Source organism: Mesorhizobium sp. A556 (assembly GCF_054489545.1).
The window spans coordinates 282190-336774 of the sequence record NZ_JBTMXA010000005.1 but is presented as its reverse complement, the minus strand read 5'-3'; the positions used below and the strand labels follow the sequence as shown (position 1 = coordinate 336774).

Sequence of the window (54585 nt, the reverse complement as noted above, 5' to 3'; positions counted from 1 at the left end):
CAGAAGAGCTGCGGCGCTCGTTGACATGGGACCAGGGCAAGGAGATGGCTCGTCACAGGAGCTTCACCATCGCAACCGATCTACAGGTCTACTTCTGCGACCCCCGCAGTCCCTGGCAGCGCGGCAGCAACGAGAACACCAACGGCCTGCTCAGACAGTACTTCCCCAGAACCACCAACCTATCTCTCGTCTCGCAGGATCAACTCGACGACGTCGCTCTGAGGCTCAATCAGCGACCCCGAAAAACCTTGGACTTCGAGACCCCGGCCGATAGGCTGCAGAAGGTGTTGCGATGACCGGTTGAACTCACCCGCGCATTACCGTCGGCCCGGAAAGCGACCGTTCTGCGTACATTCAAGCCTGACCAAGTCAAACCAATAGCTGACCTAGATCAGCGCAACCGTCGCAGCCAGCTCGCGCGTCATCCCTTCATCAGGTCATTATCCATCGTCGCTCGCTGCAACCGGCCAGAAACTCGGTGCCGGCTTGACGAATGCCCTGCTCGCTGGGCGATAGTGCCTCTTATGTGAGGCACTATATGTCATTTTTGGACATAGTGACCAATATATGAGGCACTATCTGCAAGCGCTTGCTATTGACTCCAGAGTGGTGCCTCATATATTGGTCACTAGCAATCGATTCCGGTCATACTGCACCATATATGAGGCACTATCGTGGAGCCGAATCAGGCGATCCGACACACGTTGAACAGGATCGGTGAGCGCGTCGCGGGGATACGTCTTTCCCGAAACCTAACTCAACGTCAGCTCGGTGAGCTTGCCGGAAGTTCGAGAAATACGGTTCGTCGCCTCGAGGCAGGAGAAACAGTGTCGCTCGACACCTTCATTCGAGTGCTTGCCGCGCTCGGGCTCGCCACGGAATTCGATGCCCTACTGCCTGATCCGAGCGTACGTCCGGTGGATCGTGTTCGTCTGCAGGGAAATGAGCGCCAACGCGCTCGCCCTGAGGAAGGTTCACCACAAAAGGCGTCCACTTGGGCATGGGGCGAGGAGACCGACGAGTGACGGACGCAACCGTTCGGCTGTGGGGTCGGGACATCGGTGCCGTCAGCTGGATCGACGATCGGCAGATCGCGGTCTTCCAGTACATGCCGGATTTTGTGAGAAGCGGCATTGAGCTGTCCCCGATCGCCATGCCGTTGCGCCGCGACCCGTATGAATTCCCCGGTCTGGTAAAGGACGCTTTCAAGGGACTGCCCGGCATGCTCGCCGACTCCCTGCCCGATAAGTTTGGCAACGCATTAATAGACGCCTGGCTGGTTGCTCGTGGGCGAACCGCGAACAGCTTCAATCCTGTGGAGCGCCTCTGCTACATCGGGACCCGTGGCATGGGTGCGCTTGAGTTCCATCCGACCATCTTGAACGCCGCCAACAGATCGCGCCGGCTGCAGATCAATGACCTAGTCGATCTCGCGAACCAGGTGCTCAATTCACGAGTAGAACTCGGCGGGGTTCTGGCCGGCGACAACGGCGACAGCGAGACGCTGGAGGAGATCCTGCGCGTCGGCACGTCCGCCGGCGGCGCGCGGGCCAAGGCCATTCTCGCATGGAACGAGCAGACCGGAGAGTTCCGGTCGGGCCAAGTCAAGGCCGAAGAAGGCTTCACCTATTGGCTGGTGAAGTTCGACGGCATCGCCAACAACAAGGACAAGGAGCTAGCTGATCCGCAGGGCTTCGGCCAAGTCGAATACTCCTTCTACCTGATGGCCAAGGACGTCGGTATCGACATGACGGATTGCCGCCTTCATCGGGAAGGCGGTCGGGCACACTTCATGACTCGTCGATTTGATCGCACCGCCAAGGGCCAGAAGTTGCACATGCAGTCGCTGGCCGCCCTGCGCCACTTCGACTTCAACTCGGCCGGCGCCTACTCCTATGAGCAGGCGGTCGAGACCATCCGACTGCTAGGTCTGCCCGCCTACGACATCGAGCAGCAATTCCGTCGTGCCGTTTTCAACATCATGGTGCGCAATCAGGACGACCACGTGAAGAACATCGCGTTCCTCATGAACCAGAAGGGCGAATGGCGCCTCTCGCCGGCCTTCGACGTCAGCTACGCCTATAATCCCCAAGGCCCTTGGACGAGCCAGCACCAGATGACGCTCAACGGGAAGCGTGACCTGTTCGGGGCAGAGGATCTGGTCGCGTTCGGCGTGTTCTGCAACCTGAAGAAGAGCAAAATCCGCATTATCGTGCAAGAGATGCAGGAGAAATTGGCCTCTTGGCGGACCCATGCCGAGCAGGCAGGTGTTCCGGAACGCATGGCCGAATCGATCGAGAGGACGATGAGAAGCGAAATGCACGTCTAGCCTGGCGGACGAACAAGAAGAAAATGTCAACCCGAATAGACTTGGCCGAAGCGCTATGGCGTCGGACTTGCCTGTTCCGCGCGCATTGAGCGCAGGTGTTCCTGATCATCATGCTGACGGTGATGATCAGCTCCGACAAATATGATCGCCGTCACGATATTCGCGACCTAAACGCAGGCCTGTCTGCCAAATTCACACGAAAGCCTCAGACCATGACTGTCCTCCCGCTTAAAGTCACCGGTGGGGAAAACCATCGCATTCGGAAGGATTCCGGGCAATTCGATCCTTCAACTTCTTGCAAGATCTCGTCCGCTTCGGGAGGCCACATTCTCCAAGAGTTCATGAGGTATCGTGAAAATTTTCAACCGGAAATCCCGCGTCTTCACAGATCTGGTCTCTGCGAACGCTTCAATCCACACTACTCCACGGCTTCTGCATGCCGCGCGGGGCGGCTCTGGGGCTGCTTGGTGGAACTCATGACCGCGGCAGTGCGGCAACAGGAGCGCCGCATCGCGGTCTCCGACGCTGGCGAGACCGGCCGACGGGTCGGTCAGCCAATGGGCGATGAGATGCACGACATCCCCTTCCCACTGGATACTGCCGTAGACGCTGATCATGCCGGGCGACAGCACAATGCGCGGATGTTTCAGAACGTTCTCGACCATAACGATCATCGCGCCGAATGCCAACGGCCGCCAGCGGCCCCATTCCATCACCTACATAACCGAGAAGACGGCCTTCAACCCTGACGTCCTGAATGGCTTCTGATTTGGGGCCTCTTCATGGTGGTCGTGAGGAGCCAAATTTGACGTCGAGAAGAGCCTCGAGTCAGACTTATGTGGTAGTGCGAGTCAGGCTATGCCCCTGTCCGGAACACGCTTATGTGCCCCGTTACAGTTCCTGTCCGGTGCCCCTACCCCAGCAATCCTTTCACGAGCGCGCTCGCCTTGGAAAAATCCATCTGTCCGGTGTATTTTTCCTTCAGCGCGGCCATGACCTTGCCCATGTCCTTTGGCGACGCCGCACCCGTCGTCGCGATCGCCTCGCGCGCGGCTGCCTCTACGCCGGCATCGTCCATCTGCGTCGGCTGGAAATCGCGCAGGATTTCGATTTCCGCGCGCTCCTTGGCGGCAAGCTCGGGCCGCCCGCCATCCTCGAACGCCTTGGCCGATTCCTCGCGCTGCTTCACCATCTTGGCCAGGATCTGCAGGATGTCGTCGTCGCTGGCCGGGTCCTTGCCGACGCCCCGATTGGCGATGTCGCGATCCTTGATCGCCGACTGGATGAGCCGCAGCGTCGGCAGGCGTTCAGCATCCCTCGCCTTCATCGCGGTCTTGACTTCTTCGGCGATCTTTTCGCGCATGGCCGGTTTCCTTTGACATGTGGTGCGTGCTTGCGGTTCGGATAAACGGCATTCCGGCCAAAATCTCAAGCGGCGGGACTGGAACCTTGGGGCGGATCGCGGTTTTATGCAGAAAATCGCGCTCCATTGTCGGGTCGGACGACCTTCATGCGTCCTTGCGGCATGGATCGGGGTTTGCGAGGCCTCGCCCGCGAAACCGCAACCGTCCATCAAGTACGCAACGATAAAAGCCCACGCAACTGTCAGCCATAAGGATGAACGACATGCCCAGCACCGTCCGCCTTCACCGCGTCCTGACGACCACGCCGGACAAACTCTACCGCGCCTTCATCGAAGCCGATGCGCTTGCCAAATGGCTGCCGCCGAACGGCTTCCTGTGCACCGTCCATCATTTGGAGGCCAAAGTCGGCGGCACGCACAAGATGTCCTTCCGCAACTTCACGACCGGCCAAAGCCACTCGTTCGGCGGTGAATATGTCGAACTCGTACCGGGCCAACGCCTGCGCTACACCGACAAGTTCGACGACCCCAACCTGCCCGGCGAGATGCAGGTGACGGTGACCTTCAAGAAGGTCTCGGTCGGCACCGAGTTGAACATCGAGCAGGCCGGCATTCCGGACCTCATTCCGCCCGAAGCCTGCTATCTCGGCTGGCAGGAATCGCTGCGCAACCTCGCCAAGGTCGTCGAGCCCGACATCCAGCAATAGGCCCGGTATCGACGAACCGGCCCCGGCGGCGGGCGCGCTTTCACGACGATTGACCCTGCGCCCGCCTTCCCCTATGGGAAGACCTTGCAACCACACTGGTTACATCGATGACGCGGGGCGCTGCCGCTCTGCGCCTTTTTGTTGCGCGAACTGCAACCAGATTGGTTACAAAGCGAACACAGCCCGTTGATGGAGAGCCGCATGGCCACGACCGCCCCCTGGAGCACCGAAATCCCGACTGCCCTGCTCGTCCTTGCCGACGGCACGGTGATCGAGGGACGCGGGCTTGGGGCTGTAGGCACGGCGGTCGCGGAAGTGTGCTTCAACACGGCGATGACCGGCTATGAGGAAATCCTCACCGACCCCTCCTATGCCGGCCAGATCGTCACCTTCACCTTCCCGCATATCGGCAATATCGGCACCAATGACGAGGACATCGAAGACTTGAACCCGGTCGCGCGCGCCGGCGCGGTCGGCGCGGTGTTCAAGGCCGACGTCACCGATCCGTCGAACTACCGCGCCAGCGACCATCTCGACCATTGGCTGAAGAAGCGCGGCATCGTCGCCCTTTGCGACATCGACACGCGCGCGCTGACGGCGCTGATCCGCGAAAAAGGCATGCCCAACGCCGTCATCGCGCACAACCCCGAGGGTCGGTTCGACGTGGACGACCTGAAGCGCCGCGCCGCCGCGTGGTCGGGCCTTGTCGGGCTTGATCTCGCCAAGGAGGTCACCTCCGGCCAGTCGTCTGTGTGGCGCGAAACCCCCTGGGTCTGGAACGAGGGTTTTGGCGAGCAGAATGCGCCGACCATGCATGTCGTTGCCATCGACTACGGCATCAAGCGCAACATCCTTCGCCTGCTGGCCGGTCTCGGCGCCAAGGTGACGGTGGTACCGGCCAAGACCGGCGCGGACGAAATCCTCGCCATGAAGCCCGACGGCATCTTCCTGTCCAACGGACCGGGTGATCCGGCCGCCACCGGCGAATATGCGGTTCCCGTCATCCAGGACCTGCTGAAAACCGACATCCCCGTGTTCGGCATCTGCCTCGGCCACCAGATGCTGGCTATCGCGCTCGGCGGCAAGACGGAAAAGATGCATCAGGGCCACCACGGCGCCAACCACCCGGTCAAGGACCACACCACCGGCAAGGTCGAGATCGTCTCGATGAACCACGGCTTCGCCGTCGATGGCAACAGCCTGCCGGAAGGCGTCGAGGAAACGCACGTCTCGCTGTTCGACGGCTCCAATTGCGGCCTGGCATTGACCGGACGCCCGGTGTTCTCCGTCCAGCACCACCCGGAAGCTTCACCCGGCCCGCAGGATTCGCACTATCTCTTCCGCCGCTTCGTCGATCTCATCCGCGAGACGGCAAAAGAGCCGGCGATCTAGCGCGACCTGCGGCACGGCACCTGTCGATGAGCGCCGTGTCGAAGCGCGCCATCCCGTGGCGCGCGTCTGTTATCAAAGGAGCTATTGTCCCGAAGGCGATCTGCCCTTTCGGGGCAGCGCCCGTCAGCTGGTTTTCTTGGTAATCAGCGTCAGCGTTCCGTCCGTACCCAAATTGGTGGCCACGACCTGGGCCGATGTCGCCCCCTTGGCTTCCAGCGCGGCCTTCGCCTGAGGTGTGGCCTCGATGCTGCTCTGCATCTGCTTCAGGCTCTCGTCGGTGGACTGCGCCACGATTTGCTCGACCTGCTTCTGGGTATCCTGAGGCAATTCACTGACATCGATCACGTTGACGCGCTGAATTTGGGGCGCGGCCTCAGATGAGGCAGCCGGTGGCTGCGCCGGGGGTTGAGACGGTGATTGCGAGGTCGATGAATCCTGTGCATTCGCCGCGAAAGCGCCGATGAGAGTGATGCTCGCTGCAAGAAGAAAAGCTTTGCGCATGGGTATCCCTTTCAAGTTGGTCCCGCGCCCCGTACCCCACAGGGGCAATGAGACCTGACGCCGTCCTTGGTTGGGTTATTTGGTGATCAATCGATGTCCACAATGTGGACCGCTCGACGGAAGCTAATGTAGGTCGCCCGAAAGCGGGAACCCGTTTCGGGGCGACGACATGCATCAAGACAAGGGCTTGAAGCGCGCCGCATGAATCCATTCAGGTGCGACGCGCTGCAGGACCAATCGACATTCAGCGATCGGAGGGGCAGCGATCGGAGTGCGGCGTCACGATGAAATGCGCACCGTCGCGATGCGATCCTTGATCTTCTCGAACGCCGTATCGAGTTGCGAGCGCGACGGCACGTCGAAGTAATTTTCCGGCTTGCTGGCGCATTCCAGCAGCATGGTGCCGGTGGCAACGTCCGGTTCCTCCAGCCGGATCGTATAGACTTCCATCCCCTGCGCCTTGGCATTCGTGCAGGCGGCCTGCGTCTTGTCGTTCATACTCTTGTTGATCGAGTAGCTGCCCCCGGCATCGATGCGCCCATCGGCAAGATAGCCGAAGCTGGAATAGGTCGAGTTCAGATCGGTGCTGGACGTGGTGAAGGTGTTGCTGCCATCGGTCAGCACGATCAGGATTTTTTCAACATGGCCCTTTTTCGGGTCCAGGCCCTGCGCGAACGGCTCGCCCGGCGAAAGCACCCGCATGCCCCAGGCCACGCCTTCCATGATGTTGGTGTTGCCTTCCGCCGCAAAGGAATTCACCCGCGATTTCAGCATCGCATAATCGTTGGACAGCGGCACGATGGGCTGGCTCACGCAGCCGAAACCGGGGCCGGTTTCGCCGTAGCCCGACATATGGCGCGTGTTGATCTGGATCGGCGTCGGGTGCCCGCCGCCCAGTGCCGGAAGCCACCCATCCAGCCGCGGCGCCCCGGTCGTGACGTTGGAAGTCACACCGTATTTCGCCCAGCGCGCCCGCTTTTGCGCAACCGAATTGTCGCGAACCTTGGCCGGAGAACTGATATAGCTGTTGAGGTAGCCCCAACTGTCGGGCTCATCGATGGCGAAAGCCGGCACGAACAGGCTTTCCGGCTTGTTCGGATCGGCTGCGGCGTCTGAAACGTCATAGCCCTGGCCGCCCGCTTCACGCGTTTCGACGCAGCCGGACCATTTCCGGGCGAGATTCTTGTAAAGCTGGAAGCGGCTGGCGCCCACCGAAAGTTCGGATTGGCTGATGGGGTTGGCGCCCTTGAGGTCAAGCCACGCCGCGCCGGTGCTCTGGACCTGCTTGCCGTCCGTGTCGAAGGAAGGGCCTAACCCAGGCCCGACATTGACGAAGGACGAAAACGGGACGAGCGCGAATTTGAGCTTGTCCTTGTCCTGCACCTGGCTGGACATATCGTCGATCAGCCCGGTCACAGCATCCTTCATCGCAGTCAGCTTGCCGCCGGCCATCGATCCGGTGGTGTCGAGAACCAGCCCGACCTCGTAGGTGGAATAGGCAATATCGGCCGAAGAAGCCGCAGCGACCGTCCAGCCGTCATAGCCGAGCAAATGGCCGAAGGCGATATCGGCCTTGGTCCGGCCGTCCACGCTGAAAGAGGTTCCGACATGCGTTACTTTAAGATCGCTGACTTCGCCCGCAAAATTTTGCGCCACGAAAAGCTCGGCGATCTCGCGGGCACGGGCATCGCTGACGTCCTTGCCTTCACGCGCAACCGCCAGCACCGCGGCGTCCAGCGTATTCTGCAAATTGGAGCGCGTGCGCAAGATGGTCGAATAATCGACCGACATGCCGACCGTCATCAACAACGGGACGGCGAGGAAGGCGGTAATGAGCGCGAAATTTCCACGCTGGTCCCGCAGAAAGTCGGTCGACATAGGCATAATAGCTACCCCCGCAGCAATTTATCCAACGAGGCTAGCAGTTATTTATTTCAACATCGCTCAACGACGTTACGGGATTTTATCGATCCCATTAACGATCCGACTGCCGCGCCGCCGGGGTTAACCTCGCCGGCCCGATGCTCTACAGCGCGTCGCACCTGAATTCATGCGGTGCGCTTCACGCCCTTGGTTTGATGCATGTCGTTGTGCCGAAACCGGTTCCCACTTTCGGGCGACATGCATCAGATCGGGTTGTTGAACGTGTCACAGTCAGACAGCTTGCCGCTCTTGAAGCCGGCGGAAAACCATTTCTGGCGTTGCGCCGAGGTGCCGTGGTTGAAGCTTTCCGGCACGACATAGCCTTGCGTCTTCTTTTGCAGCGTGTCGTCGCCGATCTGCTGGGCGGCGTTCAGCGCCTCCTCGATATCGCCCTGCTCCAAAATGCCCTTCTGCGCGGTGAAGTGGCCCCACACGCCGGCAAAGCAGTCAGCCTGCAATTCCACCTGCATCGACATGTGGTTGGCTTCGGCCTCGCTCATGCCCTGCCGCATCTGGTTGAACTTGGGCAGGATGCCGGTGAGGTTCTGCACATGGTGGCCGACTTCATGCGCGACGACATAGGCTTGCGCGAAATCGCCGGACGCGCCGAACTGCTGCGCCAGTTGCTGGAAGAAGGCGGTGTCGAGATAGACCTTGTGATCGCCGGGGCAGTAGAATGGTCCCGAGGCCGACGAGGCGAAGCCGCATGCCGACTTGATCTGCCCCGAAAACATCACCAACTTGGGGTCTTCATAGGTCAGGCCATTAGCCTTGAAAATGCCGGTCCATACGTCTTCGGTCTCGGCCAGCACGGTCGCCACGAACTGCTTCATCTCGTCATTGTTTGCCGGTGCGCCCGTATCGTCCGCGCTCTGCTGCGTAGTCTGGCCGCCATTGTCGCCAGGCGTGCCGCCGCCGAGCAGCATCGACGGATCGATGCCGATCGCCTTCAAGATAAAATACAAAACGACCAGGATGACGATACCCTTGAGGCCGCCGCCGCCCATGAGCCCGCCGATGGGAATGCGGAACTGGCCGCGTCCGCCGCGTCCGAAGCCGCCCGGCAGCCCGCCGCCGCTCTGGCCGCGCTGGTCCTCGATATTGTCACTCTGACGACGACCCTTCCAGAGCATGGCAATTCCTCTTATGCGCTTCGCAGCCGACCGTCCCGCATGGTGCGGCAGTCCAACTCACCAACGATTATCTGAAGGCCGTGACCGAGTCACAGCATTTTTCGTCCTGAACATGACCAAGCGTCGTTATCCGGAACCGAAAACGGGCAGCCGCCATCGCCGTGACAGCCGCCCGGATTGGCAAAGCCCGGCTTTCCGTGCGGAAAAACGGGATCAATCTTTTTGCTTGGTGCCGGCGCTCTTGCCGTCAGAACTCTTGGAACGCTCCTCGAAGCGCTTTTCGCCCTTTTTCAGCGGCTTGCCGGTTGCCGCCTCGGTCTTGCGTTCGTTCTTGGCTGCCGCATCCATCAATCCCTTGGATGACGCCTTGCCTTTTGCGGTCGGTGCCTGTTGGACGCCCATGTCGGTTCTCCACCTGCCCGCGCCAGCCGCGGACGTGGACCATCAACGCCGCGCATCGTCGTCCGTTCCATGGAAGGCCCGCATCCACTCAGTTTGCCGCCATGGCCTTTCGAAACGCTGCTAGCGTCTCGGCGCTGACGTGATGCTCGATTCCCTCGGCGTCGATGCGCGCCGTCTCCGCGCTAACCCCGATGGAACGCAGGAACGCCTCGACGGTCTGGTGCCGGATGCGGCTTTCCTCGGCCATCTTGCGCCCGGCTTCGGTCAGGAAGACGCCGCGATACGGCTTTCGCGAAACCAGCCCCTCGGCGCAAAGCCGCGTCAGCATCTTTGCCACCGTCGGCTGCGCGACGCCAAGACGCGCCGCGATATCCACCTGGCGCGCCTCGTTGCCGTCCTCGATCAGGTCGGCGATCAGTTCGACATAATCCTCGACCAGCGCGCTACGCTGCGCCTCGCGGGTCTGGCGGAAACCTTCGGAATGAACCTCGGCATCCGGCAGCGGTTCGCCACGGAAAATCGGTCGGCTCTTCTGTGCCATTGTGCCTCTCCGGTCAGGGTTCGAATGATCGGCGTGCCGGAATGGGTGCAGCAATCCTATGCGCTGCTGGAATTGCAACGGCGCATAACATTTATAGCACGGGCTTCGATTTTTCGAGACTGTTTATTGGCCATCCCCGTTTTGGGTGTCCCACCGGGCCTACGCCGCACCCGCCCAACCCGCTCTCTCAAAGCACACACAATGAAATATAGCCTATTGCATAATGTTGAGCCTTTGCATAAATAGGCGACAACACAACAGCCATTCCTGCAGGAATCCCATGTCCGACGCCGAACTCACCGCACGACAGCGCTCCGACTGGCATTTCTTCCGCCGCCAGGAAGGCGAGATGCCGAGCCTGTCCGAAGTCAACGCCACCGTGGCCGTACCCGGCACGGGCAGTTGGATGCGCCGCCTGTTCGCCTTCATGGGTCCCGGCTACATGGTTTCGGTCGGCTATATGGACCCCGGCAACTGGGCGACCGACCTCGCCGGCGGCGCGCAGTTCGGCTACACGCTCCTGTTCGTCGTCATGCTGTCGAACCTGATGGCGATCCTCCTGCAGGCGCTGGCAGCCCGGCTCGGCATCGCCACCGGCCGCGATCTCGCCCAGGCCTGCCGCGCCTACTATCCCAAGCCCGTCGCCTATGTGCTGTGGGTCGCCTGCGAACTCGCCATCATCGCCTGCGACCTGGCGGAAGTCATCGGCACGGCCATCGCCTTGCAACTCCTGTTCGGTATTCCGCTCATCGGCGGCGCCCTGCTCACCGCGCTCGACGCCTTCCTGGTTCTGCTCTTGATGAACAAGGGCTTCCGCTACCTCGAGGCCTTCGTCGTGGCGCTGCTCGTCATCATCTTCGGCTGTTTCGCGGTGCAGATCTTCGTTGCCGCGCCCCCGGTCGGCTCGATCCTGCATTCGATGTTCGTGCCTTCGACCGAAATCGCCACCAACCCGGCCATGCTCTACATCGCCATCGGCATCATCGGCGCGACCGTGATGCCGCATAACCTCTATCTGCATTCCTCGATCGTGCAGACCCGCGCCTATGAGCGCACCGACCACGGCAAGCGCGACGCCATCAAATGGGCGACGCTGGACTCCACCATCGCCCTGATGCTGGCGCTGTTCGTCAACGCCTCGATCCTGATCGTCTCGGCCGTCGCCTTCCACGGCACCGGCCACGAGGACGTCGCCGAAATCGGCCAGGCGTTCCAGTTGCTGTCGCCGCTGCTCGGCCTCGGCATCGCCTCCATCCTGTTCGCCGTAGCCCTGCTCGCCTCCGGCCTCAACTCGACGGTAACGGCAACGCTTGCCGGCCAGATCGTCATGGAAGGTTTTCTGCGGCTGCGCATTCCGCGATGGGCGCGCCGCCTCTTGACGCGCGGCCTCGCCATCATCCCGGTCGTCGTCGTCACCGCGCTCTATGGCGAAAAGGGAACCGCCGAACTGCTGATCTTCAGCCAGGTCATCCTTTCGATGCAGCTTCCCTTCGCGGTCGTCCCGCTGGTGATGTTCGTCTCGGACAAGGAAAAGATGGGCAACTTCGCCATTCCGCGCGGTGTGGCGTGGCTGGCATGGCTCGTCACCGCCATCATCCTCGCCCTCAATTTCAAGCTGCTCTACGATACCGTCGTCGGCTTCGGCTGATCGCTTGCTCGCGTTATTCTGAACGGAATGTCGGCTGCGCGTAGTCTGGCGCGTCCTTGGGGCATAACCCCACACGGAGGACAGACCATGCGCAAGATCAAAGCTTCCACATTCGTCAGCCTCGACGGCGTCATGCAGGCGCCCGGCGGGCCGGTGGAAGATCCGTCCGGCGGCTTCAGCTTCGGCGGCTGGGTCGTGCCCTACGCGGACGATACCACCGGCGCCTTCATCATGGAGGTTCTTTCCGCCCCCTACGACCTGCTGCTCGGTCGCAAGACCTATGACATTTTTGCCGGCCACTGGCCCGACATCAAGGATCACCCGATCGCCGATCCGTTCAACGCCGCGACCAAATATGTGGCGACCTCCTCACCCGAAACGCTTGCATGGCAAAACAGCGTGCCGCTAGGCCCCGATATTGTCCCGGCGCTGCGCGACCTTAAAAAACAGGATGGACCTGACCTTTTGATCCAGGGATCGGGCCAGCTTGCGCGCGCCCTGTTTGCCGCAGACCTGATCGACCAGTTTTCCTTGCTGATCTTTCCCGTACTGCTGGGCAAGGGCAAACGCCTGTTCGACGACGGAGCGATGCCGGCTTCCTTCCGGCAGACACGTTCGCAGACCTCTGACACCGGGGTCATCATGGCGACCTATGTGCGAGGGGGCGAAGTCAAGACCGGCTCGTTCGTCTAGGACCAATCGATCGGGCCGCACGATTTGGAAATGGAACCGACCCGGTCTCGACCCGCCCCCCGCTTGGCCTAGTTTCCGACCCAATGGGCTTCCTTGGAGCAGGCTTCCTGCGCCTTGGGATGGCTCTTTTCCCAAGTGGTGATCGAACGCGTCTCGTTCGAAGACATCTTGTTGTTCATGCAGGCACAATAGGTGGCGATGGTCGCGTCGGACTGGTTCTGGTCGCTATTGTCTGAAACGCAGCGACTGATCCAGGCCGCATCGTCGCTATTGGCCCAGGCGGCCGGAACACTGGCAAAGCACAGCAATGTTGCCGCCATTGTTGTCGCTGCAAGTATTTTCATGGGAATGTCCTCTACAGGGTTGATCGCAAGTCCGGTCACGTTTCAAACAACGGATCATGCCGCCCGCGATAAAGAACCTTCTCATATTACACACATCTGTGCAATATGTATAAATTCGAAAGTGGTGAAATATGGCGCCAAACGACGACCTCGCCGAACGGATAATCCAGGCATTTCTCGATGTCGGCTACGAGCAGGCAACGATGAGCGGCCTTGCGCGCGCTTGCGGCTTCACCCGGCGCGCGCTCTATCACCATTTTTCCAACAAGGAGGAAGCCTTCCGCCACACGCTTCGCGTCGGCAACGAGCGGGCGATCGGCAAGGGCATGGCCGCCGGGCGCATCGTGCTGGAGCGCGGCGGCAGCGCCGTCGAAGTTCTAAGCGTAATCATGGACGCCCGCTATGGCGACACCCGCCGCAGGCTGGCCGCCTCCCCGCATGCGCTGGAGATCAACGAACAGGCCTTCCGTCGCGGCGGCGACATCATGATGGAATGGGCCACCGCATTCCAGCGGCAACTGGCCGAAATCCTGGTCGAGTTGCAGGCCAGCGGCCTGCTGCGGCTGAAGCAACAGACGACGATCGAGGATCTGGCGCAAACGCTGGCGGACGGCGCACGCGGGGTCAACCAGGCGCGACCGCCGATTGCTCCCGAAAAGCTGCCGGAGCGCTACCGCCGCATGTGCGAAGCCATCCTCTACGGATGCGCCGACCCCCTGCCCTGAGGGCGCGATCGACGCTTGCACAAGGGGCGGGCATTGGCTGCCCGCCTCTTGGGTTCTATTCCGCAGCCACCGCCGCAACTCTTGTGGCGCGCACCTCAGCCAGCATGACGCCCAGCCCCGCCAGCGGAAACAACGCCGCCGCCACGCCAAGATCGACCGGCGCGCCGACTTGCAATACGAGGCCGCCGACGCCCGCGCCAAGGGCTACGCCGAAATAGAGCGCCGACCCGTTCAACGACAGCACGATCGGGGCCGCGTCCGGCGCGAGTTTGACGATGCGGCTTGCCTGCGCCGGCGGAAACGCCCAGCCGACGATGCCCCACGGCACCATCACGGCGATCAGCGCAGGACCGGCCATTTCATGCGGCAGCAGCGCCGGTATGGCCGAGGTCAAGGCCAGGAAGAAGGCGCTGAGCCCCAGCGACCAGGCCACCGTGCGCGTTGCCCCAAAACGATCCGCCGCCTGCCCGCCGGCGAAATTGCCGATCATCGCGCCGACGCCGAACGCCAGCAGCATGCCAGGCAGCGCGATCGGGTCCAGCCCCGCCCCTTCGATGGCCAGCGGCGCAATGTAGGAGAAAACGGCGAAAGCACCCGTCAACGCAAACAGCGTCGTCAAAAGGATCGGCCGCACGCCGGGAACCGTTGCTGCCGCCAACCGCCGCTTGAGCGGCAGGCGCGTGCCGGAGAGGCCGCGCGGCAGGCCGAACCACAGGATCGCGAAGACCAGCGCGCTCATGCCGGCGATGGCAAAGAACGTGCCGCGCCAGCCGGTGAAGGCCGCCAGCAGCGCGCCCAGCGGCGCGCCGACCGCCACCGCAACCGTGGTGCCGCCGACGACGACGGCAATCGCCCTTGCACGATGGTGCGGATCGACCAGCGCCACGGCCGTTGCCTGCGCGGTTGCCGCAAACAGGCCGGCCGCCAGCGCCATGACGATACGCGAGGCAAGCAGCAGTTCGAACGACGAACTGACCGCCGCCCCGATATTGCCGAGCACGAACAGCGCCAACGTCGTCAGGATGACGCGCCGCCGGTCCCAGTCGCCGGTAAGGGTGGTGAGGATGGGCGCGCCGATCGCATAAGCGAGCGCGAAGGCGGTGATGAGGACACCGGCCAGCGGAACCGAGATGTGGGCGTCCGCGGCAATGTCGGGAAGCAGGCTGGAAATGACGAAGCCTTCGGTCGAAATCGTAAACGCTCCGACCGCCAGCCAGATAAGTCGCTTGTCCATGGGAGTATCCTTAGTTCAAAGATATTTGAACAATTGGATATGAACCGGCGCCGATTCAATGCTGCCAGGGAAAAATAACAGACGCCTGCTGACAGCGCTGTGTCAGCACCGGGCCGGGCAGCGGCGGGCGCGTTCAAAACATGACAAAAAGCGGGGGTGTGTCTCAACTTTAATTTTCGACGGCGGACTTTTTGTAAGGTCCGCGCTGATCGGGTTTCGGTGCAATGGCGTCCATCTTCTCGCAAAGACCGTCCGTCGGCCACAAGATCGCTGACCTAGCGGCTAGAGCATGTCTCCCGAAAGTGAGACCCGGTTTCGGGGCATGCTGTAGCACCTTTGCGGCAGAGCCTTTGCCGTCGACAATCACGTCGACGGCGTCCTCCCGCATAATCCGGACGGATTGTCGATCACGCAGCGGCGCGATTCTGGCCCCTGGCTTCGTCGGATAAGCCGCGCCCCTGGCGCAGTAGCGAAACGAGTACAGTCCGCATTGCCGAATGCTCTTCGCTACCAATCTTCACTTCCCAATCCTGCTTCACTTTACGCGGGGGAAATTTGGCGCTCCGCAACGCAGCTCCGAACGCGTGCGGAGGGACACCAATGTCTTGAGCCATAGTTGCGACGGTTGTGTATTTTACTCTCATGAAATCTCCTATGCTTACACTATGTATATAGGAAGCCGGACCTGGTTAGCCAAACGGCGACGCGGTTTCAGATTTCAAACTGAGACACGACTGAAGAGCGCGTTCGTTTGAAAAACGCTCCAACTATGCTTAATTCGAAGGCATGTACCTGCCTCACCCTCCTGCCGATCAGATCGCGCTTGCCGGCGTGCTTGTCGCCCTGGGCGACCCGACACGGCTTGCGATCGTGCGCGAACTGGCGCGGCGCGAGACGCCGATGAACTGCTCGATGTTCCTCGACCTGACCTCGAAGACCAATCTCAGCTATCACCTCGCCAAGCTGCGCGAGGCCGGCATCACCAGGACCAAGGCGGTCGGCACCAGCAAGTTCACCACCTTGCGGCGCGAAGACCTCGAAAGCCGTTTTCCCGGCCTGCTCGACAGCGTGATTTCGGCCGCTTTCGGCGATGCGGCCCTGCCCTCGATCGACGACAGTTCGACCCCGCGCTGACAGTTCGCCGGCTTTACGCTGTGCGTTCGCGTTGAATAGGTGTCGTTCGGCGTTTTTGGGGGTTACACAACCGCGCGACTGTCCCTATAAGGCGGACTTAGCCTGACACCACAATCGTTGAGCGCAAGCCGGCCGGCCTCCGCGACGCGTAGCACGCGAAACGGAGAAATGCCCGTCCGGTTTTTGCGCGAACGCTGCCGAACGGATATTCCATGCCAAAACGCACTGACATCAAGTCGATCCTGATCATCGGGGCCGGCCCCATCGTCATTGGACAGGCCTGCGAGTTCGACTATTCCGGCACCCAGGCCTGCAAGGCGCTGCGCGAGGAAGGCTACCGCGTCATCCTGGTCAATTCCAACCCGGCCACCATCATGACCGACCCGGAACTGGCCGATGCCACCTATATCGAGCCGATCACGCCCGAAGTCGTGGCCAAGATCATCGCCCGCGAGCGCCCGGACGCGCTGCTTCCCACCATGGGCGGCCAGACCGCGCTCAACACCGCTTTGTCGCTGCGCCGCATGGGCGTGCTGGAACGCTACGGCGTCGAGATGATCGGCGCGGACGCGCACGCCATCGACAAGGCCGAGGACCGCTCGCTGTTTCGCGAGGCCATGGCCAAGATCGGCCTGGAAACGCCGAAATCGATGCTGGCCAACGCCTCCGCCGTCAAGGACGCCGACCGCAAGAAGCATGAGGCCGAGCGCGAGGCGCTCAAGGCCAAAAACCCCGCCGATCTGGATTCGGCCCTCGACGCGCTGGAAACAAGCTGGAACCTCGGCGAGGGCGACCGCAAGCAGCGCTATATCGGCCACGCCATGGGCATTGCCGCCCAGGCGCTGGATGCGGTCGGCCTGCCCGCCATCATCCGCCCCTCCTTCACCATGGGCGGCACCGGCGGCGGCATCGCCTACAACCGCGCCGAATTCTACGAGATCGTGCAGTCCGGCCTCGACGCCTCGCCGACCACCGAAGTCCTCATCGAGGAGAGCGTGCTCGGCTGGAAGGAGTACGAGATGGAGGTCGTGCGCGACAAGGCCGACAATTGCATCATCGTCTGCTCCATCGAAAACATCGACCCGATGGGCGTGCATACGGGCGATTCGATCACCGTCGCGCCTGCGCTGACGCTGACCGACAAGGAATACCAGATGATGCGCAACGCCTCGATCAAGGTGCTGCGCGAGATCGGCGTCGAGACCGGCGGCTCCAACGTGCAGTTCGCCGTCAACCCGGCAGACGGCCGTCTCGTCGTCATCGAGATGAACCCGCGCGTCTCGCGCTCCTCGGCCCTTGCCTCCAAGGCCACCGGCTTCCCCATCGCGAAAATCGCGGCCAAGCTGGCCGTCGGCTACACGCTGGACGAACTGGAAAACGATATTACCGGCGGCGCCACCCCGGCCTCGTTCGAACCATCCATCGATTATGTCGTCACGAAAATCCCGCGTTTCGCCTTCGAAAAATTCCCTGGTGCTGGAACCACGCTGACCACCGCGATGAAGTCGGTCGGCGAGGTCATGGCCATCGGCCGCACCTTCCAGGAAAGCCTGCAAAAGGCGCTGCGCGGACTGGAAACCGGCCTCAACGGCCTCGACGAGATCGAGATCCCCGGCATCGGTCCCGAGGGCGGCGACAAGTCCGACGACCGCAACGCCATCCGCGCGGCGCTCGGCACGCCGACGCCCGACCGGCTGCGCATGGTGGCGCAGGCGATCCGCATGGGCACGTCGCTGGAAGACGTGCACGCCATGTGCAAGATCGATCCGTGGTTCCTCGAACAGATCGACGGCATCCTCGCCATGGAAGCGCGCATCCGCGAGCACGGCATTCCCGCCGACGCCGCCAATCTGCGCATGGTCAAGGCCATGGGCTTCTCCGACGCCCGCCTCGCGTCCCTGACGAAGACCGAACCGCAAGCGATTCAAAAGGCAAGAAATAAGCTCGACGTTCATCCGGTCTACAAGCGCATCGACACCTGCGCTGCCGAGTTCGCCTCGCCCACCGCCTATATGTATTCGACCTACGAGACGCCATTCGCAGGCGCGCTGGCCGACGAGTCGCAAGTCTCGTCGCGGAAAAAGGTCGTCATCCTCGGCGGCGGGCCGAACCGCATCGGCCAGGGCATCGAGTTCGACTATTGCTGTTGCCACGCCTCCTTCGCGCTGCGCGAGGCCGGCTATGAATCGATCATGATCAACTGCAACCCGGAGACGGTCTCGACCGACTACGACACCTCCGACCGGCTCTATTTCGAATCGCTCACGGACGAGGACGTGCTGGAAATCCTGCGCGTCGAGCAGATGGCCGGCGAACTTGTCGGCGTCATCGTGCAGTTCGGCGGCCAGACCCCGCTGAAGCTTGCGGCAGCGCTCGAAGCCGCCGGTATCCCGATCCTCGGCACCTCGCCCGACATGATCGACCTTGCCGAAGACCGCGACCGCTTCCAAAAACTCCTGCACAAGCTCGGCCTCACCCAGCCCAAGAACGGCATCGCCTGGTCGGTCGAGCAGGCCCGCACCGTTGCCGGCGAACTCGGCTTCCCGCTGGTCGTGCGCCCATCCTACGTTCTCGGCGGCCGCGCCATGCAGATCATCCACCACGAGGCGATGCTGCAAACCTACCTGCTCGACACCGTGCCCGGCCTGGTGCCGGAAGACATCAAGCAAAAGTACCCCAACGACAAGACCGGCCAGATCAACACGCTGCTGGGCAAGAACCCGCTTCTGTTCGACACCTATCTGTCGGGCGCGATCGAGGTCGATGTCGACTGCCTGTGCGATGCGGCCCAGGGGGGCAAGGACACCTACATCGCCGGCATATTGGAGCATATCGAGGAGGCCGGCATCCATTCGGGCGACAGTGCCTGCTCGCTGCCGGTGCATTCGCTGCCCTCCGATCTCGTCGACGAACTGGAACGCCAGACGGCGGCCATGGCCCGCGCGCTCAATGTCGGCGGGCTGATGAACGTGCAGTTCGCCATCAAGGACGGCGTCGTCTACGTGCTGGAAGTGAACCCCCGCGCCTCGCGCACCGTGCCGTTCGTGGCCAAAACCATCGGCCGCCCCATTGCGAAGATCGCCGCGCGCATCATGGCCGGCGAAAGCCTGGACGAGGCCTTCGCCCATTACGGCTCAAAGCCCGACGCCCGCAATCCCGGCCACATCGCGGTCAAGGAAGCGGTGTTCCCCTTCGCCCGCTTCCCCGGCGTAGACATATTGCTCGGGCCGGAGATGAAATCGACCGGCGAGGTGATGGGCCTCGACCGCGATTTCGCCATGGCCTTCGCCAAGAGCCAGCTCGGCGCCAACATCGACCTGCCGCGCTCGGGCACGCTGTTCGTGTCGGTGCGCGACGAGGACAAGGCCGGCATATTGCCGGCGGTAAAACGCCTCGCCGATCAGGGCTTCAAGGTGCTAGCGACCTCGGGCACCGCCCGCTTCCTCAAGGAAAACGGCGTCGAGGCCGAAAAGATCAACAAGGTACTGGAAGGCCGCCCACACATCGAAGACGCCATCCGCAACCGCCAGGTGCAGATCGTGTTCAACACCACGGACGGCCAGGGAGCAGTGTCGGACTCCAAATCCCTCCGCCGCGCCACCCTGATGCAAAGGGTGCCGTACTACACGACGCTGTCGGGTGCGGCAGCAGTGGCTGAAGCGATTGCAGCGCTACGGGCGGGAAGTTTGGAAGTAAGGCCGCTGCAGGAATATTTCGCGTAAGAGGGCTAACGCCGCCCTTCCCTTCTCCCCTTGTGGGAGAAGGTGGCCGCGCCAAGCGTAGCGCAGGCGAGGTCGGATGAGGGGTGCTGGCCGGAGCGCCAACCTTTCATTCCTTCCAAGACCCCTCATCCGTCTCGCCGCTTCGCGCCGATCCACAAGAGAAAAGACAAAACCTGTGCCACGCTGATGCAAAAATCCCTACTACGATACCCCCACTCAATATCGCTGCACTAATTAGCAATCTCAACTTGCTTCGCAAAATCAGCAAAAGTCACCTGGTGAATCTGCTTAAGAGACTCGATAACGCCGACGAAATTCGGAACCGCTTTCTGAACAGTCTCGTTGGAAATACGATTCCTTGAGAAGGCCGGATCCAATTGGTTTGACAACGACAACATAAGATCAATGATTGGAGACCAATTTTTAGCGGCTCTCTCCGGAGAGATATTTGCTTTAAACTGAATATTCAGCCGGTTTGAGACGGGTCTACCCAGAATCGTTTCCATACATATCGCAATAACATCAACTAAAAGATACGACGCACCCTTTTTATTCAAGAATTTCAAGTGAGACTTCTCAGTTTGGGTCAGTCCCTCCTCATCTTTCCTTTGTTTTTGCGCCAAAACAAGACGACGGGAATTTATTTCTTCCAATAAAGAAAAACAAAAAACAATATGCCGAGCAGTAGTTCTGTCGGTAAAGACCCTCCTATAAATATTCTCGCTCGTCCAAATTTCAGATTTTTTGTCATAAGCTGTGACTGGATCGCCATGAAAAGCAGCTAAAGACTGACCTACCGTATACGAAGGAAGGGTATATTTACTCCTTCTAATAGCATCGCTAGCGCCACCTCTTCGACCCCCTTCGTATTCGGCATTTGGAACTTTAACAAATTCCTGACGTAACCTGTCCTGAATCTGATCAGTGCTCCTAAAATCCGCAGCCTGCAACTTGTTTTGAGAATTATTAAAGCGAACAACTTTTGAAATTATGCTTTCTTTCGAAGATTTAACAAATCTTATTGGAACCATAATATAACTCGACGGAGGAAAACCAAAACTACCAAGTGAACCAGTAGTTTGAGCACCATTCACAATTGAAATCCCCTTAATACTTAAAATTCTTCCCTTCAATGAGCGCCTTCCAAGTTGATAATCAACAACCAAGGCAGTTATTCCATTGTTGTAGACCCAGAAATTCTCCGGCTCGTCTATGGCAGAATTCTTGATGCCGTTATTTATATTCGAATCACTCGAGCGAGATCCCAAATAGCTGCGCAGATTTGCAGAAAATAAATCCGTTCCATATTCTTCAAAAAGCTTACTTAGCCAAGTAGCAGATACCGTCGTTACAACGGAACTCCAATCATTCGAAATTATTTCAACAGCATCCGGCACACGGGTTTCAAGATTATCGGTAACTATTACTGTCCGCTCAGCCTGAGTGTAAAATCGGCTAATCTGCTCTGTACCAATTTCCTCGGCAAATATATTAATTTCCGCTCCGTTTGTATAAGGTTTCAATGCAATTTTTGCGGCTTTTTCAACTGTTTTTAGCTCCTGCGCGACATTTTGGGAAGCAGGAAGATTATGAACGTACCAAATATAAATTTGCTTTATTTCGCCCGTACTTATCGCACTTCTAAATTCGTCGGCACGACCTTTAAGAGAATCCGGTAAATCTTCCAGATCTCGAGTAAGAAGCCAAGCCACCGCTGTATTTAGATCAGAAGCTTTGTTGGCAGGCGCTGCTGCTCTTGCCTTTGCTGAAACGTAGCATTGCGCAACCTTCTGCGGCGACAGATTGAATATCCTCTAGCCGAAACTTCAACTGTAATGCTAGAAGCCCAATTGCCTCCTCAGGAAGGCTTAGGTCGGCCTTCAATGTAGATAAAACCTGTTCCCAATCTGCTTTTGGACTCGCCAAAATCACCCCCCCCCCCCAACTTTTCATTTTTTGAATAGTGCATACTGCATGCGCCACTTATTAGGAGTCGATCCTCCCAATCTCAAGTGCATATTGCAAGAAGTGTTTGTGAGACGACACTGAATAAACGCGCTTCCTGCGAGACCCGAGCCAGGCGACGCATTTTGCGCCTTTATGAGTTTAGCATCTGATCCCCCCAAAAAATCTTTTCCACACCCTTTCCCCCTCGCCCATACTCCCCGCGTTCCTCCTGCCGGGAACGCCGGTCATGACGGTGGTTGCGCGGGGAGGAACCGGCTTCCGCCGTCGTGGCTAACGTGGCTGCGGGGACGGACCCGGAACGTTTGCATGGAGGGCGGCTTAATCAAGGCCGGCCTGCCTTTCGGGGCAAGGCCAGTCGAAATCAGCGGTCAGCGCTGGGCCGTCATCCGGAATGCCATCCTGTCTTTGCAGGCAGGATGGCGTTCCCGGCTACGGGCGATCCCGGCGAACGGTTCGGAGAAAAGGCCGGATGGGCGGTCGCGAGATCGCATTAAAATTTTAGACTGAGCGATCCCGCGACCGCCCGTCTTCCCGGACTTCTTGAAAACCTCGATTGGCAAAGCCAGGTCGGGAGGCAAATCCATGCGCGGGAGGTTGACGATGGCTCCAGGCAATGCGGCGCGGCGCGATAATCGCCCCTTGGGGGCATCAGGCTTGCGGCTCGACCTTGGCGCGGTGGCGCTTGCGGTCGACGCCGAGCCCGGTTTCCTCCAGCAGGCCCTTGCGCTTGGCGTCGTAATAATAGCCGCGCTGGTAAAGCCGGTCGGCGCGGTTCTCGTCGCCGTCGGCCACCAGCCACGCGCCGCGCAGATATTTCACGGCGTATTTCAAATTCGTCTCGGCGTCGAACAGCCCCGTTGCCGGCCCCAGATAGCCCATGCCCCTGGCGGTGGCGTGCTTGATCTGCATCAGCCCCCAATGGCCGCGATTATAGGCGCGCGGGTTGAACGTGCTCTCGCGCTTGACGACACGGCGCACAAGCGCTTCCGGCACCTCATAGATGGCGGCATATTTCGAGATCAGCCGGTCGATCGAATTCGCGCCCGCTTCCGCCGGGCTGGAAGGCGCCGCATAGCCGACAGCCTCGAAACCGGGCACGGCGGACGCCATGGTCACGGGCGCGGCAGCAACCTGCTCGCCGGACTGCAGCGGCGGCAGCAGGGCGGCGAGGTCGGCATTGCTGGCGGCTTGGGCGAAGGCGCTTTCAGGCAGCACGGCAACGGTTTCCGGCAGTGCCGGATAGCCGGCAGCGTCGCCCGCCAAGCTGGCGGTTTGCGTGAAACTCGCCTTGGGCGCGGTCGTGGTGCAGCCGCCAAGGCCGGCTGCGGCCACGATCAGGCCGATACAGGAAAGGGTTTTCGATGCAGGCAATGCGACGCCTTGGCGGTTCTTGTTTCGGACTGCTGTTGCGCACGTCCTTACACCAGCCCCTCTCGATGGGCAATCTTTGGCGCTTCCGTCGGTTTTCGGGTGGATAAACGGGCCGGCCGATGCGATATTGTTCCCGTTATGGTCCATTCGCCCGCGCAAAAGGAGCATGCCATGGAAACAAAAACCCCTGCCGGCGACGGCAACGCCGTTTTCGAAACCGTTCTCGGCTACATCGGGCTGGCGTGGAGCGGGCGCGGCGTCAACCGGCTGTTCCTCGCCGATAAAAGCCGCGAGGCGGTCGAGCGGCGCGTGCTGCGCCATGCCGGCGTGGCTCCGACCCCGGATCGGAACCGGCCGCAATGGATTGTCGAACTGATCGCCGCGATCAAGGCCTATGCATCCGGCGCGGAAGTGGATTTTACCGAGACACCGGTCGATCTTGCCGGCGTCGACGATTTCCGACTGGCAATTTACGACGCGGCGCGAAAACTCGGCTTTGGCGAAACCACCACCTATGGCGAATTGGCCAAGCGCGCCGGCCATGGCGGCCTGCCGCGCGAAACGGGCGCGGCCCTTGGCTCGAACCCGGTGCCGCTGATCATCCCGTGCCACCGCATTCTCGCCGCCGGCGGCAAGATCGGCGGCTTTTCGGCGCCGGGCGGCTCGGTCGCGAAGGAAAGGATGCTGACGCTGGAAGGCGTGCATGTCGGCCCGCCGCCGGCAGCCCAAACCGCTTTTGCGTTTTGAAGCCCAGCCGCTTTCGAAGCAATGTCGCCGATGCGAGCGTCAATCGTCCATCCACAGACGCCGTCGGCGCTCGAATTCCGGCCGCTTGCATTTGAAGACCTGACAGGATTGCCGGTCCGCGCTCGGCACATAGGCGCGGCTGCGCACCTCGCCCTGTTCGCAGAAACGGTCGGTGCTGACATAGCGGTCGTACAGCGGCAGGCCCGGCGTGTGGGGCGACTGATAGCGCAGGATGACCGCGCCCGCATTGGCGATTGTCGCCTGCACCTGGGCGCAACTCATGCGGGTCGGATCATGGCGCGAGATCGCCTGCGCGTCGGCGGCAACAAGACAAAGAGCAAGGGCAAGCAAAACGGTCTTCACGGTTGTCTCCACGGCATGGCCTCCTGCAACTGCTCGCAAGGCATCCCGAATGAGGAAACGCATGGAACGCCAAACGGTTTCGGCGCAAGGAGAATTACGCGCCGACTTCTTCAGGCTCTTGCATTTGACATCCATGGCCTTTATATGGGAGCTATTGATATTTCGGCCGATCGATCCGGGCCTCGCGATCTTCGCGTTTGCTGACGTCTATCTCCAAAATCTCGATACGAAACCGGCTGGGCCGAGGCCCCGTCAACACCATAGCAAATACGAAGGACTACCGATAATGGCAACTGGAACGGTAAAGTGGTTTAATTCCACCAAGGGTTTCGGCTTCATCCAGCCTGACAATGGCGGCGCGGACGTTTTCGTCCACATCTCCGCTGTCGAGCGCGCTGGCCTCTCCACCCTGGTCGAAGGCCAGAAAATCAACTTCGAGATCGAGCAGGACCGCCGCACTGGCAAGTCGTCCGCTGGATCTCTGAGCAAGGCAGCCTGATTTTGAAAACGGCGCGCGCCGGGCGATAGCTCGAAGCGCGCGGCAAGTCACGGATGTACTGGCGGTCGCGCGATAAGCGCGCCGGAGCATGAAGAACCCGACAAGCCGACGCAGCAGATTGCTGCCGGCCCGGTCAAAAAGCTCCCGGTCAGGCTACCGAAATGGGAAGGCGGGATTTATCCCGCCTTTTTATTTGCTTTTTTTCCGACCCGATCATGCCGGCCCGGCTGTGCGATTCAGGTGCTGTTAATTGGGCAGCCAGTCGATCGGGACATGGCCAGGATCGGCCTCGACCCGCTTCAGCCAGGATGCGACCGCCGGATAGGCGTCGATCTGGAAGCCGCCCTCTGCCGCGCTATGTGTGTAGGCGTAGAGCGCGATGTCGGCGACGCTGAGCGCGTCACCTGCAAAAAACCGGCTGCCGGCCAGATGCCGGTCCATAACGCCAAGCGCCTTGTTGCCGCGGTCCAGCGTCAGCGCCAGCCGTTCCGGCGTCGCGTCCCTGGCCCGTTCTGGAAAGGTAAGCAGCGCTTTACGCACGGCGATATACGGCTCATGGCTGTACTGCTCGAAAAACAGCCACTGATAGGCCATGGCGCGCTGGTATCGGTCAGCGGGCAGAAAACGGGTACCCTCGGCGAGATAGAGCAGGATCGCGTTGGATTCGGCGATCCGCCTGCCGTCGTCGAGTTCCAGCAGCGGCACCATGGCGTTCGGGTTCTTGGCGATGTAATCGGGCTTGCGAGTGTCGCCGGTGTGGGAACTCACTTCGATATTAGTGAACGGCAGGCCCAGTTTCGCCATCAAAAGCCGCGGCTTGTAGCAATTGCCGCTGTCGATCATTCCATAAAGCACGGTCATTGGCGTCACCATCGAGAAGGGTATGTACTGCGCTTCAAAAGCGCCCTGATCCAGTGACTTTTCTTGGTGCGACCATCATCGCCGCTGATGGATCGGCTGGAACGGCAGGATCTTGGCATCCAGGCCCAGCAGGGATTCGATGGCAACCGGCTTTTCGTCGAATATGGCGCCGGCCAGTGCTGGCCGGCCCAGATAGAAGCCCTGCAGCATGTCGACGCCGCCTGCCAGAGCCGTGCGCAGATGGTGGGCGTTTTCGATGCCTTCGACCAGAACCTTGATCCCACGATCGTGAAGGCCGGCCACCAGCGGCCGCAAAAGCCGCTCGGACACCTCGCTAAGGCACAGTTGGCCAAACCACGCGCCATCGAGCTTGACGATGTCCGGCTCGACGACGCTCATTCGCGCCATGGTCGAGTGCCCGGCGCCAAAATCGTCGACGGCGACGCGCATGCCGTTTCGCCGCATCTCGTGAACGAGCTTACCAAGCAGCCTGTCGTCGGGCGCGGCCTGTTCGGTGATCTCGCAGACAAGCATGCCCGGTTCGATCCCCAGATCGTCGAGATGCATGGCCATCAGGCGAATTTCGGCAAGCGCCCTGCCCGCATGGTCGTTGATCTGCGGGTTGTAGTTGAAAAACAGGTCCAGCCCGACGGCGTCGATATTGTGGTAGTTGCGCAGGTGCAGCGCCCGGCACATGGTTTCCGCGTAGAGACGATCAGGCGGGGCCAGTTCGCCGAAGAAGGTGGTCGGCGGGACGACCTTGCCGGCCAGATGAGGCTCGACCAGAGCCTCGACCGCCACCGGAACAAGAAGGTCGGCTCGCGGCGCGAAAATCGGCTGATAAGCGCTGCGCAGCCGGTATTTGCCAAGCACGCCGTATTCGATGCCGATCTCGTCGGCAAAAATCGCATCGCCGACATTTCTGCGCCGCTCGCGACCGCTCGTCATGATGGCGTTCTCCGGCCGAAGGCTCTGGCCTGCCCTGCCAGTCGGGGGCGCGGCGCAATGGGGGGCTGTCCCTGGTCCAGCGTGGCCGGGCTTTCCGCCGGCTTCTCTTGGCTGAATATATGGAAGTTGCTGGGTACGATCTGCGGCCGCGCCAGAACAAAACCCTGCACCATGGATGCACCGGATTTTTCGGCCAGTTCGAGCTGCCATCCCTCCTCGATACCTTCGAAAAGGGTCTCGATGCCCTGCTCCTCGAACTCCGAGACCATCGTGGCCAGAAGGGCGAAGCCGGCTCCCGACTCCATGAGCTGGGTTATCCAATGTGCATCGAACTTGACGATGTCAGGCTTGAGCTGCCGTATCCGGTTGATGTCGGAATCGTCGGCCCCGTAATCGTCGACGGCAATGCGAAAGCCGTTGGCCTTCAGCGCTGCGACGAAATCGAAAAGCGTTTCCTGCGAGGCGGACCGCTGCTCGGTGACCTCGCAGACGATGCGGCGCGGATCGATACTGGCCTCATGCAGAACCAGCCGCATCTCGCGCAACGCGTTGTCGGCTATCGTGCGATCGGTAAAAACGGACGGATCGAAATTGATGAAGACCGACGCTTCCTCCGGCAGGCAGGCGGCGGCGTTCAGCAGGTGCAGCGTGCGCGTCAACGCCTCGATATGCAGCCGGTCGGCAGCCGGGCAGGTGCTGAAGAATGCGGCCGGCGACTGCATCTGCCCGTCGCGGAACGGCCGTATCAAGCCCTCGAAGCCGGCCAGCGGCAGCTTGCCGTCCTTGAAGGCGAAGATCGGCTGGAACGCGGTTTTCAGCGTATAGATGCCCCAGACACCGGTGGATGTGCCGTCGTCCTGCCGAATGATGTGGGCAAGCCCGATGCTGCGCGGCAAGAATATCCGCTCCATGAACTGACGGAATGCTGCCTCAACTCTAACCCGCAATATTTTAGCGTATGTTAACGCGAAACCGGGCATTTTCCGGCGCGATTAGCCCCTTGCGAGCGGACAATGCTTGCACTCGCCCGCATCATGCGACAATAGATGCGCCGCAGCATGGAAGCTGCGAAGTTCACCATCGGAGACATCAGCCATGGCCTTTCTCGCCGACGCCCTTTCCCGCGTAAAGCCTTCCGCGACCATCGCGGTCACGCAAAAGGCGCGCGAGCTGAAAAACGCGGGCCGCGACGTGATCGGCCTGGGTGCCGGCGAGCCCGATTTCGATACGCCCGACAACATCAAGAACGCGGCCATCGAAGCGATCCGCCGCGGCGAGACCAAGTATCCGCCCGTCTCCGGCATCGCGCCGCTGCGCGAGGCGATTGCGAATAAATTCAAGCGCGAGAACAATCTCGACTACAAGCCCGAGCAGACTATCGTCGGCACCGGCGGCAAGCAGATCCTATTCAACGCCTTCATGGCGACGCTGAACCCCGGCGACGAGGTCATCATCCCCCGCCCCTACTGGGTCAGCTACCCTGAAATGGTGGCGATCTGCGGCGGCACCTCGGTCTTTGCCGAAACCTCCATCGACAACGGCTTCAAGCTGACGGCCGAGGCGCTGGAAAAGGCGATTACGCCAAAGACCAAGTGGCTGTTGATGAACTCGCCGTCCAACCCTTCGGGCGCGGCCTATACCGAGGCCGAGTTGCGCGCGCTGGCCGACGCTCTGCTCAAGCATCCGCATGTCTGGACGCTGACCGACGACATGTATGAGCACCTGACCTATGGCGATTTCGTCTTCAAGACCATCGCCGAGGTCGAGCCGAAACTCTACGAGCGCACCCTGACCATGAACGGCGTGTCGAAAGCCTATGCCATGACCGGCTGGCGCATCGGCTATGCCGCCGGGCCGGTCCAGCTCATCAAGGCGATGGACATGATCCAGGGCCAGCAGACATCGGGCGCCTGCACCATCGCGCAATGGGCTTCCGTTGAAGCGCTAAACGGGCCGCAGGATTTCGTGCACAAGAACAAGGCGATCTTCCAGGCGCGCCGCGATCTCGTCGTGTCGATGCTGAACCAGGCGCGCGGCATTTCCTGCCCTTCGCCAGAAGGCGCGTTCTATGTTTACCCGTCCTGCGCCGAACTGATCGGCAAGAAGACGCAAGCCGGCAAGGTCATCGACACGGACGAGGCGTTCGCCTCCGAACTGCTGGAAGCCGAAGGCGTGGCAGTGGTGTTCGGCGGGGCGTTCGGCCTCGGCCCCAACTTCCGCATCTCCTACGCCACATCGGAGGCGCTGCTGGAAGAAGCCTGCACCCGCATCCAGCGTTTCACGGCAAGCCTGAAGTAACGCCGGCAACGCAAAGAAAAGATTCGAAAAGCCCGGCTTCGCGCCGGGTTTTTTCTGCCAGATGAAGCGGCGCCGGAGCGCCTTCGACGGAAAGGATGACTTAGTCGCCGAGCGCCTCGTGTAAAAAGGCACGTACGTCGCTTATGGACTGCTCGGCGGCAGCGGCATTGTACTCCACCCGGTGCCCGTAAGCCTCGATGCCAGTCTTGAATTCCGGGGCATCAAATGCGTGACGTGCACCCTTGTAGACGTTAAGCTGCACGGAGCTTCCCTTGCCACTGCGCTGGGCCATCATCCCCTGGCATTTCTTGACCGTACTCCAGTCGTCAAGTTCACCGACAAGGATCAAGGTCGGGACTGACATGTCGCCACTCGCTACCGAACAATTCGGATAATAGGCAATCGCTGTCTTGAATTTATGCCCCATCAGCCGCTCGGCGCCACCAAATTGCACGGCCCCGAGCGTTGCAAACCCGCCAGCCGAGAACCCCAAAACCGCGACACGCGAAGGGTCGACAAAGCCGTATTTTGACAGGAAATCCAGAGCGCCGTAGGCATCGTATACGCGGTCAACAAGCAGGCCATGGCAGGTATCGTGAATGCCGCGCGTGCTGAAACTGTCGACAACGAGCACGACGTAGCCCCAGGAGGACAGTCGCTCGGGCCAGGTTTGCTTGTCATCCGAGAGGATACCCGCACACCCGTGGAGAAGTACGATCGCGGCAAACGGCCCGTTACCTTGAGGTCGCGTCAGATATCCCTGCAACGATGTACCGGGAACCGTCTTCAGTACCTCGCCGTTTTGTTGTGCAATGCGCTGCTGAAACGGAGTCGGTTTCACAGCCTCGCTTTCGAATTGCACTTGTTGGTCGGCGCTTGCATGCGCGATGCAGAGTTGGCTTGCGAGACCAAGGCAGGCTAGGCAAGCGATTTTCTTGAGCAGACGCAATAATGGCTTGGCATGTGCCATTTGCTTGTCACTCCTTCCGCCTCACGCCCCGCCATATTGTTCGTCGCTGACCTTCTCCAGCCAGTCGACCGGGCTGCCGTCCTGCGCTTCCTGCATGGCGATGTGCGTCATGGCCGTTGTCGGCGCGGCACCGTGCCAATGTTTTTCGCCCGGCGAAAACCAGACCGTATCGCCGGCCCTGATCTCGCGGATCGCTTCGCCCCAGACCTGCACAAGCCCTGCGCCCGCCGTCACATGAAGCGTCTGGCCAAGCGGATGCGTATGCCAGGCCGTACGCGCGCCCGGCTCGAAGCTGACGCAAGCGGCCCGCAGCCTTGCCGGCGCTTGCGCCTCGATGATCGGCTCGATCCTGACCCGGCCGGTAAAATAGCTGTCCGACGCGATGCTGCTCGCTACGCTGCCGACGGGAACGATCTTCATCTCGGGTTCTCCTGCAAATTCGCGTGCCCCTTTGTCTGCCGGTTGCAGTCGATAGTCACCTATTTTCCTTGCCCCGCTGTCAAACCCGTGTGACGATGCCGTGAAGGCAGGGAATGAAATCCCGCGACGGTCGAACGGGCCGGCCGCCGCTCCTTGGGGAAACGCCCGAGCGGAGGTCAGTCATGGAGAATCGCGCCGGAGGAAGACGCTCGGGGCCGAAGTGCATTGCCATCGTCGGTCCCTTTTCAAGCGGCAAGACCACCCTTCTCGAAGCCATTCTCGCCCGCACGGGCGCCATACCCCGCCAGAACCCGGTTTCTTCCGGCAACACCGTTTCCGACCATTCGCCCGAAGCCCGCGCGCATGCCATGAGCGTCGAGGCCGTGTTTGCCACCACCGAATTCATGGGCGAAAGCCTGACCTTCGTCGACTGTCCGGGCTCCATCGAATTCTCGTTCGAGGCCGAACCGGTGCTGGCTGCCTGCGACCTGGCCGTCGTGGTCGCCGAGGCCGATGAAAAGAAAATCCCGGCCCTTCAGCTCATCATGCGCAAGCTGGACGATCTCGGCATCCCGCGCATCCTGTTTCTCAACAAGGTCGACAAGGCCGTCGCCGGCGTGCGCGATACGCTGAAGATGCTGCAGCCGGCAAGCATCGCGCCGCTGCTGCTTCGGCAGGTGCCGCTGCGCAAGGACAATGTCGTCATTGGCTCGATCGACCTCGCGCTGGAGCGCGCCTACATCTACCGCGAATATGCCGAGAGCGAGATCGCCGAAATCCCAGGCGACGAGAAGGCGCGCGAATTGGAGGCGCGCTTTTCCATGCTGGAGACGCTGGCCGACCATGACGACCAGTTGATGGAACAACTGCTGGAAGAGATCGAGCCTCCGAAGGACAAGATTTTCGACGACCTCGCCGCCGATCTGCGTGACGGGTCGGTAACGCCGGTGCTGATCGGAACGGCCGAAAAAGGCAACGGCGTGCTGCGCCTGCTGAAGGCGATCCGGCACGACGCGCCCGACGTGGAGGCGACCCGAAAACGCCTCGGCCTGCCCGACGGCAACGCGACGATTGCCCAGGTGATGAAGACCATCCATACGACGCATGCCGGCAAGCTTTCGGTAGCGCGTATCCTGTCCGGGCAGGTCGCCGACGGCATGGAACTGACCTTGCCGAACGGCGAAACCGCAAGAATATCGGGAATTTACCGGATTTTGGGCAAGGACCAGACGAAACTGACCTCGGCCAAGCCCGGCGATACGGTGGCGTTGGGCAAGCTGGAAGGCGCGCGGACATGCCAGACGCTGACGACCGGCAAGGCCGGCATTGCCCCGGCGATCGAACTGGCCCCGCCGCAACCCGTCTATGCCTTTGCGTTGCGCCCGAAAGAGCGCAAAGACGACGTAAAGATGTCGGCGGCCATCCAGCGGCTGGCGGAAGAGGATCCTTCGCTCAACCTGCACCACAATCAGGATTCGGCCGAGACGGTGCTGTCGGGGCATGGCGAAATGCATTTGCGCGTCGTGCGCGAGCGGCTGGAAGGGCGCAACCAGATCGCGGTCGACGGGCACCAGCCGGCCGTGCCCTATCGCGAGACGATCCGCAAAACGGTGCAGCAGCGCGGCCGCCACAAGAAGCAGTCGGGCGGCCACGGCCAGTTCGGCGACGTCGTCGTGGAGATCAAGCCGCTGCCGCGCGGCTCGGGCTTCGAGTTCACCGACACCATCACCGGCGGCGCGGTGCCAAAAACCTATATCCAGTCGGTCGAGACGGGCGTGCGCGACTACATGAAGTCCGGCCCGCTTGGCTTCCCGGTCGTGGACATCGCCGTCAACCTTTCCGACGGCTCCTACCATGCCGTCGATTCCTCCGACATGGCGTTCCAGATGGCGGCCAAGCTCGCCATGAAGGAAGGCATGGCGCAATGCTCGCCCGTGCTGCTGGAGCCGATCATGAAGGTCGAGATCGTCACCCCGTCGGATGCCACGGCCAGGATCATCGCCTTGATTCCGCAGCGGCGCGGCCAGATCCTCGGCTACGATGCGCGGCCCGGCTGGCCGGGCTGGGACGTAGTGGAGGCGACCATGCCGCAAGCCGACATCGGCGACCTGATCATCGAGCTTCGCTCGGCAACCGCGGGGGTGGCGACGTATCGCGCAGCATTCGACCATATGGCCGAACTGACCGGACGCCTCGCGGACGAAGCGATGAACACCAGCGGCAAGGCAGCCTGACGCTTGCTAGAGCATCGGACCGAAAAGTGGAATCCGGTTTTCGGAAAATCCGATGCTCAAACAAAAGGATAGAGCGGGAGCGCGGGTTTATCCGAGCGTCCGCCGCTCCAGGGTGCTGCGGAAAACGAAAACGGCGCCCGAACCGATCGGGCGCCGTTTTACTTGCGGACCGTCTCCGTGGGAGGAGGGACGGCAGGTCCGCCGCACCGAAAATACCGGCGCTAAAGCATCGGACCGAAAAGCGGAATCCGGTTTTCGGGTTGTTCCGATGCTCACTCAACGAGCTAGATCCAGAAGGACTGCGATCTAGGCACGCGGCAAAAAAAGCTGGACGCGGTCGCTGCCTGAGCCCGAGCCGATCGAATGGTGCCCCCACCTTCCGAACGGCTCACACCGCGTCCTATTATCTGGCTAAACCAAAACGACGATAAGGGAAACGTTACGGGGGTTACACGTCACCGTTACGCCCTCTGCAAGCGCAGCGGCTTGGCACCCGAGCAGATTTTCGGCAACAAAAAAGCCGGATCAAGAGATCCGGCTGAGTTGAATGGAAGCGCCCGTTAGGGCTAAACCTCCAGAGGGGAACACTCGAGGACGCTAATGGGAGGAGAACGCGTCCAGGAGATGACCTATATATGCTCATACCCGGCTCAATATTCAATAACCTATTTTGCAATGCACACATGCAAAAAGGGACCGGCTGTGGCACAACCCCCATCCTGCCGCAATAAGGCCAGCCAAATCGATTAGTATTCGTAAAAAATGCCCGCTGCCCGGCTGTGATCGATGCGCGAGCTTCGCAAGCGCAACTCAGAGGAGACCGGTTCGGAAGCCGGCTCTATGGCACGTCTAGGCGATCAAAACGCCCAGTTGCGCGCCTTGCCGTAGAGAAAATCGCGAAACGCCTTGAGCTTGGCCTGGTTCTTCATGGCTTCGGGATAGACGAAGAACGTATCGAAGGACGGCCCTTCAAGCTCCGGCAGGACCGGCACCATCCCGGTGTCCTTGTCGGCCATGTAGTCGGGCAGCATGGCGATGCCGACGCCACGCTTGGCAGCCCGGCGGATGGACATGAGGTCGTTGATCTGCAGCACCGGCTCCCGTTTGAAGCCCGACGCGCGGCCGATGGTTTCCAGCACATTGAGGCCGGCGAGATAATGCGGCACGGGCTCGCCGAAGGTGATGATCCTGTGCTTGTCCAGATCGGCGACCGACTTCGGCGTGCCGTGCTTGTCGAGATAGGACTGCGTCGCGAAGACATGCAGATGCACGGTAAAGAGACGCCGCTGGATCAGGTCCGGCTGCTGCGGCTGGCGCAGGCGCAGGGCGCAGTCCGCCTGGCGCATGGTAAGATCCAGTTCCTCGTTGGTGAACACGAGTTGCAGGTTGATTTCCGGATAAAGCTCGAAGAACTCCTTCGCACGCTCGGTCAGCCAGCCGGTGCCCAGGCCGACCGTCGTGGTTACGCGCAAGGTGCCGGACGGCTTGTCGGTGGTTTCGGAAAGCTGCGTCTTGACGTTTTCAAGCTGCATCAGCACGTCGTGCGCCGTGCGGTAGAGCAATTCGCCCTGTTCGGTCAGCACCAGCCCGCGCGCGTGCCGATTGAACAACGGCACGCCGACGTCGTGCTCCAGAGCGCTGACCTGGCGGGAAATGGCCGATTGCGACAGGCGCAGAATTTCCGCGGCATGGGTAAACGACCCAGCCTCCGCCGCTGCGTGAAACACGCGTAGCTTGTCCCAATCCAACGCCATGGTTTCCCCTCTTATGATTTGGCGTCTGTGCGATAAATCAGCCTATTGAACGGCTACTCCGCCGCTTCTCTATGAACCTCTATGCCCGCAAGATATTTTTCCGCTTCCAGCGCCGCCATGCAGCCCAGACCGGCTGCGGTGACCGCCTGGCGATAGATGTCGTCGGTCACGTCGCCCGCGGCGAAAACCCCCGGTACGTCGGTACGCGTCGAATCGGGCGCCGTCCACAGATAGCCGTTCGGCTTCTGCTTCAGGTTGCCTTCGAACAGGCTGACCGCCGGTGCATGGCCGATGGCCACGAACACGCCGTCCACCTTCAAATGCGTTTCCTGGCCGGTCGCGACATGGCGCAGTTTCAGCCCCTCGACCGAAGGCGGCATCGGTGCCTTGCCCGGCCGCCCGGTAATCTCGTCGACCACCGTATCCCAGATGACGCGGACATTTTCCTTCTTGAGCAGACGCTCCCGCAGGATGCGCTCCGCGCGGAAATCGCTGCGCCGGTGGATGACCGTGACGCTCTTGGCCAGATTGGACAGATAAAGCGCCTCTTCCACGGCCGAATTGCCGCCGCCGACGACCGCCACATCCTTGCCGCGATAGAAGAAGCCGTCGCAGGTTGCGCAGGCCGAAACGCCAAAGCCCATGAAGGTCTGCTCGGTCGGGATGCCCAGCCATTTCGCCTGAGCGCCGGTGGCGATGATCAGCGCGTCGGCGGTGTAGAGCGTGCCGGAATCGCCCTTGGCGCGGAACGGCCGCGCATCCAGATCGACCTCGGTGATGATGTCGTTGACGATGTCGGTGCCGACGTTCTCGGCCTGCTTGAGCATCTCGCCCATCAGCCACGGCCCCTGGATCGGATCGCCGAAGCCGGGATAGTTTTCCACGTCGGTGGTGATCATCAACTGCCCGCCCTGCTCCAGGCCGGCGACCAGCATCGGCTTCAGCATGGCGCGCGCGGCGTAGATCGCCGCCGTGTAGCCGGCCGGGCCGGAACCGATGATAAGAACGGGCGCATGCTTGGTGTTCATGGAAGAGGCCTCTGCCGGGCAGCCGTTGACGGCGAAAAACGATTTTTGGTTTCAGCGGTAATGTAAGTGCTGCCCGCCATGCCAGCAAGCACGCTTGGTGCAGTGTCCCCGGAAAGCTGGCGACCCGGCTCTCAAAATCGCGTATCGGAGGGCTGGCGCGCGCCGCAAAGTGGTTTATTGACGAACTCGCGAAACAATCTTGCGCACGAAAACGGAAAGCCCCCATGCCGATCAAGGCCGATCTCGACGCCATCGACTGGAAAATCCTGCGCGAACTGCAAGCCGACGGGCGCATGACCAATGTGGAATTGTCGCATCGCGTCGGCATTTCCGCGCCGCCTTGCCTGCGGCGGGTCAAGCACCTGGAGGAAACGGGCGTCATCCGGGGCTATCGGGCGCTGCTCAATGCCCCGGCGCTGGGCATGGACGTGGTCGCGTTCTGCCTGGTTGGACTGCATCACCAATCGGACCCGGAGTTGAAAAGCTTCGCCGAACTGACGCGCGGCTGGCCGATCGTGCGCGATGCGTGGATGGTTTCGGGCGAATCCGACTTTTTGCTGCATTGCGTCGCCAGCGACTTGCGCGCTTTCCAGACCTTCGTCATCGAAGTCCTGACATCGGCGGCCAATGTCGACACGGTGCGCACCGCACTGACCATTCGCCAGGTCAAGGATGAAGGCCTGGTGGAAATCAAAAAGCCCTGAAAGCCCGCGCGCCGGTCCACAGTGGCCGGTCTTCGATCAGGATTTCCGCCACACCGCCTCATAGACGCCGCCGATACTCTCCGCCTCGCGGCGCAGCGGAAACATGGTTTTGACGCGGGCGAGCCCGTTTTCGCCATGGGCAGCCAGCAGACCCGTGTCCGCCAGATAGCGCCCGGCCGCCTCGCTCAACGCGGCACTGTCGCCAACGGGCGTCACCGCGCCGGTTTCGCCGTCGACGATCAGTTCGGAAAACGCCCCGACATCGGTCGCCACCACCGGCACGCCGCTGGCCATCGCCTCCAGCGGGGTCAGCCCGAAACCTTCCCAGCGCTGCGGCGCGACAAACAGCGAAAGCGCGCGATACCAGCGCTCGATGTCGGTATGCTCGCCCACGAACAGGATGTGATCTGCCAGACCCGCCTTTTCCACCCGGCCGCGCAGTTCCGCCTCATAGGCCTGATGCTGCTGGGTGGCGCGGCCGGCTATGACCGCCGACCATCCCGGATAGCGCGGCAGCAGATCGATCATGACGTCGACAAACAGATCAGTGCCCTTTTGATGCCGGACGCGGCCAAAGCAGCCGACATAGCGTTGCGCGGGATCGAGGCCGACGGACCGCACCGCCTCCGCCCTGTCCGCCGGCACATGGAAGCGCGCGGTATCGATGCCGTGCATGATGACGGTGTTCGGCACGAGCAGGTAAGACGCTGTCTTGCGGCTGGTGGCGATGACCGCATCCATCTGCCGGATCAGAAAGCGGGTCCAACCCGTGTGGTGGCGTTGCGAGGCCGAGGTAAAGACAAGCTTGAGCGGCATGCGCAGCACGCATTTCAGCACCAGCCCTGCCAGCATCTCGACGTTGCGGCGCGCATGCCAGATGCGCTTGCGCCCCGAAAGCGGCCGCTTCCACAGCAGCGGCAATTGCCACCAGCGCATTTTCGGCAAGGTGTCGGGCAGCCCCGGTCCGATCGTGGCTATCCCCGAATTGAGCGTCTGCAGCGGAACGAGTTGGATAATGGTGCTGGTGACGCCCGAGAGCCGCCGCTTCAGATTGGGAGCGACGACCTCGATCCGGCTCATGTCGACGGCGGCACGCCTCGCCGCCGAAACGGTCATGGCGTCACCGCGTGCGGACAGCGATCCATCGTTTCAGATGAACTGCACCTTGACGACCTCGTAGCCGCGCGCGCCGCCGGGCGCGTTGACCTCGACGGTGTCGCCCACTTCCTTGCCGATCAGCGCGCGCGCTATCGGCGAGGAAATGGAGATGCGGCCCAATTTCACGTCGGCTTCCTGGTCGCCGACGATCTTGTAGGTCTTCTTTTCTTCCGTATCCTCGTCAACGAGGGCGACGGTCGCGCCGAACTTGATCTTGTCGCCGCCAAGCTTGGAAATGTCGATGACCTCGGCCCGCGCGATAAAATCCTCGAGTTCGCCGACGCGGCCTTCATTCAGGCTCTGTTGTTCCTTGGCGGCATGATACTCGGCATTTTCTGAAAGATCGCCATGCGAGCGCGCCTCGGAGATCGCCTCGATGATGCGAGGCCGCTCCTCCTGCTGGCGCCAGCGCAGTTCTTCCTTCAGCGATTCGAATCCCTCGCCTGTCATCGGGACCTTATTCATGGCCTACCTTCCTGCCGCCCATTCTTTCCAGATGGGGTTGTCACACAAAAAGAAAACGGCCCGCCGGATCAAACCAACGAAACCGTCTCACCTCGGATTCAACCCAATATAGCTATGTTTGCCCGCTTTTCACGCCCAAAAAACATCTTCCCAAAAAATAAGTGCGGGTGGTCGCTTTAGCCTTTGAAAATCAACGCCGCACCGCCGGCAATAAGGGCAAAGCCCAGCGCATGGTTCCAGGTCAACGCCTCCTTCAGGTAGAACACCGAAAACACGGCGAACACCGAAAGCGTGATGACTTCCTGCATCGTCTTCAGTTCGGCGGCCGAATAGACGCTGCTGCCGATGCGGTTGGCCGGCACCGCCAGCCAGTATTCGAAAAAGGCGATCATCCAGCTGACGACGACCGCAAGATAGATCGGCGATGCCTTGTATTTCAGGTGGCCGTACCACGCGAATGTCATGAACACATTGGAAGCGACGAGCATCAGGATGGGCAGAACCTTGGGCGACAAAAGCACGGCCATATGCGAACCAGTTCCGTTGGATGAGGACACGCCATTTCACGGCAAGCCGGCGCGCTGTCAATCGGCGCGCCGCCGGCTCACCGAAGAATGCGTGACGTGCCCGGCAAATAGGCTATCATCCGCCAGGCAGTACGGAGAAGGACGGTGCAGCAGCGTCTCGAACGGGAATGGGAGCTTTCGATAGGGCCTGACACCGTGCGCCTGTTCATCCTCAAGGCGAAAGGCCTGACGGCCGCCGTCAACGAGGATTACGCCGACGGCGCCGAACACGAGGTCGAACTGGACGGCAACAGCCGCGACACGCATCATCATGGCGGCCTGGCGGAAGAAAAGTCCGAAAACCTGGCTGAAAAAGAACTGCGCGAACTCATCAGCGACCTCAATGTCGACGAAGCGGCCGAACTGATCGCGCTGGCCTGGGTCGGCCGGGGCGACTACGCCGCCTTAGAATGGGCCGACGCCCTTGCCGCCGCACGCGAGCGCCCGCGCCGCCGCACCGCGAAATACCTGCTCGGCCTGCCGCAACTTGCCGACTGGCTGGAAGAAGGGCTGGAAACGATTGGCGCTTGATTTTACGACCGACCCGGCCGCCTCGACAGGCGTTGACATAGAAGCCTTGTTCATCGGGAAGCTTGCTCCGCTCGGGCCGCAACGGGCACCGAGCGGCATCCGCAAGGCCAGGGCGGACGGACCGCAGGACGTCACCTCCGTCGGATTGCTGGGCGACCACCAGGGCGACACCAAAAGCCATGGCGGCCCTGAAAAAGCCCTGCATCACTATCCGCGCGACCACTATGCCGCTTGGGCAGCCGATGGCATCGAAGCGGTACCCGCCGCCTTCGGCGAAAACATCTCGACCTTCGGCCTGACGGAAGGCGACATCTGCATCGGCGACATCTATCGGCTTGGCAAAGCCGTGCTGCAGGTCAGCCAGGGACGCCAGCCCTGCTGGCGGCTGAACGCGCGTTTCGAGCGCCCCGACATGGCGTACCGCGTGCAAAAAACTGGCAGGACCGGTTGGTACTATCGCGTTCTCGGTGAGGGTACAGCCTCGGCCGGCGATGCGTTGACGCTGGAGGAGCGGCCGCAGCCGCACTGGCCGTTAACGCGCCTCATCGACCTGCTCTACACCCGTACGCTCGATCTGACCGCCCTTGCCGGTCTGGCCGCGATGCCCGAACTCGCCCCCTCCTGGCGCAACCTCGCGACACGCCGCCTCGAAACAGGATCAGTCGAGAACTGGGAAAAAAGGCTGCGCGGCCGCACCTGACACACGCCGTCATCGAACGTGATGGTGCCGCGCGGCAACCATTCCCCTAGGCGCGCCGTTGCGAAAAAATGACATCGTTCCGCGTTCTTTCCCTGCCGCTTTTGCTCGCCGCCGGTGTTTTTGCCGGAACCGCAGCGATGGCCGGAACCCCGAAACTGCCGCCGAAAGCGCCGATCCCTCAAATGAGCGAGCGTGCGGTCGAAACACCACTTCCAGACGAGAAGCCCATCGCGCCGTCAGAGGATGAAAAACAGGCCTTGCCCGTCGAAACAGGCGAAATTCCCGTTCCGCCGGCCAAACCTGCAGATGCCGTCGGCCCCGAAAAACCCACCGATGAGGCTAAAAAACCCGAAAAGAAGCCGATAGCGCCCGACCCACGTTCGACCGCCGCCCCGCTGATACCCATGCCAGACGAAGAAGTGGCCTGTCGGAAACGCTTGAATGCGCTCGGCGTGGAATTCGAGGACAAGAAGGCCGAAAGCGACCCGGTAATCGGCTGTTCAATTCCCTATCCGCTGACGGTCAGGACGCTGGGTCCGGCTATTGCTATCGCGCCGGAGGCCGAGATGAATTGCCAGATGGCGGAAGCGGCAGCGCGTTTCATGGCCGAAACGGTCACGCCAGCGGCAAAGACCCGGTTCGGCGCTGGCCTGAAATCGATAAATCAGGCATCCGCCTATGTCTGCCGGCCCCGCCATAACGGCCGGAAAATGTCGGAGCATGCCTTCGGCAACGCACTCGATATTGCAAGCGTCACGCTGACCGATGGTACGAAGATCGCGGTCGAGCCGTCGCCGCCTGAAAAAGAAGCGAAATTCCTGGACGAAGTGCGCAAGGCTGCATGCGGCCCGTTCAAGACCGTGCTCGGCCCCGGCAGCGATGCCGATCACGCCCTGCATTTCCATCTCGACCTCGAGCCGCGCCGCAACGGCGGCACCTTCTGCCAGTAGGTTGGTTGCCAGTAAGCCAGCCGCCGCAATTTAGCCGCAGCCATGAATTTCAGCGCTGATTTTTCCTTTACCCTTCGCGGGTAGACTCTGTTCCATCATGGGACAGGAAGATGGATCGATGGCAGGCAAGGCGCGACCGCGGCGCGGGCGAATGCTGGCCGCCGGCCTTTGCGGCCTGACGGCGTTGGCGGCGCTCGCCGCCTGCACGACCGGCAACGTGCTGACGCTGGAGCCGGCGGTGGATGTCGGCACGACGACGGCGGCCCTGCCGGCCTACCCGCAAGCGCAGACGGTGGCTCCCACCGATCCCTACATGACGGTCGCCTATCCACGCATGGACGATCCCACACTGCCCTCCGAGCCAATGGCCCCCGAGCCGATGGCCGCCGACGAAATCGACTGCCGCAACGACCTCAAGCGGCTGGGCGTCGTCTACACCGATGTCGAGTCGATCCACGGTGGCGGCCAATGCGGCATCGACAACCCGGTGAAAGTCAGCGCCATCGGCAGCGTCGCCATGAAACCGGCAGCGACGCTGACCTGCGACATGGCCGCCAGTTTCGCCAGATGGACGAAGAAGGAACTCGTTCCCTCGGCGCGCCTGCGGTATTTTTCGGGCGTCAAGGCGATCAACCAGGGATCGAGCTATTCCTGCCGCAAGATCGCCGGCGAACGCACCCTGTCCGAGCACGGCAAGGGCAACGCGCTCGACGTCATGAGCATCGAGTTGAACAATGGCGACACGATCGACGTGCGCAAGCCCGGCCTGTTTTCCTTCCGCCAGCGCGGCTTTCTCAACACCGTGCGCGCCGATGGCTGCGAATATTTCACCACCGTGCTTGGCCCCGGCTACAATTACGACCACCGCAACCATTTCCATTTCGACATCAAGAACCGCAAGAGCGGCTACCGCGCCTGCCGCTAGGCGGGCCTGAATTCATCGGGTTTTCATGGGCCGACGCAGTCTGAAACGGCGTACGATGATCTGGACGGCGGCATTTTGCGCCGCCTATGTCGCCATCGCCTATCTGGTTGCGCCGGAATTCTGGACCCTGCGCAGTTTCCTGCATGGTCCGCGGCCCTCGCAAATGCTGACGCGCACGCCGCAAGGCATCGCCGGCGACCCGATCAATGTCGGTCTCGTCGGCACCAAGGCGGAAGTCATCCATGCCTTTGGCGTTGCCAGATGGGACACCGCCGACGCGGTGACGCTGAGGACCGCCATCGAGATCGGCGAAAGCGTCCTGTTCGATCGTCCTTATCCGGATGCGCCGGTAAGCCGGTTGCTGTTCGAGGGCCGTCAGCAAGACCTCGCCTTCGAAAAACCTATCGGCAACAGCGCCGACCAGCGCCACCATGTGCGCCTGTGGCAGACCGCCGATGCCGGCGATGACGGGCGTCCGCTCTGGCTCGGCTCCACCAGTTTCGACCGTGGCGTCGGTCTCAGCCACGACACCGGCGCCATTACCCATCATATCGGCCCAGACATCGACGCCGAGCGCGACCTGCTGATGGCCGACCTGTCCGACGCAGGCATGCTGGTTTCGACGAGCGAGATCGAGGGCATCGGCCCGGCAAAAGCCGGCCGCAATGGCGGCGGCGACCCTTATTACACCGACGGCATGGCGCTGATCGGCCTGCTGCGGGCAAATTAGGTTTCGGTCGCGCTGCTCCTTTCGAAGGGGCACATGTAATGCTATTGACCGCCGATGCTTTATGTCGAAATCGCCATCGTGGTGGTCCTCATCTGCGTCAACGGCCTGCTGTCGATGTCGGAACTTGCCATCGTCTCGTCGCGGCCGGCAAGGCTCAAGGCGATGACCGACCGCGGCGTGAACGGCGCCGCGGTCGCGCTCGACCTTGGCTCCGACCCCGGCAAATTCCTATCCTCGGTGCAGATCGGCATCACGCTGGTCGGCGTCCTGTCGGGCGCGTTTTCCGGCGCAACGCTTGGCCTGAGGCTTTCCATCTTCCTGCGGTCGTTCGGTGTCAGCGACAGCGTCGCAGACCCGACCGGGGTCGGCATCGTCGTCGCCGTCATCACCTATTTCTCGCTGATCGCGGGTGAACTGGTACCCAAGCAGATCGCGCTGCGCGACCCCGAAAGGGTCGCATCCCGCGTCGCGCCGGCCATGGCGATGATCGCCAGGGTAGCCGCCCCGCTGGTGTGGCTGCTCGATATTTCCGGCCGGGGGCTTTTGTGGTTGCTCGGCCAGAGGGGCGAAAGCGAGGAAAAAGTCACCGATGAGGAAATCAAGATGCTGGTCGCAGAGGCCGAGCATCACGGCACCATCGAATCCGACGAGCGGCGCATGATTGCCGGCGTCATGCGGCTTGGCGACCGCGCGGTACGTGCGGTGATGACGCCGCGCACCGAGGTAGACTGGATCGATCTTGGCACGGACGAAGCCGCGACCCGCAAGCTGCTGATGGAAACCCAGCACTCGCGCCTGCCGGCCTCCGACGGCGGCGTCGACGCCATGGTCGGCGTGGTGCAGACCCGCGACCTCTTGGCAGCGGCCCTTGCAGGGCGCAGCTTCGACCTGCGCAGGCATGTCCGCGCCGCGCCCATCGTCCACGACCAGGCGGATGCGCTGGACGTGCTGGCCAAGCTCAAGGAAAGCGACGTGCCGATGGCGCTCGTCCATGACGAGTACGGCCATTTCGAAGGCATCGTCACCCCCGCCGATATTCTCGAAGCCATCACCGGCGTGTTCCGGGCCGATCTCGATGCCGGCGACGAGAAGGAAAACGCTGTCAAGCGCGAGGACGGCTCCTGGCTGCTCGCCGGCTACATGCAGGCCGACGAGATGGCCGACACGCTGGGCATCGATCTGCCGGAACACCGCGACTACGAAACGGTTGCCGGCTATGTGCTAGCGCACATGCACCATTTGCCCGCAACCGGCGAGACGGTCGACGCGCAAGGCTGGCGCTTCGAAGTGGTCGACCTGGACGGCCGCCGCATCGACAAGCTCATTGCCACCCGTATCGCCAGCGAGAACCGCGACGCCGGGCGGTAGGCAATAGAAAAGCGACCGTCATCCTCGGGCTTGTCCCGAGGATCTGCCGACTCGGAAAACTGGCAGCTATTTTTTCTTCAACGTGCGTAGATCCTCGGGACAAGCCCGAGGATGACGATGGGCGCGGCACTTTGACACCGATCCGAGGTGCCGTAGAACGCCCTTTCCAGATACAGGTCGGTCTGACGCTCAGGCGGCCTGCGCCGTGCGGGCGTCGTTGTCGCGCGCGGTCTTCAGGGCCTTGGCCCACCAAGCAAGCTGGTTCAGCATGGCGGTGGCGCTCTGGTTGAGATGCTCGATTTCCTCGAGCTTCTTGCCCTGCTGCAACACGGCGACGAAATCGGGCATCAGGATGTGGACGCCGGCGCGGGTCGGGGCCATCTGCATTTCGACCGCGTGCAGCCGAAGCTGCTCGATGGCGCGGGCGGCACCGACGCCGCCATAGCCGACGAAGGCCGCCGGCTTGTTGTTCCATTCGTTGTAGGCATAGTCGATCGCGTTCTTGAGAACCGCCGTCGGCCCGCGATTATATTCGGCGGTGATGAAGATATAGCCGTCGAGTTCGTCGACCTTTTTCTGCCAGCGCTGGGCTACTTCGTTCTGCGACGGCGCCCAGGCGGGCGAGGTCGCCTCTTCGAAGAAAGGCATCGGATAGTCGCGCAAATCCACCACCTCGAAATCGAGATCGGTGTGCGCCTTGGCGATGTTGGCGATCCATTCGGTTGGCTTGTCGGCGAACCGGCTTGCACGGGTCGAACCGACGATGATGCCGATCTTGGGCTTGGACATTCGAAGTCTCCTATTCGGGGTACTGGTATAGATTGGATACTGGCGCTATATAGGTGACTGGGAATTTTGAGCGCAAGGAGGCACCTTTTTGAAACCTAGGCACCTGCACAACACCGAAGACTGCCGCGCCGTTTCCGAAATCCTGCAACGGGTCGGCGACAAATGGACGGTTCTGGTCGTCGGCAAGCTTGGCGACGGCTCGATGCGCTTCAACGAACTGCGCGCCGCTGTCGGCGGTATTTCACAAAAAATGCTGACGACGACGCTGCGCGCCCTGGAGCGCGACGGCTTTGTCACGCGCACGGTTTTCCCGACGATTCCGCCGCGAGTCGATTATGAGCTGACCGATCTCGGCCATGAATTGCTGGTTCCCGTCAGCGCTTTGGGTGAATGGGCGCGCATCAACACGGCGCGCGTACGTGAAGCCAGGCAGCGCTTCGACGGTGCGGCGGCCGCGTAGGTCCGCTCAGTTTTCGGGCGGTACCGGCACCGGTTTGCCGTCCTTGTCCAGCGCCACCATGACGAAATCCGCATGGGTGACCTTTTCCATCAGATCGGAAAGGTAGCGCTGCGCCCACGCCTCCACCTTCAGCGTGATCGACGTGCGGCCGACGCGCTCGACATGCGTATAGATGCACAGCGTATCGCCGATCTTCATCGCCTTGGCGAAGGCCATTTCCTTGACCGCCGCCGTCACTACCCGGCCCCTCGCCCGCTCCGCCGCGCGGATGCCGCAGGCCAGATCCATCTGCGCCATCACCCAGCCGCCAAAAATGTCGCCGGCCGCATTGGCGTCGGAAGGCATGGCAAGCGTTCTCAGCGTCAGTTCGCCATGCGGCCTCCCGTCGGCATATCGGACCATTCGGCTTCCCCTCGACATCGGTGTTCCAACTACGGCGTACCGCCATGGCAGGAAGCCGTCAACGCGTTTGCCAGCCGTCGCTTTTTTCACAGAGAACGCCGGATGATGCAGCGACGCGGCCAAGGCGCGGTGGCTAGGGTGGCGGCAGGACTCGGGAGCGCCCCTCAATCATGCAGACCTATGATTTCATCGTCGTCGGCTCCGGCTCGGCTGGTTCGGTCGTGGCCGAGCGGCTGTCGGCATCCGGCCGCTTTTCCGTGCTCGTGCTGGAGGCCGGCGGCACAGACCGCCGCTTCTTCGTCCAGATGCCGCTCGGCTATGGAAAAACCTTCTTCGACCCCGCCGTGAACTGGAACTACAAGACCGAGCAGGACCCCGGCCTTGCCGGTAACGCCGATCACTGGCCGCGCGGAAAATTGCTGGGCGGCTCGAGTTCGATTAACGCCATGGTCTGGATCAGGGGCGCGCGCGACGATTTCGATGCTTGGGCGGCGGCCGGCAATCCGGGCTGGGGCTATGACGATGTGCTGCCGGCGTTCAAGGCGATCGAGGACAACCAGGCCGGTGCCGACCAATGGCGCGGAGGCGGCGGCCCGCTCCACGTCACCGACTGCACGGCTGCGGTCCACCCGCTGAGCAAGCTCTATCTGGCGGCGGCGCAGCAGGCCGGCCTGCCGCTCAACCCCGATTTCAACGGCGCTTCCCAGGAAGGCGTCGGCATCTACCAGATATCGACCCGCAACGGCCGTCGCATGTCGGCTGCGCGCGCCTTCCTGCGTCCGGCGATGAAGCGCGGGAACGTCCGCGTCGAGACGAACGCGCTGGCGACGAAAATCCTGTTTGAGGGGACTCGCGCGGTCGGCGTCGAATATGAGCAGAACGGCGAAACGAAAAGCGCCCGCGCCGGCCGCGAGATCATCGTCTCGGGCGGGTCGATCAACACGCCGCAATTGCTGCAACTTTCCGGCATCGGCCCGGCAGAACTGCTGCAAGGGTTGGGCATTCCCGTCGTCCACGCCAACCAAAATGTCGGCGCGAACCTTCAGGACCATGTCGGCACCAACTACACCTACAAGGGCCGCACGGCGACGCTGAACCAGATACTGCGGCCATGGTGGGGCAAGCTGGCGGTCGGCATGCAGTACCTTCTGCTGCGCTCCGGCCCGCTGTCGCTGTCGATGAACAATGCCGGCGGCTTCTTCCGCACCGATCCGGCGCTAGCGCGGCCGAACATGCAGCTTTACTTCCAGGCGTTTTCCACCGTCATCCCCAAGAGCGGCGAGCGCCCGATCCTGACCCCCGACCCATGGCCCGGCTTTTCCATCGGCCTGTCCAATTGCCGCCCGTCGAGCCGCGGCGAGATCATGATCCGCACGAATAATCCGCACGATTATCCCAAGATCGTCGCCAATGCCTACTCCACCGAGCATGACGTGGCCGAGATGCTGGCGGCGGTAAAATTCGTGCGGAAAATCGCCTCGATGCCGGCCATGGCGGAAAATATCGTCGAGGAAATTCTGCCAGGCCCTTCAATCACTTCGGACGCCGATTTGATTCAAGACTTCCGCCGCCGCTCGGGAACGGTCTATCACCCGGTCTCGACCTGCCGCATGGGGCCGGACGCTTCGCGCGCCGTGGTCGATCCGCGCCTGAAAGTGCACGGGCTTGCCGGCCTGCGCATCATCGACGCCTCGATCTTTCCGGACAATATCTCCGGCAACACCAACGCCGCGTCGATCATGACGGGCTGGAAAGGCGCGGAAATGGTTCTGGAGGATCAGACATGAAAATCACCGACGTAAAAACCTTCGTCGTCGGCAATCCGCCGCCCGGCATCGGCGGCAAATATTTCATCTTCGTCAGGCTCACCACCGATGGCGGCGTCGTCGGCTATGGCGAAGCCTACAACGCCACCTTCTCCGCCCATGTCACCGCCCGCATGATCGAGGATATGGCCGAGCGCTATCTGGTCGGCCGCGACCCGCACGACATCGAAAACCTGTTCCGCCGCTGCTATTCCTCCGGCTTCACCCAGCGCCCCGATGTTTCCGGTATGGGCTGCTTCTCCGCACTGGAAATCGCCTGCTGGGACATCATCGGCAAGGAAGCAGGCAAACCGGTCTACAAGTTGCTGGGCGGGCAGGTGCACGAGACGCTGCGCACCTACACCTATCTCTACCCGCACAGCGGCAGCGTCCATACCGAGGATGTTTCAGGCAAGAATGTCTACAACGACCCCGACCTCGCTGCCGAATGCGCGGTCCGCTACGTCGAGCAGGGTTTTACCGCCGTAAAGCTGGACCCCGCCGGTCCCTACACCGCCTTCGACGGCCACCAGCCGCGCCTTGCCGACATCGACCTGTCGGCGCGCATGATGAAGGCGATCCGCGAGGCGGTCGGCACCAGAGCCGACATCCTGTTCGGCACGCATGGCCAGTTCACGGCGTCGGGCGCGCTGCGCATGGCGGCGGCGATCGAACCCTATGATCCGCTATGGTTCGAGGAACCGGTGCCGCCGGACATGCCCGAAGTGATGGCGCAAGTGGCGCGCGGAACGCGCATCCCCATCGCCACCGGCGAACGGCTGACCACCAAATTCGAGTTCGCCCGCATCATCGAGAACCGCGCGGCGGCGATTCTGCAGCCCGACCTAGGCCGCTCCGGCGGCATACTGGAGACGAAGAAGATCGCGGCGATGGCCGAGGCCTACCACATCCAGATCGCCCCGCACTGCTATTGCGGCCCGATCGTCGGCGCCGCCAACATCCAGCTTGCGGTGACGCTGCCGAATTTCCTCATCCTGGAATCGCTGAAGCAATGGGACGGCTTCCACGCTACGCTGCTCAGAAAAAAAATCGAATGGCAGGACGGTAACGTCATCCCGTCGAAGGAGCCCGGCATCGGCGTCGAACTGAACGAGGCGGTCTGCGAGGCGCATCCCTATGACGGCAAGGCGCTGCATCTGGAGATGATGCAGGACCCGCTGATGCCGTGATGGGTAGGCGGTGAAATACCCGACCACCGTCATCCCGGAAGCCAGCGTCGGAGCGTAGCGACGACGCGGCTGTCCGGAACCCATGCCGTTACCTGTTAATGTCGAGGCATGGATTCCCGACACGCTCCACTCCCTACGGTCGCTCACGCGGCCGGGAATGACGGGAAATGTATCTGCAAATCAACGGGCTACATAAAGCACAGGAATCAACACTTCAGCGTCAGCGCACCCGGCAGAATCTCGAACGTCGCCGGAATGCGTCCCGGCGATTCCCCGTCTATGTCGACCAGCGCGCTGTCCCCATCCCCCACCGGTTCGACAACCACCTTTCGCCCGCGCAGGATGGTGATGGAAGGATGGTTGCGATGCCGCCCGCCATAGAGCAGGCGGATATCCTGGATCAGCTTCAGCTTGCTGGCCGCGCGCAGGATGACGATGTCGAACTGGCCGTCGTCGAGTGCTGCATCCGGCGCGATCATCATGCCACCGCCGAAGAAGCGGCCATTGGCGACCGCCACCAGCGCCATTTTCGCCTCGACCGGCTCGCCGTCATCGATGGTGATGCGCACGTTCTGGAAACGGTAGCGGATGAACTCGAACACGGTCCGCCAGAAGAACAGCGCCTTGGCGGAAAACCTGCCCTTGCGCTTGTCGGCGTTGACGGCGCGGTCGGTTGCGCCGGAAAGCCCGAGGCTGGCAATGTTGATGAAATGCCGGCTGGCCAGCGCGCCGTCGTCGCTGACATAGGAGATGCGGCCGGCATCGATCCGGCGGCCCTTCGCTTCGGCGATCTGCTTGAGCGAGGCTTCGAGATCGCCAGACAGGCCAAGGCCACGCGCGAAATCGATGCCGGTGCCGCAGGGCAACAAGGCCAATGCCGCCGTGCCCCGGCCTTCAATCGACGCCTGCAGCAACCCGTCCGCCGCTTCGCTGGCGGTGCCGTCGCCGCCGGCCGCAATGACCAGGTCGAATCCTTCGGCCGAAAGATCGAAAGCCAGCCGGGCGGCGTCGCCCGAGCCTTGCGTCTCATGCAGTTCGAACGCACCGAAATGCCGGGTGAGCGCGGCAGCCACTTCCGGCCAGTTTCGCTTCAGCCCGCCGCCCCCGGCGACGGGATTCAAGATCACGCCTACCTTCAAGCAAGAGCCCTTCCCCGAATCCGGCTGCTGGCCATTGAAGCGTGGCCACGGCGCGCCCGCAAGCACAAATCGTACGCAGCCAGAGGCAATGCTCTTGCCTTTGTTCTTGGTCCAGCCATCCGCCCGCTTCACAGAAATGGACAAATCTGGCATAGCGCGGATTGCGCACCGTGCGCATTGGAAAGCGACCACCTTGCACCCCCTCTTCGAAGTCGTCGGCTCGATTGCAGCCGTCATAACCACGCTCGCATGGCTGCCGCAGATCGTGAAAATTCTGCGCGAACGCCAGGCACGCGATATCTCGCTGGTCACTACCGCAGCACTCGCCACCGGTGTCTTCCTGTGGATCGTCTACGGCCTTGCCATCGGCTCGCTGCCGGTAGTCCTCTCCAACGCGGTAACGTTCCTGTTCATCGTCGTGATCGTCGGCCTGAAACTGCGCTTCGGCTGAGAACGGCGAACGGGCTCCTGACAACCTTCTGTCAGGATGTGCCATGGGCGGCCGCGCCGGACCCGATGCCCACTTTCCATTTCGGCGGACTCCACCCATATTCAGGCCATGGCCAAATCTCCCGATACCAAAACGCCGGCGAACGACGACCGCGCAGCTTCGCCCAAGCGGCGCAGCACGATGACGGATTTCCACGACGCGTCCGAACCGCTGGAGCGCAAGGGTTTCGCCGAAGCCCCGCAAGCGGAATTTTCGGGCACGCCGCTGTCGGGATCGATCGCCGATTGGGCTGAGCAGATAGAACGGGAAGCGGAGAGCGAGGGCCGCGCGCCCAAGGCAGACACCGGCAAATCGCCAAAGCCCTCTAAAAAAGTTCCTGAACGCTCCGCCTCTCCCTCCCGTAGCTCTCGCGGCACTTCGATGGGCGGGGCGGCGTCGGCGCGGGAACGCACCGCTGCCGGCCTCAATCCTGTCGCCGGCCTCGATATTTCCCTGGAGGATGCCGAGACCATGGCCTCCGGCGGCGTCACCGCCACCGTGGCGGCGCTGTCGGCGCTGATCGAATCAGGCAACCCGCTGCACAAGGACGGCGTGTTGTGGACACCGCACCGGCCTGCCCGCCCCGAGAAATCCGAAGGCGGCATCGCCATCAAGATGGTGTCCGACTTCGAGCCCGCCGGCGACCAGCCGACCGCGATCAAGGATCTGGTCGAAGGCATTGCCAATGACGACCGCACCCAGGTGCTGCTCGGCGTCACCGGCTCCGGCAAGACCTTCACCATGGCCAAGGTGATCGAGGAAACGCAGCGCCCGGCGCTGATCCTCGCGCCCAACAAGACGCTGGCCGCGCAGCTTTATGCCGAGTTCAAGAAATTCTTCCCGGAAAACGCGGTCGAGTATTTCGTCTCCTACTACGACTATTACCAGCCGGAAGCCTACGTCCCGCGCACCGACACGTTCATCGAAAAGGAAAGCTCGATCAACGAGCAGATCGACCGCATGCGCCACTCGGCGACGCGCTCGCTGCTGGAGCGCGACGACGTCATCATCGTCGCTTCGGTGTCGTGCATCTACGGTATCGGCTCGGTCGAAACCTATACGGCGATGACCTTCCAGATGCAGATCGGCGACCGGCTCGACCAGCGCGCGCTGCTCGCCGACCTCGTCGCCCAGCAATACAAGCGGCAGGATATCAACTTCGTACGCGGCTCGTTCCGCGTACGCGGCGACACCATCGAAATCTTCCCGGCCCACTTGGAAGACCGCGCCTGGCGTATCTCGCTGTTCGGCGACGAGATCGAGTCCATCATCGAGTTCGACCCGCTGACCGGCCAGAAAACCGGCGAACTGAAAAGCGTGAAAATCTATGCCAATTCGCACTATGTGACGCCGCGCCCGACCTTGAATCAGGCCACCAAGTCGATCAAGGCAGAGCTGAAGCAGCGCCTGCAAGAGCTTGAAAAGGCTGGCCGCCTGCTGGAAGCGCAGCGGCTGGAGCAGCGCACCCGCTTCGACCTGGAAATGCTGGAAGCGACCGGCTCCTGCGCCGGCATCGAGAACTATTCGCGCTATCTCACCGGCCGTTCGCCGGGCGATCCGCCGCCGACGTTGTTCGAGTACATTCCCGACAACGCGCTGGTCTTCGTCGACGAAAGCCACGTCACCATCCCGCAGATCGGCGGCATGTATCGCGGCGACTTTCGGCGCAAGGCGACGCTGGCCGAATACGGCTTCCGCTTGCCCTCCTGCATGGACAACCGCCCGCTGCGCTTCGAGGAGTGGGATGCCATGCGCCCGCTTTCGGTGGCGGTTTCGGCCACGCCCGGCGGCTGGGAGATGGAACAGGCCGGCGGCGTCTTCGCCGAGCAGGTCATCCGCCCGACCGGCCTGATCGACCCACCGGTCGAAGTGCGCCCCGCCAAGGCGCAGGTCGACGACGTGGTCGGCGAAATCCGTGAAACGACGGCCAAGGGCTATCGCACGCTGGTGACGGTGCTGACCAAGCGCATGGCCGAGGACCTGACCGAATATCTGCACGAGCAGGGCGTGCGCGTGCGCTACATGCACTCCGATATCGACACGCTGGAGCGCATCGAAATTTTACGCGACTTGAGATTAGGCGCGTTTGACGTGCTGGTCGGCATCAATCTTTTACGCGAGGGGCTGGATATTCCCGAATGCGGCTTCGTCGCCATTCTCGACGCCGACAAGGAAGGGTTTTTGCGCTCCGAAACCTCGCTGATCCAGACCATCGGCCGCGCCGCCAGAAACGTCGACGGCAAGGTCATCCTCTACGCCGACAAGGTCACCGGTTCGATGGAGCGGGCGATGGCGGAAACCAACCGCCGCCGCGAAAAGCAGGTCGAATGGAACACCGCCAACGGCATCACGCCGGAATCGGTCAAGTCGCGCATCTCCGACATTCTGGATTCGGTTTACGAGAAGGACCATGTCCGCGCCGACATCTCGCAGTTCACCGACAGCGCCGGCGCGATGATGGGCAACAATCTGAAAGCCCATCTGGAGGCGATGGAAAAGCAGATGCGTGATGCCGCCACCAATCTCGACTTCGAGAAGGCAGCCCGCATCCGCGACGAGATCAAGCGACTGCGCGAGATGGAAATGGCCATTTCCGACGACCCGCTGGCCAAATACGCCGATATGGAAAGCCCGGTGTCGGGCCGTGAAAAAGGCAAGCACAACAAGGGCCGCGCCATCCACAAGGCGGTAGACGACAACGCGCCATCGCCGCAGGAAGCGCGCACGAAACAACGCGCCGCTACCGGCAGGTCCCTGTTCGCCAAGCCCGATCTCGACAATATGGGCCCGGGCACGGACATGCCAACGCCGGCCGGCGCGGTTTCACGCTCGCTGTTCAAGAAGCAATCGGCCAGCGAAGCGCATGGCTCGGATTTCGGGATTCCCGAGGGAGGCAAAAGCCTCTTCAAGAAAAATTCGCTGGATGAGATGACCGTGCGCCGCACGGAAAAGCCGGTCGAAGGCGTAAAGCCGGCCAAGCCGGAAGACGTCAAGCCGATCGTGCGCCAGCGCGTCGGTGCCGGATCCTATGAGAATCCGGGCGAGGCAGCGCGGCAGAAACGCCGCCCCGGCAAGACCGGCCGTCCGGGGAAGTAGGTTTTTGGGCAAACGCACCCGCGGGAAAATCCCGGCGGGTGCGAAAAACAGCTCAGCTTACGAAGAAATTCTGCGTGCCGTGCGCCTCGATGGCCTCGGCCAGCCGGCCGAGCGCGTGGACATAGGCGGCGGTGCGCGCCGAAATCCCCTTTTCGCGCGACAGGTCCCAGACGGCGCGGCCTTCCCGCTCCATGATGGTGCGCAGACGGTCGTGAATTTCCTCTAGCGTCCAGTAGAAGCCCTGACGGTTCTGCACCCATTCGAAATAGGAAACGGTCACGCCTCCGGCATTCGCCAAAATGTCCGGCAGCACGACGACGCCCTTCTTGGCGAGGATATCGTCCGCCTCCGAGGTTAGCGGGCCGTTGGCCAGTTCGAGGATCAGCTTGGCCTTCACCGTACCGGCATTGCCTTCATGGATCATGTTTTCCAGCGCGGCGGGCACCAGGAGATCGCAATCGACGCCGACCAGCGTGCCGGCGGCCAGATGCTCGTGGCCGCCCTGCCCGATGGTCGAGACGACCGAGCGTCCTTGCGCCTTGGCTTCCAGCAACAGGTCGATGTGAAGCCCGACGGGTGAATACACGCCGCCCTCCGAATCCGAGACGGCGACGATCTTGTGCCCGTCCGCGACCAGCAGGCGGGCCATATGCTGCCCCGCATTGCCGAAGCCCTGAATGGCAGCGCGCATATTGTCGCCAAGGCCGAGATCGCTGGCCAGATGGCGCACCAGGTAATAGCCGCCGCGCGCCGTGGCGTCGCCGCGGCCGAGCGAACCGCCGAGCGCAATCGGCTTGCCGGTAATGACGGCCGGCGAAGACTGGCCGACGATCTGCGAATATTCGTCTTCCATCCAACCCATGATCATCGCGTTGGTGTAGACGTCGGGCGCGGGAATATCGCGATCCGGGCCGATGATGCGCGAGAAAGCCTGGATATAGGAACGCGACAGCCGCTCCAGTTCAGCCTTGGAAAGCTGGCGAGGGTCGACCTGTACGGCGCCCTTGCCGCCGCCATAGGGCAGGTTCATCACCGCGCATTTGAAGGTCATCCAGAACGCCAGCGTCTCGACCTCGTCTTCGGTGGCGTCCGGATGAAAGCGGATGCCGCCCTTGGTCGGGCCGCGCGTGTCATCATAGCGGCAGCGCCAGGCGATGAAGGATTTACGCGATCCGTCATCCATGCGGATCATCAGCCGCACTTTGGTCGTTTCTCGCGGGTATTTCAGTTTCTCGATCACATCCGCGTCGATATTGAGATGTGCGGCGGCCTCGTCCAACCGGACAAGCGCGTGGTCGAGAAGACTGACTTCTGTCATGGAACCCTCTGAGAATGAGTGTGGGATACGGGCCTGCATAATTTGTAGGCCCCGCATGCGCAATGGTTAAAACGGCATAGAGCGCTCGAACCAGACGCATCCGACCCAATGCCGGACCAAAAAATCTCCTGCGTTGTAGGAACGCGCCGCCTCCGTCCGTCCTTGGCATGTCATGTAGATTTGGAGGACACAGCAATGAACGACACGATAAGGCAAGCCGACCAGCCAGCCCCCGCGAAAGTGCTTGGCGGCATGACGCCCTATATTTCGGTGAGCGGCGCGCTGAAGGCCGCCGAATTCTACGGCAAGGCTTTCGGCGCTGAAACCGTCTTCATGTTTCCGCCCGACGAGCAGGGACGCACCATGCACGTCCATCTCCATGTCAACGGTTCCACGCTGATGCTGTCGGACGGCTACCCCGAGCACGGCCACCCGGCGCTGAAACCGCAAGGCTATACGCTGCAACTGCATCTCAAGGAGAGCGAGATCGACCGCTGGTGGAAGCGCGCCATCGATGCCGGCTGCGAAGTGACGACGCCGCTCGCCA

53 protein-coding genes (1 of these 53 only partly in view) are annotated in these 54585 nt (G+C 61.7%); 28 read left to right on the top strand and 25 right to left on the bottom strand.

All coding sequences use genetic code 11. From position 1 onward, the window contains the following. The 4 genes from ACX3P0_RS13800 to ACX3P0_RS13785 all read left to right on the top strand — a co-directional run. Positions 1–296: IS30 family transposase (locus tag ACX3P0_RS13800; protein ID WP_459089246.1), on the top strand; the 296-nt coding region annotated here is incomplete at its 5' end. 378 nt (positions 297–674) lie between these two features. Then, positions 675–1025, top strand: a complete 351-nt coding sequence (locus ACX3P0_RS13795) for a helix-turn-helix domain-containing protein (protein WP_459089244.1) — start codon at positions 675–677, stop codon at positions 1023–1025. Beyond that, positions 1022–2329, top strand: coding sequence for a type II toxin-antitoxin system HipA family toxin (locus ACX3P0_RS13790; RefSeq protein WP_459089242.1), 1308 nt, complete (start codon positions 1022–1024; stop codon positions 2327–2329). Before ACX3P0_RS13795 ends, ACX3P0_RS13790 begins: the two co-directional genes overlap by 4 nt. Before the next feature lie 95 nt (positions 2330–2424). Further along, positions 2425–3078 (top strand): hypothetical protein, encoded by a 654-nt coding sequence (locus ACX3P0_RS13785; RefSeq protein ID WP_459089240.1) that lies wholly within the window; start codon positions 2425–2427, stop codon positions 3076–3078. Between the two features lie 164 nt (positions 3079–3242). Here the strand turns inward: ACX3P0_RS13785 and ACX3P0_RS13780 are convergent, their stop codons facing one another. Continuing rightward, positions 3243–3692, bottom strand: coding sequence for a GatB/YqeY domain-containing protein (locus tag ACX3P0_RS13780; protein WP_459089238.1), 450 nt, complete (start codon positions 3690–3692; stop codon positions 3243–3245). Between the two features lie 263 nt (positions 3693–3955). On the opposite strand from ACX3P0_RS13780, the gene ACX3P0_RS13775 reads away from it, so the two are divergent. Together ACX3P0_RS13775 and carA are read left to right on the top strand one after the other, a co-directional pair. After that, entirely contained in the window at positions 3956–4399 is a 444-nt protein-coding gene (locus tag ACX3P0_RS13775) for an SRPBCC family protein (RefSeq protein WP_459089236.1), read from the top strand. Positions 4400–4600: 201 nt separating this feature from the next. Further along, complete coding sequence (carA, locus tag ACX3P0_RS13770; RefSeq protein ID WP_459089234.1) at positions 4601–5791, top strand: glutamine-hydrolyzing carbamoyl-phosphate synthase small subunit; 1191 nt, start codon at positions 4601–4603, stop codon at positions 5789–5791. A 123-nt stretch (positions 5792–5914) separates the two neighbouring features. On the opposite strand, the gene ACX3P0_RS13765 is transcribed toward carA, so the two are convergent. The 5 genes from ACX3P0_RS13765 to mntR all read right to left on the bottom strand — a co-directional run bounded on the left by ACX3P0_RS13765 (position 5915) and on the right by mntR (position 10291). Beyond that, complete coding sequence (locus ACX3P0_RS13765; protein ID WP_459089232.1) at positions 5915–6292, bottom strand: hypothetical protein; 378 nt, start codon at positions 6290–6292, stop codon at positions 5915–5917. Positions 6293–6571: 279 nt separating this feature from the next. Beyond that, on the bottom strand, positions 6572–8176 hold the full coding sequence (locus ACX3P0_RS13760; RefSeq protein WP_459089230.1) for a TadE/TadG family type IV pilus assembly protein: 1605 nt from the start codon (positions 8174–8176) through the stop codon (positions 6572–6574). A 242-nt stretch (positions 8177–8418) separates the two neighbouring features. Further along, positions 8419–9348 (bottom strand): KPN_02809 family neutral zinc metallopeptidase, encoded by a 930-nt coding sequence (gene ypfJ / locus ACX3P0_RS13755; protein ID WP_459089228.1) that lies wholly within the window; start codon positions 9346–9348, stop codon positions 8419–8421. Positions 9349–9561: 213 nt separating this feature from the next. Then, positions 9562–9750 carry a hypothetical protein gene (locus ACX3P0_RS13750; RefSeq protein WP_459078188.1) on the bottom strand — a complete coding sequence of 63 codons (189 nt, stop codon included), beginning with the start codon at positions 9748–9750 and terminating at the stop codon, positions 9562–9564. 88 nt (positions 9751–9838) lie between these two features. Then, positions 9839–10291 carry a manganese-binding transcriptional regulator MntR gene (gene mntR, locus ACX3P0_RS13745; protein ID WP_459078187.1) on the bottom strand — a complete coding sequence of 151 codons (453 nt, stop codon included), beginning with the start codon at positions 10289–10291 and terminating at the stop codon, positions 9839–9841. 280 nt (positions 10292–10571) lie between these two features. Between mntR and ACX3P0_RS13740 the strand changes: the two genes are divergently transcribed. Both ACX3P0_RS13740 and ACX3P0_RS13735 read left to right on the top strand, forming a co-directional pair. Then, on the top strand, positions 10572–11939 hold the full coding sequence (locus ACX3P0_RS13740; RefSeq protein ID WP_459089226.1) for an Nramp family divalent metal transporter: 1368 nt from the start codon (positions 10572–10574) through the stop codon (positions 11937–11939). 87 nt (positions 11940–12026) lie between these two features. Continuing rightward, positions 12027–12632 carry a dihydrofolate reductase family protein gene (locus tag ACX3P0_RS13735; RefSeq protein ID WP_459089224.1) on the top strand — a complete coding sequence of 202 codons (606 nt, stop codon included), beginning with the start codon at positions 12027–12029 and terminating at the stop codon, positions 12630–12632. Between the two features lie 68 nt (positions 12633–12700). On the opposite strand, the gene ACX3P0_RS13730 is transcribed toward ACX3P0_RS13735, so the two are convergent. Further along, entirely contained in the window at positions 12701–12976 is a 276-nt protein-coding gene (locus ACX3P0_RS13730) for a hypothetical protein (protein WP_459078184.1), read from the bottom strand. Between the two features lie 131 nt (positions 12977–13107). Between ACX3P0_RS13730 and ACX3P0_RS13725 the strand changes: the two genes are divergently transcribed. Next, on the top strand, positions 13108–13701 hold the full coding sequence (locus tag ACX3P0_RS13725) for a TetR/AcrR family transcriptional regulator (RefSeq protein ID WP_459089222.1): 594 nt from the start codon (positions 13108–13110) through the stop codon (positions 13699–13701). Between the two features lie 55 nt (positions 13702–13756). Here the strand turns inward: ACX3P0_RS13725 and ACX3P0_RS13720 are convergent, their stop codons facing one another. Further along, complete coding sequence (locus ACX3P0_RS13720) at positions 13757–14935, bottom strand: MFS transporter (RefSeq protein WP_459089220.1); 1179 nt, start codon at positions 14933–14935, stop codon at positions 13757–13759. Between the two features lie 786 nt (positions 14936–15721). Between ACX3P0_RS13720 and ACX3P0_RS13715 the strand changes: the two genes are divergently transcribed. Both ACX3P0_RS13715 and carB read left to right on the top strand, forming a co-directional pair. Next, complete coding sequence (locus tag ACX3P0_RS13715; RefSeq protein WP_459089218.1) at positions 15722–16069, top strand: ArsR/SmtB family transcription factor; 348 nt, start codon at positions 15722–15724, stop codon at positions 16067–16069. 212 nt (positions 16070–16281) lie between these two features. Next, positions 16282–19791, top strand: a complete 3510-nt coding sequence (gene carB, locus ACX3P0_RS13710; protein ID WP_459089216.1) for a carbamoyl-phosphate synthase large subunit — start codon at positions 16282–16284, stop codon at positions 19789–19791. A 230-nt stretch (positions 19792–20021) separates the two neighbouring features. Here the strand turns inward: carB and ACX3P0_RS13705 are convergent, their stop codons facing one another. Beyond that, positions 20022–21503 carry an AIPR family protein gene (locus ACX3P0_RS13705; RefSeq protein ID WP_459089214.1) on the bottom strand — a complete coding sequence of 494 codons (1482 nt, stop codon included), beginning with the start codon at positions 21501–21503 and terminating at the stop codon, positions 20022–20024. A 904-nt stretch (positions 21504–22407) separates the two neighbouring features. Beyond that, entirely contained in the window at positions 22408–23130 is a 723-nt protein-coding gene (locus tag ACX3P0_RS13700; RefSeq protein WP_459089212.1) for a transglycosylase SLT domain-containing protein, read from the bottom strand. Between the two features lie 171 nt (positions 23131–23301). Here ACX3P0_RS13700 and ACX3P0_RS13695 point away from each other — a divergent pair, with 171 nt between their 5' ends. After that, a complete protein-coding gene (locus ACX3P0_RS13695) occupies positions 23302–23877 on the top strand; it encodes a methylated-DNA--[protein]-cysteine S-methyltransferase (RefSeq protein WP_459089210.1) in 576 nt (191 codons plus the stop codon). A gap of 39 nt (positions 23878–23916) precedes the next feature. Here ACX3P0_RS13695 and ACX3P0_RS13690 read toward each other — a convergent pair whose 3' ends face one another. Further along, positions 23917–24240: a hypothetical protein gene (locus ACX3P0_RS13690; RefSeq protein WP_459089208.1), complete on the bottom strand. Its 324-nt coding sequence runs from the start codon at positions 24238–24240 to the stop codon at positions 23917–23919. A 286-nt stretch (positions 24241–24526) separates the two neighbouring features. On the opposite strand from ACX3P0_RS13690, the gene ACX3P0_RS13685 reads away from it, so the two are divergent. Next, positions 24527–24739: a cold-shock protein gene (locus tag ACX3P0_RS13685; protein WP_112396569.1), complete on the top strand. Its 213-nt coding sequence runs from the start codon at positions 24527–24529 to the stop codon at positions 24737–24739. Between the two features lie 246 nt (positions 24740–24985). Here the strand turns inward: ACX3P0_RS13685 and ACX3P0_RS13680 are convergent, their stop codons facing one another. The 3 genes from ACX3P0_RS13680 to ACX3P0_RS13670 form a co-directional block, all read right to left on the bottom strand. Next, complete coding sequence (locus ACX3P0_RS13680) at positions 24986–25600, bottom strand: glutathione S-transferase family protein (RefSeq protein WP_459089206.1); 615 nt, start codon at positions 25598–25600, stop codon at positions 24986–24988. A 75-nt stretch (positions 25601–25675) separates the two neighbouring features. Further along, positions 25676–26548 carry an EAL domain-containing protein gene (locus ACX3P0_RS13675; RefSeq protein WP_459089204.1) on the bottom strand — a complete coding sequence of 291 codons (873 nt, stop codon included), beginning with the start codon at positions 26546–26548 and terminating at the stop codon, positions 25676–25678. Beyond that, entirely contained in the window at positions 26545–27444 is a 900-nt protein-coding gene (locus ACX3P0_RS13670; RefSeq protein WP_459089202.1) for an EAL domain-containing protein, read from the bottom strand. Before ACX3P0_RS13670 ends, ACX3P0_RS13675 begins: the two co-directional genes overlap by 4 nt. Positions 27445–27643: 199 nt before the next feature. On the opposite strand from ACX3P0_RS13670, the gene ACX3P0_RS13665 reads away from it, so the two are divergent. Next, entirely contained in the window at positions 27644–28846 is a 1203-nt protein-coding gene (locus ACX3P0_RS13665) for a pyridoxal phosphate-dependent aminotransferase (protein WP_459089200.1), read from the top strand. A 100-nt stretch (positions 28847–28946) separates the two neighbouring features. Here the strand turns inward: ACX3P0_RS13665 and ACX3P0_RS13660 are convergent, their stop codons facing one another. Then, positions 28947–29816, bottom strand: a complete 870-nt coding sequence (locus tag ACX3P0_RS13660; RefSeq protein WP_459089198.1) for a dienelactone hydrolase family protein — start codon at positions 29814–29816, stop codon at positions 28947–28949. A 21-nt stretch (positions 29817–29837) separates the two neighbouring features. Next, the gene (locus ACX3P0_RS13655; RefSeq protein ID WP_459089196.1) at positions 29838–30236 is read right to left on the bottom strand and encodes a (R)-mandelonitrile lyase; all 399 of its coding nucleotides are present in this window, start codon (positions 30234–30236) and stop codon (positions 29838–29840) included. A 182-nt stretch (positions 30237–30418) separates the two neighbouring features. On the opposite strand from ACX3P0_RS13655, the gene ACX3P0_RS13650 reads away from it, so the two are divergent. Continuing rightward, the gene (locus tag ACX3P0_RS13650) at positions 30419–32470 is read left to right on the top strand and encodes an elongation factor G (RefSeq protein ID WP_459089194.1); all 2052 of its coding nucleotides are present in this window, start codon (positions 30419–30421) and stop codon (positions 32468–32470) included. An 857-nt stretch (positions 32471–33327) separates the two neighbouring features. Here ACX3P0_RS13650 and ACX3P0_RS13645 read toward each other — a convergent pair. Continuing rightward, positions 33328–34224 carry a LysR family transcriptional regulator gene (locus ACX3P0_RS13645; RefSeq protein WP_459078166.1) on the bottom strand — a complete coding sequence of 299 codons (897 nt, stop codon included), beginning with the start codon at positions 34222–34224 and terminating at the stop codon, positions 33328–33330. Positions 34225–34277: 53 nt separating this feature from the next. Further along, positions 34278–35252: a thioredoxin-disulfide reductase gene (trxB, locus tag ACX3P0_RS13640; RefSeq protein ID WP_459089192.1), complete on the bottom strand. Its 975-nt coding sequence runs from the start codon at positions 35250–35252 to the stop codon at positions 34278–34280. Between the two features lie 224 nt (positions 35253–35476). Between trxB and ACX3P0_RS13635 the strand changes: the two genes are divergently transcribed. Next, positions 35477–35956 (top strand): Lrp/AsnC family transcriptional regulator, encoded by a 480-nt coding sequence (locus ACX3P0_RS13635; RefSeq protein WP_459089190.1) that lies wholly within the window; start codon positions 35477–35479, stop codon positions 35954–35956. Positions 35957–35992: 36 nt separating this feature from the next. Here ACX3P0_RS13635 and ACX3P0_RS13630 read toward each other — a convergent pair whose 3' ends face one another. From ACX3P0_RS13630 to ACX3P0_RS13620, 3 genes are all read right to left on the bottom strand, one after another. Then, the gene (locus ACX3P0_RS13630) at positions 35993–37072 is read right to left on the bottom strand and encodes a glycosyltransferase family 4 protein (protein WP_459089188.1); all 1080 of its coding nucleotides are present in this window, start codon (positions 37070–37072) and stop codon (positions 35993–35995) included. A gap of 33 nt (positions 37073–37105) precedes the next feature. Then, positions 37106–37579 (bottom strand): transcription elongation factor GreA, encoded by a 474-nt coding sequence (greA, locus tag ACX3P0_RS13625; protein ID WP_459078162.1) that lies wholly within the window; start codon positions 37577–37579, stop codon positions 37106–37108. 176 nt (positions 37580–37755) lie between these two features. Continuing rightward, positions 37756–38106 carry a DMT family protein gene (locus ACX3P0_RS13620; RefSeq protein WP_459078161.1) on the bottom strand — a complete coding sequence of 117 codons (351 nt, stop codon included), beginning with the start codon at positions 38104–38106 and terminating at the stop codon, positions 37756–37758. Positions 38107–38250: 144 nt separating this feature from the next. On the opposite strand from ACX3P0_RS13620, the gene ACX3P0_RS13615 reads away from it, so the two are divergent. The 6 genes from ACX3P0_RS13615 to ACX3P0_RS13590 all read left to right on the top strand — a co-directional run bounded on the left by ACX3P0_RS13615 (position 38251) and on the right by ACX3P0_RS13590 (position 43349). Next, positions 38251–38676, top strand: a complete 426-nt coding sequence (locus ACX3P0_RS13615; RefSeq protein ID WP_459089186.1) for a DUF3775 domain-containing protein — start codon at positions 38251–38253, stop codon at positions 38674–38676. After that, positions 38666–39376, top strand: a complete 711-nt coding sequence (locus tag ACX3P0_RS13610; RefSeq protein WP_459089184.1) for an MOSC domain-containing protein — start codon at positions 38666–38668, stop codon at positions 39374–39376. Before ACX3P0_RS13615 ends, ACX3P0_RS13610 begins: the two co-directional genes overlap by 11 nt. Positions 39377–39444: 68 nt before the next feature. Beyond that, positions 39445–40326 (top strand): extensin-like domain-containing protein, encoded by an 882-nt coding sequence (locus tag ACX3P0_RS13605; protein WP_459089182.1) that lies wholly within the window; start codon positions 39445–39447, stop codon positions 40324–40326. A 118-nt stretch (positions 40327–40444) separates the two neighbouring features. Further along, complete coding sequence (locus tag ACX3P0_RS13600) at positions 40445–41251, top strand: extensin-like domain-containing protein (protein WP_459089180.1); 807 nt, start codon at positions 40445–40447, stop codon at positions 41249–41251. A 25-nt stretch (positions 41252–41276) separates the two neighbouring features. Continuing rightward, positions 41277–41981: an LssY C-terminal domain-containing protein gene (locus ACX3P0_RS13595; RefSeq protein WP_459089178.1), complete on the top strand. Its 705-nt coding sequence runs from the start codon at positions 41277–41279 to the stop codon at positions 41979–41981. Positions 41982–42035: 54 nt separating this feature from the next. Next, a complete protein-coding gene (locus tag ACX3P0_RS13590; RefSeq protein WP_459078155.1) occupies positions 42036–43349 on the top strand; it encodes a hemolysin family protein in 1314 nt (437 codons plus the stop codon). 189 nt (positions 43350–43538) lie between these two features. Here ACX3P0_RS13590 and ACX3P0_RS13585 read toward each other — a convergent pair whose 3' ends face one another. Beyond that, on the bottom strand, positions 43539–44138 hold the full coding sequence (locus ACX3P0_RS13585; RefSeq protein WP_459089176.1) for an NADPH-dependent FMN reductase: 600 nt from the start codon (positions 44136–44138) through the stop codon (positions 43539–43541). Positions 44139–44226: 88 nt separating this feature from the next. Here ACX3P0_RS13585 and ACX3P0_RS13580 point away from each other — a divergent pair, with 88 nt between their 5' ends. Then, the gene (locus ACX3P0_RS13580; RefSeq protein WP_459089174.1) at positions 44227–44598 is read left to right on the top strand and encodes a winged helix-turn-helix transcriptional regulator; all 372 of its coding nucleotides are present in this window, start codon (positions 44227–44229) and stop codon (positions 44596–44598) included. A gap of 6 nt (positions 44599–44604) precedes the next feature. Here the strand turns inward: ACX3P0_RS13580 and ACX3P0_RS13575 are convergent, their stop codons facing one another. Continuing rightward, positions 44605–45000 carry an acyl-CoA thioesterase gene (locus ACX3P0_RS13575; RefSeq protein ID WP_459078152.1) on the bottom strand — a complete coding sequence of 132 codons (396 nt, stop codon included), beginning with the start codon at positions 44998–45000 and terminating at the stop codon, positions 44605–44607. Positions 45001–45170: 170 nt separating this feature from the next. On the opposite strand from ACX3P0_RS13575, the gene ACX3P0_RS13570 reads away from it, so the two are divergent. Together ACX3P0_RS13570 and ACX3P0_RS13565 are read left to right on the top strand one after the other, a co-directional pair. Next, positions 45171–46787: a GMC family oxidoreductase gene (locus ACX3P0_RS13570; protein WP_459089172.1), complete on the top strand. Its 1617-nt coding sequence runs from the start codon at positions 45171–45173 to the stop codon at positions 46785–46787. Next, positions 46784–47995: a mandelate racemase/muconate lactonizing enzyme family protein gene (locus ACX3P0_RS13565; RefSeq protein WP_459089170.1), complete on the top strand. Its 1212-nt coding sequence runs from the start codon at positions 46784–46786 to the stop codon at positions 47993–47995. Before ACX3P0_RS13570 ends, ACX3P0_RS13565 begins: the two co-directional genes overlap by 4 nt. A gap of 206 nt (positions 47996–48201) precedes the next feature. Here the strand turns inward: ACX3P0_RS13565 and ACX3P0_RS13560 are convergent, their stop codons facing one another. Then, positions 48202–49134 carry a diacylglycerol/lipid kinase family protein gene (locus ACX3P0_RS13560; protein ID WP_459089168.1) on the bottom strand — a complete coding sequence of 311 codons (933 nt, stop codon included), beginning with the start codon at positions 49132–49134 and terminating at the stop codon, positions 48202–48204. A gap of 193 nt (positions 49135–49327) precedes the next feature. Between ACX3P0_RS13560 and ACX3P0_RS13555 the strand changes: the two genes are divergently transcribed. Further along, the gene (locus tag ACX3P0_RS13555) at positions 49328–49585 is read left to right on the top strand and encodes a SemiSWEET family sugar transporter (protein WP_459078148.1); all 258 of its coding nucleotides are present in this window, start codon (positions 49328–49330) and stop codon (positions 49583–49585) included. Between the two features lie 108 nt (positions 49586–49693). Further along, positions 49694–52720: an excinuclease ABC subunit UvrB gene (gene uvrB / locus ACX3P0_RS13550; RefSeq protein ID WP_459089166.1), complete on the top strand. Its 3027-nt coding sequence runs from the start codon at positions 49694–49696 to the stop codon at positions 52718–52720. Between the two features lie 52 nt (positions 52721–52772). Here the strand turns inward: uvrB and ACX3P0_RS13545 are convergent, their stop codons facing one another. Continuing rightward, positions 52773–54038 (bottom strand): Glu/Leu/Phe/Val family dehydrogenase, encoded by a 1266-nt coding sequence (locus ACX3P0_RS13545; protein WP_459089164.1) that lies wholly within the window; start codon positions 54036–54038, stop codon positions 52773–52775. A 195-nt stretch (positions 54039–54233) separates the two neighbouring features. Here ACX3P0_RS13545 and ACX3P0_RS13540 point away from each other — a divergent pair, with 195 nt between their 5' ends. Then, positions 54234–54585: the 5' portion of a VOC family protein gene (locus ACX3P0_RS13540; RefSeq protein WP_459089162.1), read on the top strand. Its footprint extends 86 nt past the window's final position; 352 of the gene's 438 nt are visible here — the first part of the coding sequence; it begins with the start codon at positions 54234–54236; the stop codon falls past the right edge of the window.

Bases quoted from the DNA above. Each gene is read 5' to 3' on its own strand.
- ACX3P0_RS13650 (WP_459089194.1), top strand. From the start codon at position 30,419: ATGGAGAATCGCGCCGGAGGAAGACGCTCGGGGCCGAAGTGCATTGCC.
- mntR (WP_459078187.1), bottom strand. From the start codon at position 10,291: ATGGCACAGAAGAGCCGACCGATTTTCCGTGGCGAACCGCTGCCGGAT.
- ACX3P0_RS13695 (WP_459089210.1), top strand. From the start codon at position 23,302: ATGGAAACAAAAACCCCTGCCGGCGACGGCAACGCCGTTTTCGAAACC.
- ACX3P0_RS13600 (WP_459089180.1), top strand. From the start codon at position 40,445: ATGGCAGGCAAGGCGCGACCGCGGCGCGGGCGAATGCTGGCCGCCGGC.
- carA (WP_459089234.1), top strand. From the start codon at position 4,601: ATGGCCACGACCGCCCCCTGGAGCACCGAAATCCCGACTGCCCTGCTC.
- ACX3P0_RS13750 (WP_459078188.1), bottom strand. From the start codon at position 9,750: ATGGGCGTCCAACAGGCACCGACCGCAAAAGGCAAGGCGTCATCCAAG.
- ACX3P0_RS13545 (WP_459089164.1), bottom strand. From the start codon at position 54,038: ATGACAGAAGTCAGTCTTCTCGACCACGCGCTTGTCCGGTTGGACGAG.
- ACX3P0_RS13735 (WP_459089224.1), top strand. From the start codon at position 12,027: ATGCGCAAGATCAAAGCTTCCACATTCGTCAGCCTCGACGGCGTCATG.
- ACX3P0_RS13720 (WP_459089220.1), bottom strand. From the start codon at position 14,935: ATGGACAAGCGACTTATCTGGCTGGCGGTCGGAGCGTTTACGATTTCG.
- ACX3P0_RS13575 (WP_459078152.1), bottom strand. From the start codon at position 45,000: ATGGTCCGATATGCCGACGGGAGGCCGCATGGCGAACTGACGCTGAGA.
- ACX3P0_RS13675 (WP_459089204.1), bottom strand. From the start codon at position 26,548: ATGACGAGCGGTCGCGAGCGGCGCAGAAATGTCGGCGATGCGATTTTT.
- ACX3P0_RS13570 (WP_459089172.1), top strand. From the start codon at position 45,171: ATGCAGACCTATGATTTCATCGTCGTCGGCTCCGGCTCGGCTGGTTCG.
- ACX3P0_RS13655 (WP_459089196.1), bottom strand. From the start codon at position 30,236: ATGAAGATCGTTCCCGTCGGCAGCGTAGCGAGCAGCATCGCGTCGGAC.
- ACX3P0_RS13740 (WP_459089226.1), top strand. From the start codon at position 10,572: ATGTCCGACGCCGAACTCACCGCACGACAGCGCTCCGACTGGCATTTC.
- ACX3P0_RS13635 (WP_459089190.1), top strand. From the start codon at position 35,477: ATGCCGATCAAGGCCGATCTCGACGCCATCGACTGGAAAATCCTGCGC.
- trxB (WP_459089192.1), bottom strand. From the start codon at position 35,252: ATGAACACCAAGCATGCGCCCGTTCTTATCATCGGTTCCGGCCCGGCC.
- carB (WP_459089216.1), top strand. From the start codon at position 16,282: ATGCCAAAACGCACTGACATCAAGTCGATCCTGATCATCGGGGCCGGC.
- greA (WP_459078162.1), bottom strand. From the start codon at position 37,579: ATGAATAAGGTCCCGATGACAGGCGAGGGATTCGAATCGCTGAAGGAA.
- ACX3P0_RS13715 (WP_459089218.1), top strand. From the start codon at position 15,722: ATGTACCTGCCTCACCCTCCTGCCGATCAGATCGCGCTTGCCGGCGTG.
- ACX3P0_RS13665 (WP_459089200.1), top strand. From the start codon at position 27,644: ATGGCCTTTCTCGCCGACGCCCTTTCCCGCGTAAAGCCTTCCGCGACC.
- ACX3P0_RS13680 (WP_459089206.1), bottom strand. From the start codon at position 25,600: ATGACCGTGCTTTATGGAATGATCGACAGCGGCAATTGCTACAAGCCG.
- ACX3P0_RS13775 (WP_459089236.1), top strand. From the start codon at position 3,956: ATGCCCAGCACCGTCCGCCTTCACCGCGTCCTGACGACCACGCCGGAC.
- ACX3P0_RS13760 (WP_459089230.1), bottom strand. From the start codon at position 8,176: ATGCCTATGTCGACCGACTTTCTGCGGGACCAGCGTGGAAATTTCGCG.
- ACX3P0_RS13645 (WP_459078166.1), bottom strand. From the start codon at position 34,224: ATGGCGTTGGATTGGGACAAGCTACGCGTGTTTCACGCAGCGGCGGAG.
- ACX3P0_RS13780 (WP_459089238.1), bottom strand. From the start codon at position 3,692: ATGCGCGAAAAGATCGCCGAAGAAGTCAAGACCGCGATGAAGGCGAGG.
- ACX3P0_RS13585 (WP_459089176.1), bottom strand. From the start codon at position 44,138: ATGTCCAAGCCCAAGATCGGCATCATCGTCGGTTCGACCCGTGCAAGC.
- ACX3P0_RS13660 (WP_459089198.1), bottom strand. From the start codon at position 29,816: ATGGCACATGCCAAGCCATTATTGCGTCTGCTCAAGAAAATCGCTTGC.
- ACX3P0_RS13630 (WP_459089188.1), bottom strand. From the start codon at position 37,072: ATGACCGTTTCGGCGGCGAGGCGTGCCGCCGTCGACATGAGCCGGATC.
- ACX3P0_RS13595 (WP_459089178.1), top strand. From the start codon at position 41,277: ATGGGCCGACGCAGTCTGAAACGGCGTACGATGATCTGGACGGCGGCA.
- ACX3P0_RS13590 (WP_459078155.1), top strand. From the start codon at position 42,036: ATGCTTTATGTCGAAATCGCCATCGTGGTGGTCCTCATCTGCGTCAAC.
- uvrB (WP_459089166.1), top strand. From the start codon at position 49,694: ATGGCCAAATCTCCCGATACCAAAACGCCGGCGAACGACGACCGCGCA.
- ACX3P0_RS13605 (WP_459089182.1), top strand. From the start codon at position 39,445: ATGACATCGTTCCGCGTTCTTTCCCTGCCGCTTTTGCTCGCCGCCGGT.
- ACX3P0_RS13620 (WP_459078161.1), bottom strand. From the start codon at position 38,106: ATGGCCGTGCTTTTGTCGCCCAAGGTTCTGCCCATCCTGATGCTCGTC.
- ypfJ (WP_459089228.1), bottom strand. From the start codon at position 9,348: ATGCTCTGGAAGGGTCGTCGTCAGAGTGACAATATCGAGGACCAGCGC.
- ACX3P0_RS13725 (WP_459089222.1), top strand. From the start codon at position 13,108: ATGGCGCCAAACGACGACCTCGCCGAACGGATAATCCAGGCATTTCTC.
- ACX3P0_RS13685 (WP_112396569.1), top strand. From the start codon at position 24,527: ATGGCAACTGGAACGGTAAAGTGGTTTAATTCCACCAAGGGTTTCGGC.
- ACX3P0_RS13565 (WP_459089170.1), top strand. From the start codon at position 46,784: ATGAAAATCACCGACGTAAAAACCTTCGTCGTCGGCAATCCGCCGCCC.
- ACX3P0_RS13730 (WP_459078184.1), bottom strand. From the start codon at position 12,976: ATGAAAATACTTGCAGCGACAACAATGGCGGCAACATTGCTGTGCTTT.
- ACX3P0_RS13765 (WP_459089232.1), bottom strand. From the start codon at position 6,292: ATGCGCAAAGCTTTTCTTCTTGCAGCGAGCATCACTCTCATCGGCGCT.